Genomic DNA, 55,095 nt, shown 5'->3' with positions numbered 1-55,095 from the left:
GCCGCGAACCGATATTCAATCTGCCGCCGGTGGTGCTGGCGGTGATCGGCATCTGCGTCGTCGTCCACCTGATCCGCGTTTACGCGCTCACCGACGATCAGGATTTCGCCCTGCTGGTGCGGGCAGCGTTCATCCCGGTGCGCTATTCCGGCCGCTACGATCTCGATGTCTATGCTTTCACCAGCCCCTTCACCTATGCCTTCCTGCATGGCGGGCTCGCGCATCTCGTGATCAACATGGTGTGGCTGGCCGCTTTCGGCTCGCCGTTGGCGAACCGCTACGGCGCGCTTCGCTTCGCGCTGTTCTTCGGGGCGACCGGGCTTGCGGCGGTTGCGTTGTTCTTTGCCTTGCATCCGCTCGAGCAGACGCCGCTGGTCGGCGCGTCGGGGGCGATCTCGGGCATGATGGGAGCGGCCGCGCGCTACGGCTTCCGTGTCGATCGCTCGTCCGGCCATGCGGCCTTCGCCGGAGCGCCGCTGCCGATCGGCGCGGTGCTGCGCTCGCGCGGCGTCATGACTTTTCTTGGCGTCTGGATGGTCATCAACCTCGTCACCGGACTTGTCGGCTTTGCTCCCGGCATCGACGGCCAGATCGCCTGGGAGGCCCATATTGGCGGCTTCGTCGCCGGCTTTTTCGGGGTGCGCGTTTTCGACCGCCGCGACCGGACGCCCTGAGCGATCCCTGCTGCGGGCCAAGACGTGAGGTTTCCGAGCGCCATTCTTGCTCCGATTGCATCCCTTCGAAGCCTATTTATTGGAATCTCTCCATCATTCTAATGCTTTGGAACGTTGGCTTACCACCACTTTACACCTTTTCGTCATCTTGCATCGCGCTCCGCCACACGCATACATTGTGGAAAGGAAGCTAGGACGATGTCCAAATCCAACAATCTCGGGAAAGCCGAGGCCGCCATCGCAGGCGATGTTGGCCCCGATACGCAGGCCAAGGATCCTGCGAGCCCTTTGTTCAGCAAGAAACTCTATCAGCAGTGCGCCCTGGTCGCCGGAGCAAGCGGCGGGATTGGCAGATGCATTTCCTTGGCCCTGGCAATGGCTGGGGCGCGTTTATGTCTAGTGGGTCGAGACGAAAGTCGACTAAATTGCACAGCCGATCTCTGCAGGCCGTTTGGGCAACAAGTCAATATCAGGATATGCGATCTAACTGATGAAACAGCGATCAAACAATTGTGTCGTTGTATTGATCGGGCATTCGGCCGCCTTGACATACTGGTTCACTGCGCTGGAATCATAAGTCACGGAAAATTGGAAGAGGCCGCTGCGAAGCAGATCGATTTGCAATATGCCGCCAATGTGCGTGGGCCTCTGGTCCTTACACAGAAAGCGCTGCCTCTCCTTAGACGACCCAGAGGTCAAATTGTCTTCATCAACTCAAGCGCGGGGCTGACTTGCGCAGCAGGACGAGGCCATTTCGCGGCTACCCAACATGCGCTCAAATCCATTGCCGACACCCTCAGGCAGGAGGTCAATGGGGACGATGTGCGCGTTCTCAGCGTATTTCCGGGCCGCACAGCGACGACCAGAACCGAAAATTTATGTGTGAACGAGGGACGAGCTTTCGAGCCAGATCTGCTACTCCAACCGGAGGATGTCGCCGCAATCGTGATTGATTCACTTACGCTCCCGTGGACCGCCGAGGTAACGGAGATCAGCATTCGGCCGATGAAGAAATCCTACTGAGATAGCGATCCGTCGGACTGCCGCGACGCGGCAGGCCAGACAGGCCGCGCCGCACTTGAAATGCAAACAATCACGGCGCACCATGTTCACCGGAACGTGAATGCCGGTCAGGGCAGGAACCGGCAGCAAAAGCTGAGGAGGACGCCATGACTGTTAAGGCAATTCTCGAGAAGAAGGGCCATGACGTGTTGACGCTCGGGCCGAACGAAAAGCTGAGCGAGGCCATTCGCATCCTGACCGAACACAGGATCGGCGCGCTGGTCATCACCAATGGCGACCACAAGATCGTCGGCATCCTCTCCGAGCGCGATATCGTGCGCGTGCTGGCCAAGGAAGGTGCTGCGGCGCTCGATATTGCGGTGCGTTCGGCGATGACGCCGAAGGTGAAGATCTGCAACGAGAACCACACCGTCAACGAGGTGATGGAGATCATGACCAAGGGCCGCTTCCGCCATCTGCCGGTGGAAAAGGACGGCCTGCTCTATGGCATCGTGTCGATCGGCGACGTCGTCAAGCGTCGCATCGAGGATGTCGAGCGCGAGGCCGAGGAGATCAGGGCCTATATCGCCACCGCCTAGCGGACGCACAGACGATCCGCCGGCCGCTGCCGGTCGGCGGAAGTTGAGGCGCGAACGCCTCTATCTGTTGTCGAGTTCGGCGCGTACGAGTTCGAGCCCGCGCCGGGTGATGCGGTAGGGGCCGCCGCCCGACGAGGACACCGCCTTCTTCCGTCTCAGTTTTCGAAAGAGCTCGAGATCGACGCCTGGGTAGCGCCAGCCGTCGCGGGTCAGGCATTGGACCGAAGCGATCTTCTTACTGGCATTCTTTTCCATTTCGATGCGCCCGCCCTGCGCGAGCAGGTGCAGGATGCGCTGTTCAATGCGCGAAATGTCCATCTGGAGAATTCCCGGGAAAACAACAAAAGCCGCCGCCGCGGGATTTCGCGGCACGGGGTTTCAGGTTTTGTCGCCCTGCCTCGCTACGAGGTCAGGGCCTTACCGGGACTGAGCGTAAGTGGACATCCACTCTCCATTGGATGGACGTCCTATAAGCGAAGGCGGCCGAAAAGGCCAGCATGCGGGCTTTGCGCTTGTCTGATGGAGCGGATTGCACTAGCGAAGGCCAACACCCAAATTCGCGAAAATCGCAAATCTCGCGAGCCAGAAGCGCAGGCCACCATGAGCATCATCGATACCCGCACGCCCGACGCAAAACGCCTGATCCCCGGCGCCACCGGCGACTGGGAAGTCATCATCGGCCTCGAAGTGCATGCCCAGGTCACCTCGGAGGCCAAGCTGTTCTCCGGGGCGGCGACCTCTTTCGGCGCGGCGCCCAATGCCAATGTCAGCCTGGTCGACGCGGCGATGCCCGGCATGCTGCCCGTCATCAATGAGGAATGCGTCAAGCAGGCAATCCGCACCGGCCTCGGCCTGAAGGCCGAGATCAATCACAAGTCGGTCTTCGACCGGAAGAACTATTTCTATCCGGACCTGCCGCAGGGCTACCAGATTTCGCAGTTCAAGCAGCCGATCGTCGGTGAGGGCAAGGTCATCGTCTCGGTTGGCCCGGACCGGCAGGGCGAGTTCGAGGACATCGAGGTCGGCATCGAGCGGCTGCATCTGGAGCAGGATGCCGGCAAGTCGATGCACGACCAGCATCCGACCATGTCCTATGTCGATCTCAACCGTTCCGGCGTGGCGCTGATGGAGATCGTCTCCAAGCCCGACATGCGCTCGGCCGACGAGGCCAAGGCCTATGTGACCAAGTTGCGCACCATCGTGCGTTATCTCGGCACCTGCGACGGCAACATGGACGAAGGCTCGCTGCGCGCCGACGTCAACGTCTCGGTGCGCAAGCCGGGCGGCGACTTCGGCACGCGCTGCGAGATCAAGAACGTCAACTCGATCCGCTTCATCGGCCAGGCCATCGAATACGAGGCGCGCCGACAGATCGCCGTCCTCGAGGATGGCGGCAAGATCGATCAGGAAACGCGGCTGTTCGACCCCAACAAGGGCGAGACGCGTTCGATGCGCTCCAAGGAAGAGGCGCATGACTACCGCTATTTCCCCGACCCGGATCTTCTGCCACTTGTATTCGACCAGGCCTATGTCGACGCGCTGGCCAAGGACCTGCCGGAACTGCCGGACGACAAGAAGGCAAGGCTGATAGCGGCGCTCGGCCTGTCGACCTACGACGCCTCGATCCTGGTGTCGGAAAAGCCGATCGCCGACTATTTCGAGAAGGTGGCTGCCGGGCGCGATGGCAAACTCGCCGCCAACTGGGTCATCAACGATCTGCTCGGCGCCCTCAACAAGGCCGGCAAAGACATCGAAAACGCTCCGGTTTCGCCCGAGCAGCTCGGCGCCGTCCTCGACCTGATCAAGGAAGGCACGATCTCCGGCAAGATCGCCAAGGACCTGTTCGAGATCGTCTGGAACGAGGGCGGCGATCCGCGCGCGCTCGTCGAAAGCCGCGGCATGAAGCAGGTCACCGACACCGGCGCCATCGAGAAGGCGGTGGATGAGGTGATCGCCGCCAATCCGGACAAGGTTGAGCAGGCGCGCGCCAAGCCGACCATGGCCGGCTGGTTCGTCGGCCAGGTGATGAAGGCGACCGGCGGCAAGGCCAATCCGCAGGCCGTCAACGACCTGGTCAAGGCCAAGCTCGGCATCGAATAAAGCGATGTTCGTCCGTACCGCCAGCGAGCGCGATCTTGTTGCGATCCGCGCGCTGCTGGTCGAGACGTGGCACGCGACCTATGACGCCATCTATGGCGTCGAAAGGGTGACGGCGATCACCGACGACTGGCATTCGATCGCCTCGCTGAAGGCGCGGCTGACGCGGCCGAACTCCGAATTCCTGGTCGCCGACGACGGCAAGCGGCTCGGCGGCATGGCTTTCGCCGCCGCCACCACCGACCCGAAGATTGTCCTCCTGCACCAGCTCTATGTGCACCCGGCCTGCCAGCGGCAAGGGATCGGCACGGCCTTGCTCGACGAGATCGAGGTCAGCTTTCCGGAGGCGAACAAGCTGCGCCTCGAAGTGGAAGAGGTCAACGCGGCGGCAATCGCCTTCTACCGATCGCAAGGCTTTGCGTCCGCCGGCAAAACCGCCGATTGCGGCGGCGGATCAGGGCTGCCGGCACTTATCCTGGAGAAGGCGCTCGGATAGTCACCGCGGGGGCAGCGCCGCGGGCGAAAGGTATGACCGGGCGCCTCAGGGCGGCTACATGCTGGCAGGGATTTCCAAGTTGTCGATCAGCCTGGTCGTGCCGAGCCAGGCGGCGGCGAGCAAGCGGCCTTCCCGATCGCGTCGCCAGGGAGCGAGTGTCAGGCTTTCGCGCGCGGCGACATAGTCCACCTTCTGGAAGCCTGCCTCGATGAGCGCCTGCCGGGCCTCGGCGGTCGCGCCGGCTTCGTCGGCGCCGGCTGCGAGCGCGGCCGCCGTCCGACGCAGAACCACGTTGAGCTGGCGCGCCACCGCAAGGCCTTTCTCGTCGAGATAGGCGTTGCGCGAGGACATGGCGAGGCCATGCGCGTCGCGGACCGTCGGCGCGCCGATGATGTCGACGGGCAGGTCGAGATCGCGGCAAAGCTGTCTGACGACGCAAAGCTGCTGATAGTCCTTCTCGCCGAAGATGGCACGGTCGGGAGCCGCCTGCAGGAAGAGCTTGGCCACGACGGTGGCGACACCGTCGAAGAAGCTCGGCCTGAACTCCGATTCCAGGCCGGAGGAGGGGCCGCCGACGGAAATCCTGGTGGCGAAGCCGGCCGGGTACATCTCCGCGACGCCTGGCGTGAAGGCGAGATGCGCTCCGGCTTCGGCCAGCCGGTCGAGGTCGCGGGCAAGTTGGCGCGGATATTTGTCGAGGTCTTCCGTCGGCGCGAACTGCGCCGGATTGACGAAGATCGAGACGACGCAGCGCTCGGCGCTTGCAAGCGCCATCCTGACCAGCGAGATGTGGCCGTCATGCAGCGCGCCCATGGTCGGCACCATGGCGATGCCGAGGCCCTCGCGCCGCCAGTCGCGGATTTGCTCGCGAAGGGCGGAAACCGTTTCGACGACGATCGGTCGGCTCATACGTTGTCCTTATCGGGTGTGGCGGCAAAGACGTGGTCCGGGCCGGGAAAAGTGCGGTCGCGCACCTCCGCCGCGAAGCGGGCGGCGGCGTCCGAGACGACATCGCGCAGGTGGGCATATTCCTTGACGAATTTCGGCACGCGGTCGACGGTCAGGCCGACCATGTCGTCGGTGACCAGGATCTGGCCGTCGCAATCGGGGCTGGCGCCGATGCCGATGGTGGGAATGGCGATGGCGCGGGTAAGGTCAGCCGCGACGCTTTCAACCGTGCCCTCGATGACGACGGAAAAGGCGCCGGCCTTTTCCACCGCTTCGGCGTCGCGGAACAGGGTCGCGACATTGTCCTCGGTCCGGCCCTTGATCTTGTAGCCGCCGTCCTTCTCCACCGATTGCGGCTGCAGGCCGATATGGCCCATGACCGGGATGCCGCCGGCCACGATCGCGGCGATCTGCCGGGCCATGTCGACGCCGCCCTCCAGCTTGACCGCCTGGCAGCCCGTTTCCTCGACGATCCGCCGCGCCGAAGCGACGGCCTCAGCCGCCGAAGTCTCATAGCTGCCGGCCGGCATGTCGACGACCACGCAAGCCCTGGTGGAGCCGCGCATCACGGCCTGCCCGTGCGCGATCATCATCTCCAGCGATGCGCCGAGCGTGGTCGTGTGGCCGTGCAGCACCATGGCGACGCTGTCGCCGACCAAGAGCAGGTCGACGTGAGGATCAAGCAGGCGGGCGACGGGATAGGTATAGGCGGTCAGGCTGACGATCGGCACGCCGCCCTTGCGACGGCGAATGTCGTCGGCGCTGATCCGGCCACTGGCGGGCGGGTCTTGGACCAATCTTCACCTCCCTCAGCCGGCACCGACCAGGCGCCCGTTGGCGGGCGAGCAGAGCTTTAGAAATATGGGAACTGCTTGGCAAGCATGGCTGCGACCGCCCGCGCCGCTGTATCGATTTAGCGCACGAACCATTTACATTGCGGCCACGGCAAAACCCTTGCCTTCGCGGTTACCTGACGCCATAAGCAGGATAAAGGCGCTGCCGCTGCCGCCGCGAGGACTTGGATGAAAACTTTCCTTACGCAGTTTTTCACCTGGTGGAACAGCCAGACGCTGGGAACGCGCTTCCACACCTGGCGCCACGGCAGGAAGGTCGGCCAGGACGAAGCCGGCAACGTCTATTACGAGGGCGGCATCGATTCGGAAGGCCGCACCCGTCGCTGGGTCATCTACCGTGACTACTCGGAAGCCTCGAAGATCCCGCCGGGCTGGCACGGCTGGATCCATCACCGTGTCGACGTGGCGCCGCCGAGCGATGACTACCGGCCGCGCGAATGGCAGAAACCGCACCAGGCGAACCTCACCGGCAGCCCCGCCGCCTACCGTCCGAAGGGCTCGGTGCTCACCAACCAGCATCGCCCGCAGGTGACCGGCGACTATGACGCCTGGACGCCCGGTTCGTAATCCACGGTCAAGGTGCTGATCGGTCCTTTGTCGCCACAATTGACGTTTAGCTGCTTGCTGATCTGAAAACGGCGACTAGCCTTGGCGTGAAAGAATCACCCGGGCGCAACCACCGGTATCCTCGCATGAGCATCTTTAGCCGAATCTCGATGGGCGCCGTGGCGGCGGCAGCAGCCGCTCTCGCCCTCTGCACGGTGACGTTTGCAGCCGCGCAGACACAGGCGGCGCCGGTGGCTGCCGACCGCATCACCAATCCGGTGGCCGAGTTCGCGGGCATTGACAAGATCACCGGCCGCATCATCACCTTCGATGTCTATATCGACGAGACGGTGCAGTTCGGCGCCCTGCAGGTGACGCCGCGCATCTGCTATTCGCGGCCGGAGACCGAGGAACCGAAGACTGATTCCTTCGTCGAGGTCGACGAGATCACGCTCGATCGCAAGATCCGCCGCATCTTCACCGGCTGGATGTTCGCCGAGAGCCCCGGCCTCAACGCCGTCGAGCATGCGGTCTATGACGTCTGGCTGAAGGGCTGCAAGCAGAAGTCGGACGTGCCGCCGCCCGAGGCCGCCAAGACCGGTGCGTCACAGGTCGATACGTCCAAGCCGAAGGCCGCCGCCGCTCCGGCTGCGACCGAGCCGGATAGCGGCGAGGCCAACTGATCCAACAGCAGATTCGGGGAACCGCTTCGTTCGCCACACGTTGGCAAAGAGCGATTGCGCACTGTTGCGCATGGAGGATCTTGCGATGTCAGCAACCAAGCACATGACGGCCAGCAAGAAGGAATTGCTTGACCTCGAAAGGGGATTCTGGACCGGCGATGCGGCCTACTATGCGGCCAACGCCGATGCCGAATGCCTCGTGGCCTTTCCGGAGATGGCGCATGCGATCAGCAATGCCGATCTGGCTAAAACCGCCAGCAAGCCACGTCGCTGGCGCGATCTCGACATCGACCTAAAGGGCATGGTGGAACCCGGCAGCGACATTGTCATGCTGACCTACGAGGCGCACGCGACGCGCGAGAATGGCGAAATCTACAGCGCGCTGGTCAGCACCGGCTACGTGCATCGCACCAATGGCTGGAAGATGATGTTCCATGCGCAAACGCCGATAGAGGCTTCAGCAAAAGGCTGATCGCTACGGCTTCATGGCGAGAAGATGGCCTCGCCCTTCAAGGCCTCGGCCAGCATCTTCTCATATTGGCCGCGCGGCACGTCGACGGCGCCGAAGCGCTTGAGGTGCTCGGTGGTGAACTGGGTGTCCAGCAGCGCGAAGCCGCGCGCCTTCAACCGCTCGACCAGGTGATAGAGACAGGTCTTGGACGCGTCCGTTTCCTTGGCGAACATGCTTTCGCCGAAGAACACGCGGCCGAGCGAGACGCCGTAGAGGCCGCCGACCAGCCGTTCCTCGCGCCAGGCCTCGACCGAATGGCAATGGCCGAGCCGATAGAGATCGACATAGGCCTCGCGGATCGGCGCGTTGATCCAGGTCGAGCGGCGTTCCTCTCGCCTTTCGGCGCAGCCGTCGATCGTCGCCTCGAAATCGAAATCGTAGCGGATCTCGAACGGGTGCTTGCGGATCGTCTTCTTCAGGCTGCGCGGCGTATGAAAGCCGTCCAGCGGTATGATCCCGCGCGTTTCCGGCCGCACCCAGAACACTTCCGGATCGCTGGCACTTTCGGCCATCGGGAAGACGCCCGACGCATAGGCCTTCAGCAACAGGTCGGTCGGGATGCGATAGCCGGGCGCATAGGGACGGGTCATCGCGGCATTATAACTGCAAGCTCAGCGGCTATTCCTCTTTAGCCAGATATTTTTCCAGCCAGTGGATGTCGTAGTCGCCATTGGCGATGTCGGGGTTGCCGACCAGGTCGCGGAACAGCGGCAGCGTCGTCTTTATGCCGTCGACGACGAATTCGTCCAGCGCCCGGCGCAGCCGCATCATGCATTCGACGCGGTTGCGGCCATGCACGATCAGCTTGCCGATCAGGCTGTCGTAGTAGGGCGGGATCTTGTAGCCGGAATAGACGCCGGAATCGACGCGGATGCCGAGCCCGCCAGGCGTGTGGAAATGGGTGATGGTGCCCGGCGAGGGCGTGAAGGTGCGCGGGTCCTCGGCATTGATACGGCATTCGATGGCGTGGCCGTTGAACTTGATGTCCTCCTGCCGGACCGAGAGACCGCCGCCGGAGGCGACACGGATCTGCTCGTGCACGAGGTCGATGCCGGTGATCGCCTCCGTCACCGGATGCTCGACCTGCAGGCGGGTGTTCATTTCGATGAAATAGAACTCGCCGTCCTCATAGAGGAATTCGATGGTGCCGGCGCCGGAATAGCCGAGATCGGCGACGGCCTTGGCGCAGATGCCGCCGATGCGCGCGCGTTCCTCGGCGTTGAGCGCGGGCGAATTCGCCTCTTCCCAGACCTTCTGGTGGCGGCGTTGCAACGAGCAGTCGCGCTCGCCGAAATGGACGCCGCGGCCGGCGCCATCGCCGAACACCTGCAATTCGATGTGGCGCGGCTTCTCCAGGTATTTTTCGATATAGACGGCGTCGTCGCCGAAGGCGGCGCCGGCTTCCGACTTTGCCGTCTGCAGGGCGATCTCGAGGTCGGCCTCGCTGCGCGCCACCTTCATGCCGCGCCCGCCGCCGCCGGCCGAAGCCTTGATGATGACGGGGTAGCCGATCTCGGCGGCGACGCGCTTGGCTTCCTTCTCTTCGCTGATCGCGCCGTCGGAGCCGGGAACGACCGGAATGCCCAGGCGCTTTGCGGTACGCTTGGCCTCGATCTTGTCGCCCATGATGCGGATGTGGTCGCCGGTCGGGCCGATGAAGGTGATGTTGTGGGCGGCGAGGATGTCGGCGAACTTGGCGTTCTCCGACAGGAAGCCGTAGCCCGGATGCACCGCGTCGGCGCCGGTGATCTCGCAGGCGGCGACGATCTGGTGGATGTTGAGATAGCTGTCGCGTGACGGGGGCGGGCCGATGCAAACGCTCTCGTCGGCCAGCCTGACATGCATGGCGTCGGCGTCGGCCGTCGAATGCACCACCACGGTCTGGATACCGAGCTCCTTGCAGGCGCGCAGCACCCTGAGGGCGATTTCGCCGCGATTGGCGATGAGGATCTTCTGGAACATTCCCGGCTCTACTCGATGACGACGAGAGGCATGCCGTATTCGACCGGCTGGGCGTCCTCGAACAGGATCGCGGTCACCGTGCCGGCGCGCGGCGAGGGGATCTGGTTCATCGTCTTCATCGCCTCGATGATCAGCAGCGTCTGGCCCTCCTTGACCTTCTGGCCGATCTCGATGAACGGCTTGGCGTCGGGCGAGGGCGCCAGGTAGGCGGTGCCGACCATTGGCGAGGGCACCGCGTTTTTCGACTGGTCGGCGGCCGGCGCCGCGGCGGCCGCCGCCGCGGACTGCGCCGGGGCTGCCGCCGGCGCATAGGCGGCCGCGGGAGCCGCCACCGCGTGCACTGTCTGCGCCTGCCGCGACACGCGCACCTTCAGGTCACCGAGCTCGACCTCGATCTCGGTGAGGTTGGTGTCGTTCAGTATGCCCGCCAGATCGCGGATCAGCTGCTGGTCAACACCGGTCTTCTTTATAGACATTTTCGAGCCTTCTGTTTGTTGGCCGGTCACAGGCGTGCCGCCAGCGCCTGCAGCGCAAGCGTGTAGCCGAGCGGCCCGAACCCGCAGATCATGCCGACGGCGACCGGCGCGACCATGGAGACGTGGCGGAACGGTTCCCGCGCATGGATGTTGGAGAGATGGACTTCGGCGACGGGCAGCGGCGCGACAGCGCGGATGGCGTCGTGAATGGCAATCGAGGTGTGGCTGTAGGCGCCCGGATTGATGACTATGCCAGCAGCCTTGTCGCCGGCTTCGTGGATCCAGTCGACGAGGTCGCCCTCATGGTTCGACTGACGGAAATCGATCTCCAGCCCAAGGTCGGCGCCTGCCTTCTTGCAGTCGTCGGCGATGGCGGCAAGCGTCTTGCCGCCATAGATGCCGGGCTCCCGCTTGCCGAGCGCGTTCAGGTTGGGACCGTTCAGGACGAAAACCGTTTTCAAGAATGCCGACCTTTCCCGGCGCCGGCCCCAAGCCGGCGCACTGGGCCTCTATAATGGGCATAGACGCCCGCGAAAAGAGCGCAAGTGCGTTCTTTCGCTGTCCACAACAGGCGGAAAACCGCCTGCCGCAAGGGCCCGACTGGGGTCAGAGCGCGGCCTTCGCCGCCTCGATCTTTTCGGTCAGGACGTTCTTTCCGAGGGCGCCGAACACCACCTCGTTGCCGACCACATAGGAGGGGGTGCCGGTGATCGACAGCTTGGTGGCAAGATCATAGGTGCGGGCCAGCGCCTCGTTGATGCTGGGATCCTTCATTTTCTCGCGCAGCTTGGCCTCGTCGGCGCCAAGCGAGACCGCGGTCTTGATGGCGATCGACTCGGTGGCGCGGCCCTGGCCGCCGAGCAGCGCGGTGTGGAAAGCGCCATACTTCTCCGGCATCATCAGGTGGAAGGCCATGGAGACGACGCTGGCCTTCTGCGAATCCGGGCTGAGGATCGGGAATTCCTTGAGCACGAAGCGCAGGTCAGGGTCGGCCTTGGTCAGCGCCTGCATGTCCTCGATGGCGCGTTTGCAGAAGCCGCAATTGTAATCGTAGAACTCGACGATGGTGACCTTGCCGTTCGGGTTGCCGACGATGCCGTCGAAGGTGGAGTTGAAGATCTCGTCCTTGGCGTTCTTGATGACGCCGAGGGCGGCAATGCGCTGCTCTTCCTTCTGCTTGGCCTCGAGCGCGTCCTGGACCTCGAGCAGCACTTCCGGGTTCTTCAGCAGATAGTCGCGGATAATGCCTTCCACTTCCTTGCGGTCGATTTTGGTGTCCGGGGACGCGGCCTCGGCGACTTGCGCCGTATCGGCCTTTGCCACCTGCGGATTTCCGGCGGCGAAGCCGACCGCCAGCATGGCGAGGGCCGCCACCGCCCCCGTCGTGCCAAGCAGGATTGCCTTGTTCATGATCCTCGATCCCTTTTTTGCCTGTTGCGGTCGCTTCAGTCGCCTGGCGCGGCCGGAAGGTTCACTTGGTTTTGCCCGAAGGCGCGTAGTTTATGATATCCTGGGCGCGAAGCCAGCCCGGCTCGCCACGCTTCATCTTCTGCTGCGCGCGCATGGCGAAGATCTTGGCGTTCCTGTAGTCGCCGGAATAGAAATGGCCTTCGGCGGTGGCGAGATCGGCCGCCGGAATCTCGCCGAGCTCACCATAGGCCTGCGCCAGGTAACGGTAGCCGGCGGCATTTTCCTTGTCGCGTCCGAGACCGTTGCTGATCTGCGCGGCCGCCTTCTTGAGCGATTCCGGGGTGCCGATCGCCATCAATGCCTGGCCAAGCGAGACCGGCAGCAGTCCCGATTTCGCCGGATCGAGGCTGACCGCCTTGGCGTAGGCGTCAGCGGCGTCCTTCGGCTTGTTCGCCTTCATCAGTATGTCGCCGCGCAACTCCTGGAAGTAAGGGTTCTTCGGCTGTTCCTTGATCAAGGCGGCGGTCTTGGCGAGCGCGGCATTGAGGTTGCCGTACAAATAGGCGATCTGCGCATCGCCATAACGCGAGGCAAGGCTGCCCGGGTTCTTGCGCATCAGACGCGAGGCGGCCGCCTGTCCCTGCATGTAGACGGCGATCTTGATGCGCATCATGTCATGCCGCTGCTGCAGCGCCGGCGGATCGAGCTTGTTGACGTAGGGGCTTTGCTTGACCAGCGTTTCGAGGTTGGCGATGCGCTCCTGCGGCATCGGATGGCTGATGCGGTAAGGATCGACCTGGGTGCCGGACAGCGACAAGGCGCTCTGGAAGCGGGAGAAGGTCTTCAACATGCCCATGCCGGACTGGCCGGTGGCGTTGAGATAGGTGATCGCCGAGCGGTCGGCGGTCGTCTCCTCGGTGCGCTGATAGGCGAGGATGCTGCGCTGCGCCATCTCGCCGCCACCCGCCGCGACACCCATGCCGGCGCCGGCGAGGCCCCGGCTGTTGGTGGTGGCGCCGGCCACGATGGCGCCGGCGCCGAGCAGCGTGGCGATGATCGCCATCGTCTTGGCGCGCTCCAGCTGGTCGCGCAGCTTCTGCTGGTGGCCGCCGGCGATATGGCCGGCTTCATGGGCCATGACGCCGATGATCTCGTTGGGCGTTTCCGCCGTCATCAGCGCGCCGGTGTTGATGAACATGCGGCGCCCGGTAACGAAGGCATTGAAGCTCGGATCGTTGACCAGCACGATGTCGATGCCGTCATTGGCAAGGCCCGCCGCCTTGAAGATCGGCCGCGCGTAGTCGCGAACCAGCGCCTCGATCTCGGCGTCGCGCACGATAGGCACGTTTTGCGCAAACGCGCTGACCGAGCCGGAGATCGCGACGGCGGCGGCAAGCAAAAGCGAGACGAAGCCGCGCGCGGTTCCTGCAATGGTCGATCTGGCAGTGGTCGATCTGGGTCGGCTCAACATGACAGGTCCACTGGTAGACGAGCGGGCGAAGGATGAAAAGTCGGCACCGAAAACTTCCTGCGCTTGTGATCCCCACATCAATCGGGCATTTGTGCGGCGCGGCCAGGGCGGATCCTGGCGTGTTGGATTTGAAAATGGTTGTTTCGCTTTCGCGCCGTGGCGAGGTCGAGCCGTTCCACGCCATGGACATCCTGGCCGAGGCCAACCGGCTGAAGGCGACCGGCGTGCCGGTGGTTTCGATGGCGGTCGGCCAGCCGTCTGACCCGGCACCTTCAGGTGTGCGGCAGGCCGCCGCCGCGGCCTTGAAGGTCGGCCGTATCGGCTACACCGATGCGCTGGGCCTGGCGGACCTGCGCCAGGCGATCGCCGGGCATTATGGCGAACATTACGGCCTCGATGTCCCGGCCAGCCGAATCGCGGTCACCACAGGGTCGTCCGCGGCCTTCAACCTGGCTTTCCTGGCGATGTTCGACCCGGGCGACCGCGTCGCCATCGCCGCGCCCGGCTATCCGGCCTATCGCAACATCATGGCCGCGCTGGGCATCGAGATCGTCGAGGTCGAGCTTGGCGGCGATGCCTATCTTCATGCCGAGCATCTGAGAACCGCGCACCGCGAAAGGGCGCTGAAGGGGGTGCTGTTCGCCAGTCCGGCCAATCCGACCGGCGCCGTAATCCCGGCCGACGAGCTCGCCGCGCTGGTTTCGACGGCGGAAGAACTCGGCATCGCCGTTATTTCCGACGAGATCTATCACCGGCTCGCCTATGCCGCGCCGGACACGACGGCGCTCGCCTACGGTTCGGGCGTGACGGTGATCAATTCCTTCTCGAAATACTATTGCATGACCGGCTGGCGCATCGGCTGGATGGTGCTGCCGGAAGCGCTGGTGCGCCCGGTCGAGCGCGTCGCCCAGAGCCTCTATATATCGCCGCCGGAACTGTCGCAGATCGCCGCGATCGAGGCGTTCAAGGCGACACAGGAGCTGGAAGCGGTGAAGGCACGCTACGCCTGGAACCGCGAGCTGTTGATGAAGCGCCTGCCGGAACTGGGCTTCGCGCTTGCCGCACCGATGGACGGCGCCTTCTACGCCTTCTGCGACGTCACAAGGCACACCAATGACAGCATGGCCTTCGCGCGTCGCATGCTTGCCGAGGCGCATGTGGCGGCAACGCCCGGCCGCGACTTCGATCCGCTTCAAGGCCATCGCACAATGCGCCTTTCCTACGCCGGCAGCCACGACGACATGGTCGAGGCGATGGCGCGCATCGAGCGCTGGCTGAAATAGCGGGGACGTCATGCCGGAACTCGAACAGGCGCTCGCCGAAGTCGCCGCCGAAATGGCCGAGCGCACTGACCGTGGCGACGTCGCCACCTACATCCCGCAGCTTGGCAAGGTCGACCCGAGGAAGTTCGGCATCGCGGCGGCCACCAATGACGGCCGCGTGCTGCTTGCCGGCGACGCCGAAGAAGCCTTCTCCATCCAGAGTATTTCCAAGGTGTTCACGCTGACGCTGGCGCTCGGCAATGTCGGCGATGCGCTGTGGCAGCGTGTCGGACGTGAGCCGTCGGGCAATCCGTTCAACTCGATCGTTCAGCTCGAGCATGAGAACGGCATTCCGCGCAATCCGTTCATCAATGCCGGCGCCATCGTCGTCTCGGACATATTGCTGGCCGGCCACCAGCCGCGCGAGGCGATCGGCGAAATCCTGCGCTTCATCCAGTTCCTGGCCGACGACGAGACGATCATCATCGACCGCGAGGTCGCGGCCTCCGAACGCGCCACCGGCTACCGCAACTTCGCGCTTGCCAACTACATGAAATCCTTCGGCAATCTCCACCATGCGCCGGAACTGGCGCTGGGCGTCTATTTCCATCACTGCGCCATTGCCATGAGCTGCCGGCAACTGGCGATGGCCGGTCGCTTCCTGGCCAATGGCGGCAAGAACCCGGCAACCGGACATTCGGTGGTGTCGGCCGAGCGGGCGCGCCGCATCGGCGCGATGATGCTGACCTGCGGCCACTATGACGGCTCCGGCGATTTCGCCTTTCGCGTCGGCATCCCCGGCAAGAGCGGCGTCGGCGGCGGCATATTGGGGATCGTGCCGGGCGTCGCATCGCTCGCCGTCTGGTCGCCGGGCCTCAATGCCAACGGCAATTCCAAGCTGGGCTCGATCGCGCTGGAGAAGCTGGCGAGGATGATGAACTGGTCAATCTTCGCGCCTTAGCGCCGACGGATCCTAGCGCCCAGAAGATCCTGGCGCCCAAACAAAAATCCCGCGTCGTGCACGACGCGGGATTTTCTTGTCAGAAAGTCAGTCCAAGCAACTGAAAAGCTTAGAAGAAGCCCTTGCGCTGCCACCAGCCGGCGCGCTTCGGCTTGTCCTCGGCCTTGGCCTCGTCGCTGACGCTTGACGAGATCACCGGCACGACGGGAGCATCCACCGCCGCCGGCTTGCGCCGGTTCGAGCGGACCGATGCTTCTTCCTCGGACGCAGCCGGAGCGGTGGCGGCTGGCGCCGGCTCGACCGGTGCCGGGTCCTTGACCGGGGCTTCCGTCACGACCTCTGCCACCGTCTCGGCGGCAACTGCCTCCACGGCCTTCTTCGATCTCGATGCACGCTTTGGCTTCTTTGGCTTCTCGGTGCTTGGCGCGTCGTCATTGGCGGGAGCAGGCACGGCCGGCTCCTCGACGGGCGCGGCTGCCACCGGTTCGGCCGCGACAGCCTCGGCTTCCGGCGCGTCGGCCTCGACGCCGTCGGCTTCCTCGCCGGCAGCCGCGTCAACGCCTTCGCCCTCTTCGCGACGATTGCGCTTGCCGCCGCGCTTGCCGCGCCGGCGCTTCTTGCCGTGACCGTCATCCGCTGCCTCGGCAGCCTCGGCAATGCCGACCGGAGCCTCGTCGCCCGCTTCGATCGCTTCGTCGCTTGCAGTGGCGGGAACGCCATCGGCAGGAGCCGGAGCGGAAACAGCGTCCGCATGGGCGCCATGCTCCCGTTCGCCGTGTTCGCGATCGCGATCCTTGCCGCCGCGCCGCCGGCGGCGCTTGCGGCGCTTGCGGTCACGGCCTTCGCCGTCCTCGCCGGACCTCGGCTGAGGTTGCTGCTGCTGGGGATGGCGCGGCTGTTCGGCCTGGGCGGCGGGTGCCTCGTCTTCGTCCTCGATGACGATCTCGTCCTCGGGCTCCTCCGGCTCGACATAGGTCGGCAGGCTGCGCGCTTCGACGAAGCCCTCCGGCTTTTCGGCGATCGCGCCGCGGAAGATCGCATAGTGCTGCGCGCCGACCGTATCGTCGGCCTCGATGGTGATGGTCAGGCCGAAGCGGCTTTCGAGCTCCACCAGCGTGCCGCGCTTGTGGTTGAGCACGTAGAGCGCGGTCGCGGACGGCGTGCGCACCGTGATGTGGCTGCGCGAATCCTTGAGCAGGAATTCCTCGATCGCCCTGACCACCATCAGCGCCACCGAGGAGTCGGAACGCACATGGCCGGTGCCACCGCAATGCGGGCAGGGCTTCATGGTCGATTCCAGCACGCTGGCGCGGATGCGCTGGCGCGACATCTCCATCAGGCCGAAATGCGAGATGCGGCCGACCTGGATGCGGGCGCGGTCGTTCTTGAGGTGATCCTTCAGCCGCTTCTCGACGGAGCGGTTGTTGCGGTTCTCCTCCATGTCGATGAAGTCGATGACGATCAGGCCGGCAAGGTCGCGCAGCCTGAGTTGCCGGGCGACTTCCTCGGCCGCTTCCAGATTGGTGTGGAGCGCGGTGTCCTCGATCGAGTGCTCCTTGGTGGAGCGGCCCGAATTGACGTCGATGGAGACCAGCGCCTCGGTCTGGTTGATGATGATGTAGCCGCCGCTCTTCAGCGTCACCTGCGGCTGCAGCATGCGATCGAGCTGCGCCTCGATGCCGTTGCGCACGAAGATCGGTGTCGTGTCGCGATAGGGCTGAACCACCTTGGCGTGGCTCGGCATCAGCATGCGCATGAAGTCCTTGGCCTCGCGATAACCGTCCTCGCCGGAGACCAGGATCTCGTCGATGTCCTTGTTGTAGAGGTCGCGCACCGAGCGCTTGATCAGGCTGCCTTCCTCATAGACCAGGGCAGGGGCCGTCGACTGGAGCGTCAGGTTGCGGACATTTTCCCAAAGCCGCATCAGATACTCGTAGTCGCGCTTGATCTCGGCCTTGGTGCGGCTCTCGCCGGCGGTGCGCAGGATAACGCCCATGCCCTGCGGCACTTCGAGATCGGCCACGACCTCCTTCAGCCGCTTGCGATCCTGGGCGTTGGTGATCTTGCGCGAAATGCCGCCGCCGCGCGCCGTGTTCGGCATCAGCACCGAATAGCGGCCGGCCAGCGACAGATACGTGGTGAGCGCGGCGCCCTTGTTGCCGCGCTCTTCCTTGACCACCTGCACCAGAAGGATCTGACGGCGCTTGATCACTTCCTGGATCTTGTACTGGCGGCGCACCGGCTTGCGGCGGTTGCGGACTTCTTCCAGCGCATCCTCGGCGCCGACCGATTCGATCTCGTGGTCGTCGGGATGCGAGGACTGCACCTCTTCCAGCATGCCGCGGTCGTCGTCGCTCGAAGGCGCTTCGCCATTCTGTTCGGGTTGCGGAACGGCCTCGGAAATCACATCGGCGTCGACGCTGGCGGCGATCGAGGTGGGGCCGCCCTCCAAAGATTCGCCGGTGTCGTCAGAAGCGGCCTCATCGCCATGCCCGGCAGCGCCTTCGTCCTGGCCGCCTTGCTCTGTCTCGGCCTCAGTGCTGACTTCGATGGTCTCGGCGACCGCCTCGACGACGTCTTCGCCGCCTTCGCCAGCAACTGAGGCGTCCTCGCTGCCTGCCGCCTCGCTGCTTTCGCCGTTCTCGTCCGAACCAGCGGCGCTCGCCTCGCGCTTGTGCTCGCCGCGATCGCGGTTCTTGCCGCCGCGCCGGCGGCCGCGCCGGCCGCGATCGCGGGCCTGGTGCTCCTCGCCGTCACCGTCCTCATCGTCGTCGTCCTCGGCCTCCTGCGCTTCCGCGCGCAGCAGCGCCTGACGGTCGGCGACCGGGATCTGGTAGTAGTCGGGATGGATTTCGCTAAAGGCGAGGAACCCGTGACGGTTGCCGCCATATTCGACAAAAGCTGCCTGCAGGGACGGTTCGACGCGCGTTACGCGGGCGAGGTAGATGTTTCCTTTGAGCTGCTTCTTGTCCTGTGATTCAAAGTCGAATTCTTCAATACGGTTACCGCGAATGACGACAACGCGTGTTTCCTCCTGGTGGGAGGCGTCTATCAGCATCTTGTTGGGCATTATTTCGTTTCCCCCCGGCAGCCGCCAGCCGCAGCCTGCGGGGCAAAGCCCGCTGCTTCGGTCCTGGGTAAACATGGGTGCCGGACAATTGAACGTCCGCCGGCCGCCGCTTGAGCGCCATGGCGGTGCCGCCCGCAGCCACAATGGCGCGGTTCGTTGCGGACCTTTCCATGATTGCGCTTGAAGCCATCGGCACCAGCAGAACCTTTTGAACCAAAGCCCGGACGAACCGGACCAGCTTGTTTGCTCATACAGAGCCGGCACGGGACAACCCGGCCGTTTTCCTCACGCAGGCGATTCCCCCGCCACGGGCGCACGCCTGCGAAATTCGTCGCGATCACCTGAAGCCTTTTCGCTGGAAGCGAAAGGAGCCGCCTTTCATCTGACCTGTAGCAGGAAGCTGCGGAGGAAGCGGTTCCAGGATTGCAGTGATCCACCATCGCTTTTATGATTTGGCGGCAGGGAAGGCAACCCCGATTTCCGATGCCGGCAAAAAGGAGTTCCCTTAGGGAAGCCCGGCCGTCGGTTCCTTGCGTGAAAAGGCTTGGTTAACCTTCTCTGGATACCAATCGTTAATCGAGTTCGCGGCCTAACCGGCACTTCGATGAAACGACCCGGCGCCTGGCGCCAAACCGGGAGCGACTGGAAAGAGATGGGACTGGCAGGCACCGCAAACAAGGGTCGTTGCGCCGCTTGGCCTATCCTGCATGCCGCCTGCGTGCTTGTGCTGATGGCGGCTTTCCTGGTGTTTTCGGGCGTTTCCCGCGCCGCCGACGCGCCGCTTGGCGCCACCGGCTTCAAGATGGCGGGTGATGCCACCAAGATGCGCATCGTCATGACTTTCGACCGCGAGCCAGACGTCAAATGGTTCCTGCTGCGCGGTCCCAGTCGCCTCGTCGTCGACCTGCCGCGCACCAGATTCGCCATTGGCGCGAAGGATGTGAAGGCGCGGGGCCTTGTCCGGGCAGTCCGCTACGGCGATCAGGGCGAGGGATCGCGGCTGATCCTCACCGGCAAGGGGCCGTTTTCGGTCGACAAGCTCGACGTGCTCAAGAACGACAACGGCAGCGGCTATCGCATCGCCATCGACATGTCGGCGGCCTCGGCGCGCGAATTCGATGCCGCCCTCGCCAACCAGGCGTTGACCACCGGCTCGACAGTGTCGACCGACAAGGGCGGCAGGGTCGGAACCGGACCGATCTCCAATCCCGGCCATCGCTTCACCGTCGTCATCGACCCCGGTCATGGCGGCGTCGACGGCGGTGCCGAGGGGCTCAACGGCACCATCGAGAAGAACGTCACGCTCGCCTTTGCCACCGAATTGCGCGACAAGCTCGTCGCGGTCGGCAAGTACGATGTGTTCATGACCCGCGAGAAGGACGAGTTCCTGCGGCTGGACGACCGCGTGCGCATCGCCCGCCAGCATGAAGCCGACCTCCTGATCTCGATCCATGCCGACACGATCAGCGTCAAGGGCATTCGCGGCGCGACCGTCTATACCGTTTCAGACAAGGCTTCCGATCCCGAGGCACAGGCGCTTGCCGATCGCGAAAACCTCTCGGATCAGTTCGCCGGCATGGAGATCAAGGACGAAAACAAGGAAGTGACCGATATCCTGATCGACCTGATCCGCCGCGAGACGCACGGCTTCTCGATGAGCTTCGCCCACACCCTGGTCGGGCAGCTTTCGACCAGCGTCGGCCTTATCAACAACCCGCAGCGCTCCGCCGGGTTCAAGGTGCTGAAGGCGCCGGACGTGCCTTCGGTGCTGGTCGAGCTGGGCTATCTGTCAAACGCCAAGGACGAAGCGCAACTGCTCAGCGCCGACTGGCGCGGCAAGGCTGCGCAGAGCATAACCAATGCCGTCGCGCTGTTTGCTTCGGCGAAGGCCGGAACGGGAACCGGGGGCTGACGTTGCTGCCGCCTGCAACCCCAGGCGGCGTTGCATGGCGACAACACCCGGCGCTATAATTTCCGCGGAGGGAAGCCGAAAACCCCGTGCTGCCGTATTTTGTCCACATGGTGGCGACATGGGTTTCCCATTGCGGATTGGGACCGTCCCGGAAGCTTGCGCGACAGGCGGCTTCGTTTAGGAAATTCCCGAACCACGGACTGGAGCGGGCATGATTCGTCTCATCGGCTATTTCTTCGGCATCGGCACGACGCTGGCCCTTATCGTGGCCGCCGGCGTGGCGATCTACATCAGCCACCTGGCGAAGGACCTGCCCGACTACGAAGTGCTGGCCAAATACGAGCCGCCGGTCACGACGCGCATCCATGCTTCCGACGGCGCGCTGATGGCCGAATATGCGCGCGAGCGGCGCCTCTATCTGCCGATCCAGGCGGTTCCGGATCGAGTGAAGGCCGCCTTCCTGTCCGCCGAGGACAAGAACTTCTACAACCATCCCGGTATCGATGTGACCGGCCTCGGTCGCGCCATCATCGTCAACCTGCAGAACTTCGGCTCGGGCAGGCGCCAGGTTGGCGCCTCGACGATCACGCAGCAGGTGGCGAAGAACTTCCTGTTGACCTCGGACCAGACCTACGAGCGCAAGATCAAGGAGATGATCCTGGCCTTCCGCATCGAGCAGGCCTATTCGAAGGATCGCATCCTCGAGCTCTATCTCAACGAGATCTTCTTCGGCTTCGGCGCCTATGGCGTGGCGGGCGCGGCGCTGACCTATTTCGACAAGTCGGTCAACGAACTCACCGTCGCTGAAGCGGCCTACCTTGCTTCGCTGCCGAAGGGCCCCAACAACTACCACCCGTTCAAGCATGCCGACCGCGCGCTGGAGCGCCGCAACTGGGTGATCGACCAGATGGTCGAGAACGGCTACGTGACGCGCGAGGAAGGCGACAAGGCCAAGGCCGAGCCGCTGGGCGTGACGCCGCGCCGCAACGGCTCCTATCTGTTCGCGGGCGAGTATTTCACCGAGGAAGTGCGCCGCCAGATCATCGCGCGCTATGGCGAGAATGCGCTCTACGAGGGCGGTCTTTCGGTGCGCACGACGCTCGACCCGAAGATCCAGCTGATTGCCCGCAAGGCGATGCAGAACGGGCTGCTGAAATACGACACGCTGCGCGGTTATCGCGGACCGGCGACCCACATCGATGTCTCCGGCGACTGGGGCGTGCCGCTCGGCAACGTCAAGGGGCTGGAGGACGTGCCGGAATGGACGCTCGCCGTCGTCCTCGACAGCTCCGACACCGGCCTCTCGATCGGTCTGCAGCCGGCGCGCCAGGTCTCGGGCGACATCGTCAAGGAGCGCGTCGAAGGCACCGTCAGCAAGGAGGACATGGGTTTTGCCATGCGCCACATCGTCGACGGCAAGAGCGTCAAGGCGAAATCGCCTGCGGATGTGCTGCAGCCCGGCGACGTCATTTTCGTGCAGAAGAACGAAGGTTCGGACAGCGCCTACAGTCTGCGTCAGGTTCCGCAAGTGGAAGGCGGCCTCGTCGCCATGGATCCGCACACCGGCCGCGTTCTGGCCATGGTCGGCGGCTTCTCCTATGCGCAATCGGAGTTCAACCGGGCGACCCAGGCGATGCGCCAGCCGGGCTCGTCGTTCAAGCCGATCGTCTATTCGGCCGCGCTCGACAATGGCTACACGCCGGCCTCGGTGATCATGGACGGCCCGATCACCATCCAGAGCGGCAACACCACCTGGACGCCGAAGAACTACGACGGCACGGCGGCCGGTCCGGCGACGCTGCGCTCCGGTATCGAGAAGTCGCGCAACCTGATGACGGTGCGGCTCGCCAACGACATGGGCATGAAGCTGGTGGTTGAATATGCCGAGCGCTTCGGCGTCTACGACCATCTGGCGCCCTACCTGCCGATGGCGCTCGGCTCAGGCGAGACGACCGTGATGCGCATGGTGTCGGCCTATTCGATCATGGCCAATGGCGGCAAGTCGATCAAACCCTCGCTCATCGACCGCATCCAGGACCGCTACGGCAAGACGGTGTTCAAGCAGGACGAGCGCGGTTGCGAAGGCTGCAACGCCGCCGAATGGAAGAACCAGGCCGAACCGGAACTGGTCGACAATTCCGAGCAGGTGCTCGATCCGATGACGGCCTATCAGATCACCTCGATGATGGAAGGCGTGGTGCAGCGCGGCACCGGCGCCACCATCGCCGAGCTCGGCCGCCATATCGCCGGCAAGACCGGCACGACCAACGACGAGAAGGATGCCTGGTTCATCGGCTATACGCCGAACCTCGTTGTCGGCCTCTATATGGGCTATGACACGCCGAAAGGGCTTGGCAAGGGCGCGACCGGCGGCGGTCTGGCGGCGCCGATCTTCAAGGATTTCATGCGCGTGGCGCTGGACGGCACGCCCAACATCGACTTCCAGGTTCCGGAAGGCATGAAGCTGATCGCCATCAACCGCAAGACCGGCATGAAGGCGGCCGAAGGCGAGGCCGGCACGATCATCGAAGCCTTCAAGCCGGGCACCGGCCCCGCCGACAGCTATTGGGTGATCGGCATGGGGGCCGACGGTTCGAACGGCGCCGGCGGCGCGCTGTCGCCGCAAGCCACGCAAGCCATTCAGGATGGCGGCGGCGGACTTTACTGACGGGCTCGTATCGAATGAGGCCGGTCGGGCCACGATCCGGCCGGCCATTTCGCTTTACAGGCGGCGGTGCCGTCCCTATGTATCGCGCCGACCAAAATCAACTGGACAGAACTGGCAGCCATGCGCGCGGAAACGCTCAACATCGTCGACGAGATCAGGCAGGCCATAACCCTGCTGAGGAGGCATCTTTGACTGGGACCAGGCCATCAAGCGGCTTGAGTACCTGAACGTCCGCGCCGAGGATTCCAGCCTCTGGAACGAGCCGCTGGAAGCGCAGAAGCTGATGCGGGAGCGCCAGGAGCTCGAAGATGGCATCGCCGCCGTTAAGGGCCTGACCCAGGCGCTTGAAGACAATATCGGCCTGATCGAACTGGGCGAGGAAGAGGGCGACGAAGGCGTCGTCGCCGAGGCAGAGGCGGCACTGCGCTCGATGCAGGGCGAGGCCAAGGCCCGCCAGGTCGAGACGCTGCTGTCGGGCGAGGCCGACGCCAACGACACCTATCTCGAAATCCATGCCGGCGCCGGCGGCACCGAGAGCCAGGACTGGGCCTCGATGCTTTTGCGCATGTATACGCGCTGGGCCGAGCGCCGCCGCTTCAAGGTCGAGGTGCTGGAAGTGCACGACGGCGAAGAGGCGGGGATCAAGTCGGCCACGGTGCTGATCAAGGGCCACAACGCCTATGGCTGGCTGAAGACCGAATCGGGCGTCCACCGGCTGGTGCGCATCTCGCCCTACGACAGCAATGCGCGGCGCCACACGTCTTTCGCCAGCGTCTGGGTCTATCCGGTCATCGATGATACGATCGACATCGCTGTCTCGGAATCGGATGTCCGCATCGACACCTACCGCTCGTCGGGTTCGGGCGGCCAGCACGTCAACACCACCGATTCTGCGGTCCGCATCACCCATCTGGCGACCGGCATCGCGGTCGCCTGCCAGGCCGAACGCTCGCAGCACAAGAACCGGGCCAAGGCCTGGGAGATGCTGCGCTCGCGCCTCTACGAGGAAGAGCTGAAGAAGCGCGAGGCGGTGGCCAACGCCACCGAGGCATCGAAGAGCGACATCGGCTGGGGCCACCAGATCCGCTCCTACGTGCTCCAGCCCTATCAGCTTGTGAAGGACCTGCGCACCGGCGTCGAAAGCACCAGCCCGTCGAGCGTTCTCGACGGCGACCTCGACGAGTTCATGGAAGCCTCGCTGTCGCACCGCATCGAGGGTGGGGCGGGCGAAGCGGTGGCGGATCTCGACTAGGATATGTCCATATTCAGGTGAGGCCGGCCTGACACCTCACCAGATGAAGGAGGCGCTTGTGACCAAGCCGGACAAGGCAAATACTCACAGGCTTTCCGGAAGGTGCTTTTGCGGCGCCGTCCAGTACGAGGTGGCGGACGAATTCGTTTATGCCTTGAACTGCCACTGCTCGAACTGCCAGCGCGCCACCGGGTCGGCTTTCAAGCCCTTCGCCGGCATCGAGCGGGACAAGCTGCGCCTGACCGCCGGCGACGACAGGCTGCTGGTCTTCGGCGATCCGAGCGGCGCTCACGACAAGCACTGCGGGCAGTGCGGCTCGCTGCTTTATTCGGTAGTGCGGGCGGGCGCCTACGTCCACGTCACCATGGGGACGCTGGTGGATACGCCGAGCATCCGCCCGACGGCGCATATCTTCGTCGGTTCCAAGGCGAAATGGTTCACAGTCACCGACGATCTGCCGCAGTATGATGAGCATATTCCCGGTTGAACGGCTGGAACCAGCTTCATCCGAATTTCGTTGTCCGGCACCAGACATCCGTCGCTAACGGCTCGTTAACCAAGCCGGCGCACGATTCTGGCTGCAGAGGTTTGGCGTGCGGCGCGGCGTTGCCGATGCGGCCGCTTCTTGCGCCGGCCAAGGAATCAGCCCAGCATTCGGGCTGAGGGGATAGAAGCATTTATGGCCGGACGCGGCGTATCTGCGACCTGACGATCCGGCCAGTGGGAAGACACGTTCCGGGAACGGGCAAGCGAAAGGCTTGGAGCTCGTTTGAAAGGAACGTTCCCATGTTTGCTGCCACAATTCGACAGGCCAAAGCCGTTGAACCGGTTGGCCGCTTCCTGTTTTTCCTGGCTGCGGCCGCGGTGGTCGTGGTGCTGACTGCGCCTGCGCACGCGCATGACGCCAAGCCTACGGCGGCATTGCCGCAAGGCTGGAGCTATCCGTTCTCGTGCTGCGCCAACTATGATTGCCGCACGACCCACTCCGGCGAAGTCCTGGAGAAGCCGGAGGGCTATGTGATCGCCGGCACGGGCGAGGTGGTTCCCATGACCGACAAGCGCGTCAAGGACAGCCCCGACGGCGAATTCCACTGGTGCGCGCATCAGGCGGGACTCGATGCCGGCAAGACCATCTGCCTGTTCGTGCCGCCGCGCTCCTATTGAGGCGACGGGCATCCGACCTGCGGGTCAAGGGGCATCGGGCTTTCCAGTTTTTGAGAGCGGGCAGGCAAGCCTGCCGACAGGCGATTGTCAGGAGCGATTCTTTATGTTGCCTTGCCGCGGTGGACGGCGGGCAACGGAGAGGAATTCGTTCATGACCATTAAGGGAAGCTGCCACTGCAAGGCGACGACATTCGAGGTTTCAGAAGCGCCGCAAACAGTGACGCATTGCACATGCTCCTTCTGTTCGAAACGCGGCTCGCTCTGGGCCTATTATGTGCCCGAGCAATTCAAGCTCACCAGCCCGCCCGAAAACGTCTCGTTCTACCGCTGGGGCTCCAAGACCATAAAGCACGGCTTTTGCGCCACCTGCGGCTGCGGCACCTTCACCGAAACGCCCGACTGGTCGACCGGTGAGCCGGACTTCGACAACCCGAAGATCAGCGTGAACTCGCGCCTGTTCGACGATTTCGATCTCGACAAGGTCGAGGTCGTCGTCATCGACGGCAAGAATCTCTGGTAGGGGGCACTGGCCGGAACAGCCGCGCATGGCGACGATGGAAAAGCTCTGATCGGCATTTTGCCGTTCCGCTTTTCGCCGTATTTCATGCTACAAGACCGCCGGAAGGGCTGATATGGCGCGGCTGCAATGGCCGCGGTTTGGAGAGGGACATTCTCATGAAGAAGACTGTGCTCGTCGTCGTGGCGACGGCTGTATTGGTGAGCGCTTGCACCACCACCGATCCGTACACCGGTGAGCAGAAGGTTTCCAACACGGCGGCCGGCGCCGGCCTTGGCGCGATCGCGGGTGCCGGGCTTGGCCTTCTGGCCGGCGGCAACGACCGTCGCAACGCGCTGATCGGCGCCGGCATCGGCGCGCTCGCCGGCGGCGCCATCGGCGCCACGATGGACCAGAACGAGGCCGAGCTGCGCCGTCAGCTCCAGGGCACCGGCGTCAGCGTCACGCGCACCGGCGACCAGATCATCCTCAACATGCCGTCCGACATCACCTTCAACATCGACCAGGACGCGGTGAAGCCCGGCTTCTATCCGGTGCTGAATTCGGTGGCGCTTGTGCTGAACAAGTTCCGCCAGACCACGGTCGACGTTTTCGGCCACACCGATTCGACCGGCGGCGACGAACACAATTTCGACCTGTCGCAGCGCCGCGCGCTCGCGGTCGCCAACTATCTGTCCGGGCAAGGTGTCGATTCGCGCCGCTTCGCCGTCACCGGATTCGGCAAGACCCGCCCGATCGCGTCCAATGCGACGACACAGGGCCGCGCGCAGAACCGCCGCGTCGAGATCCAGCTTTCGCCGCTCACCTGAGCCCTTCGGCATCGAAACGTATAGACGGCCCCCACGGGGGCCGTTTTCGTTTGAACCGACATTGGCAGCCTTCAGTTCACCCAGTCGTCCTGAAGAATTAGCTAGTTCTAACGAACTGCTTTTCCGGGATAGTGGAAAGGAATAGCATCGGACCGTTCCAGAGGGACGGGGCGGTACAATCGGCCGCGCAATCAAGAAGTTCGACGCCTCGGTCTTGCACGGCCAGATCAGAAAATCTGGGAGGAATGCATGACGAAAACAGTTCGCTTCGGTGTTCTCGCTCTGACGGGTCTCATCGGCGCCTGGCTTGGCGCGGCCACGGCTCAGGCCGAGGATGCCGGCAAGGCCGACATCGAGGCCTTGAAAAAGTCGCTCGCCAAATACGAGGACTACACCGCCGCCATCCGCGACCTCTATCTGTCGACTGTCGGCTGCGTCTACTACAGCGGCGAAAAGATAGCCGGCACGATGGATTATCCGAAGGGCGCCATGGGCATCCACTTCGTCAATGTTCCCAGCGTCGGGCAGAAACTCGATCCGATGCGCCCCAACGTGCTGATCTATGAGCCGACCAAGAAGGGCCTGAAGCTGGTCGGGGTCGAATGGCTGGTGCCGCTGACACCGGACGTCAAGGAAGCACCTTCGTTATTCGGCCAGAAATTCATGGGGCCGATGGAGGGACACTATCCGCTCATCCCGAAGGAGTTCGTCCACTACGACCTTCACGCCTGGCTCAAGGACAACCCGAACGGCGTGTTCAGCCCGACCAACCCGAACGTGAAATGCAACAAGGCCGAGTTCCCGATGCTGGAGAAGCCGACCAAGATGATGCCCGGCCCGATGTGAGGGCCCGCAAGGCCGTCCAGACAAGAAAAGGCAAGCCGAGTGCTCGGCTTGCCTTTTGTCGAAACGGAACAGAGATCAGACCTTGGCGACGATCCGCATGAAGGCGGGCATGTCGTCGCCGAAACCGACGGTGGCGTCGTCTTCTTCCTGACGGTGGCGGGCAGGGCGGTCGCGCTCCCGCTTCGGCTCGCCGCGCTGGTCGTTGCGATCGCCCCTGCGCTCGCTGTTTTCGGAACGGATCGCTTCCTTGCGCGCGCGCCGCTCGCCGATATCGGCCACCGTTGCCTCGGCCGCGACCGGCTGCTCCTCGCGTGCCGGGGCCGGCGTGTCTTCGCCGTGCCGGGCATGGCGCTCGCGCGGCTTGCGCTCGCCCCTGTCCTTGCGGTCCTCGTCCTTGCGGCCGGCGCGGCGCGGCGCGCCGCGGCCACGGCGGGGCGCTTCATCCTCGCCTTCGCTTGCGACCACCGTCGACAGGTCGCCGTCGTGCCACTCGATCTTGTTGCCGATCAGCCGCTCGATCGCATCGATGTATTTGGTGTCCGATTTGGTGGCGATGGTGAAGGATTTACCGGCGCGTCCGGCGCGGCCGGTGCGGCCGATGCGGTGGACATAGTCCTCGGCATGGATCGGCACGTCGTAATTGAAGACGTGGCTGACATCGGGGATATCGAGGCCGCGCGCGGCGACGTCCGAAGCGACGAGGTAGCGCAACTTGCCGTCGCGGAAATTGGCCAGCATCTGCATGCGCGCGCGCTGGTCCATGTCGCCATGCAGGGCGCCGGCATCGAAATCATACTTCAGCAGCGAGCGGAACAGTTCCGAGACCTCGACCTTGCGGTTGCAGAAGATGATGGCGTTCTTCAGTTCGGCGTCTTCGGCCTTCATCAGGTTGCGCAGCGTCTCGCGCTTGTCCCAGGGCTTGGAGCCGGACTTGACCAGGCGTTGTGTGATGCTGGTCGCGGTGGAGGCGGCCTTCGAGACCTCGACGCGCACCGGTGCGTGCAGGAACTTTTCCGTCAGCTTGGTGATCTCGGGCGGCATCGTCGCCGAGAAGAACAGCGTCTGACGCGTGAACGGGATCATCTCGCAAATGCGCTCGATGTCGGGGATGAAGCCCATGTCGAGCATGCGATCGGCCTCGTCGATGACGAGGATCTCGACGCCGTTGAGCAGCAGCTTGCCGCGCTCGCGGTGATCGAGCAGGCGGCCGGGGGTCGCGATCAGCACATCGGCGCCGCGCTCCAACTTCTTGTCCTGCTCGTCGAAGGAGACGCCGCCGATCAGCAGCGCGATGTTGAGCTTATGGTTCTTGCCGTATTTGACGAAGTTTTCCTCGACCTGCGCGGCAAGCTCGCGCGTCGGTTCGAGGATCAGCGTGCGCGGCATGCGGGCGCGGGCGCGGCCTTTCTCGAGACGCGTCAGCATCGGCAGCACGAAGGATGCCGTTTTGCCGGTGCCGGTCTGGGCGATGCCCAGCACATCCTTGCCCAGCAAGGCATGCGGGATGGCGCCGGCCTGGATCGGCGTCGGCTTGGTGTAACCGGCATCGGTGACCGCGGAAAGGACCTTCGGCGAAAGGCCGAGGTCCGCGAATGTCAACGCTTCTTGAGCAGTCTGGGTGTCTGAGGACAAGTTTGGCTGTCTTTGGCTTTTACAGGGGGAAGCGCAACGGTATCCGTCGCGGCAGGCGCCGCGCGCCTGCAAGATCGGCGTTGGAGTTAGGCGCAAGCCCACGATTTGTCAACAGAAACGGCCGGAAATGCTGCGATTGTGAAGACGTAAGCTTAATCGCGATGCTTAATCGAGGCCCTGTCCTGGTACCGGCTCAGTAGCGGAACTGTTCGGCGAGGATGCGCTCGTTCCATGAATGGTTGGGATCGAACAACAACGTCGCCGTCGCGGTCGGCGACTCCCGCACTGTAACCGAGGCCACGGCCTTCACTTCGGTATGGTCGGCGGCCGCGTTCACCGGCCGCTTTTCGGCTTCGAGTATGTCGAAGCGCACCGTCGCCTTGTTGGAAAGCAGGGCGCCGCGCCAGCGGCGCGGACGGAACGGGCTGACCGGCGTCAGCGCCAGCAGCGGCGCGTCGAGTGGCAGGATCGGGCCGTGCGCGGAGAGGTTATAGGCGGTCGAGCCGGCGGGTGTCGCGATCATCACGCCGTCGCAGTTCAGTTCCTCGAGCCGCACCTGCTCGTCCACCGCGATGCGGATCTTGGCCGTCTGGTAGGACTGGCGCCAGAGCGCCACTTCGTTGATCGCCAGCGCAGAGACGGTCTCGCCCTCATGCGTCACCGCCAGCATCTCCAGCGGACGGATGGTCTCGGCGACCGCGGCGGCGATGCGCTCCTCGAGGCCGCCGGCGCGGTATTCGTTCATCAGGAAGCCGATGGTGCCACGGTTCATGCCGTAGACCTTCTTTCCGGTGCTCATCGTGTCACGCAGCGTCTGCAGCAGGAAGCCGTCGCCGCCGAGGGCGACGACAATCTCGGCCTCTTCGACCGATGTCTGCCCATAGTGCGACGACAGGCTTTCCAGCGCCGCTTTGGCGTCGGCGGTGTCGGACGAGACGAAGGCGAAATGGCTGGCGGCTTTGCTCATGGCTTCCCGATTACGAGCGGCTGGCGGCGGCCCGTTTCCGGACCGCGCCAGCGCCGGGGTAGCATGGGCCGCCCGCATCTGCAAAGGCCCGCACAGGACGGCAATGAAAGGCAGTTGCTCGCGCATTGTGTCGCCGGATGGCCGAACGTGATGGTTAAGACGAAGCTTAAGCTCTCGTAAAGCCGGATGGGCCATGTTAGCCGGCAGTGGATGGGTTGGCGGGGGCCAGCAAGTCGAGACCTGTCTATTGCCGGTGACACGCCTGATTATCGTCTTCCTGATGCTGGGAAGTTTTGCCCTCGTCTTCGCCGAACTGGTACGGCATTCGGAAGATATGAGTTCCCGGCCCCAGCCGACGGCCTCGCGTTGCGGTGACACCGCCGGAATGCCCTGTCCGCAAAGAGCGCTGTAAGATCGCTGTCCTACGTCGCCGCGCTTCCGGCTCCTACTGCGTCACGACCTGAAGATTGGCGTTGCCGTAGAAAGTATAGGCAAGGTAGGTCGGGTCACCCGTTTCGTAAAAGCGCTTGCGCACGCCTTGCAGGATTTCGGCGAGGTAGACCGGCCCGTCCTTGAGCCGGGTGGTGATGCCGCCGTAGAAATCGGCAGAGAAGGCGGCCGCGGCGCGGTCGGTCAGCGGCCACATGCCGCCGATGAAACCGGAAGCGCCGCTCGCCAGCACCGCAGGTCCCCAGCCCTGCACGAAGCCACCGAACATCTGCGAGCGTCCGCTGTCGCAGGCGTTGAAGAAATAGAAGGGATTGCCTGTACCGTGGGCGGCCGCGACCAGCGCGCGCCAGGTGTCGGATCGAGCGACTGATCGACGAGGTCGATGGCAAAAACCGGTCGGCCGCTGCCAGGCTGGTTGACCTCGCCATGGCCGGAAAAATGGATGAAGCCGGTCGAGACCTCGCCGACGAGCTTTTCGAAAGAGACGAAATCGCCGTCGAAGCGGCGATAACCGGAAAGCTTGCTGAGCGCCTCGATCTCGACCTCCTGGAACGACAGAGACTGCTTGTCGACATAGGAGGGGGCTACGGCCGCAACGCCGGTGAAGACCAGCCGGTCGAGCGGATTGTCGACCTGCGAGGACATGCTGCGCGGCGCCCAGCGCGCCAGCCGATAGCCCATGCCGAGGAAGCCGTCCTGCGTCGCGCCGTCGTCGCTTCGCGGGCGGATCAATTCCCAGGGCAGTGTCGGGCTGTTCGAGGTGATCTGGATCGAGCGCAGTTCGCCCTTGCTGCGCAACGACCAGAAAACATGCTTGAACACCTTCGGCACATAGTCGCGATAGAGCACATCGCCGAAGCCTTCGGCGGCAAGCGTGACGAAGCGCTTTTGCGCTTCCGGGTCATTGCTTGCGGCGGGCTGCTGCAACGAAACCGCGCCGCGCAGGCTGAGGCCGAGCTGCAGCAGGCGTTGGTATTCGGACTCCAGCCATGCCGCCATTTCCGGTGGTGTCGAGAAACTGTCGGTCACCGGTCCGGCCAGATGCGGCGAATGGATGATGATCTGTCCCGAGCCGAGGCCGCTCGGATCGTCATAGAGGATGGTGACGTCGAGATCGGGCACGTCGCCATCGCCGTTGAGGTCGATACTGCCGGTCAATGGCTGTCTCGGCGCCGAGGCGAGCAGCATCGCCGGGGCAGGGGTGGCGGCTTCGGCGCCGGGAGCGGGTATCCGCGTCCGCGCTATGGTGACGGGCCGCGATGCCGAGCCGAGAAAACGTCCGGCACTGTAGATGCGGGCGATGAACTGGCCTGGCTTGCTGTCCTGGCCGATCGGCCGCGCCTTGAGCTCGAAGCGGACGAAATCGCTGTCGCCTTCGCGATAGAGCGTGGTTGCCCGGCTCCATTTGCCGCCATCGGCGAGATCGAAGCCCGAGGCGAAGAGATCGATGTCGATCGGCCATTGCTCTGTGCCCGCTGGCATCGCCATGCGCAGTGCGCCGTCCTCGGTCACCGTCGTGCCGGGTGCGGCTTTCACCTTGACCTCTGGCGTCAATTGCTCCTCGGTCAACGCGATCGATACGGTCACGACGTCACCCGCCACCACCTCGTCCGGCGCATCGATGGCCGGGTGCCGGACGACCTGCTCCGTGGCCGGCTCCGGAGCGGGCGGCGGGGGTGGAAGGTTGCCATCGTCGGGATCGACATCCGCGCCGCCGGCAGGAACCAAGACCGGCCCGGTCGAGGGCTGGTCCTGGGCTGAGGCCGGTGCCGGATCAGGGGGCAGGGGCGGAAGGCCGTCACCGGGATCGATCTCGGTGTTGCCGGCGGGCGGCGGGCCAGCGCCCGTCGACGGCTGGTCCGGGGCCGAGGCCTTGGCGGTTTCCGCGGCGCGCTCCATTTCGGCCCTGAGTGCCTCAGCCTGTGCCCGCAGTTGTTGCTCATAGGCCTCGCGCTGGGCCTGCTCGCGCTTGTATGCCTCGTAGGCTGCGGTTTCCTCGGCCTGGCTTTCGGGATGGCTGGTCTCCGGGGCGACGTCCATCGGATACGGCTCCTGGCCACCGCTGCCGCCGCCGCCCCAGCCACCGCCGCCGTCCCAACCACCGCCGTTGCCGAGGCCGCCGCCGGCCAAACCGCTGCTGCCGCCGCCCCAGCCACCGCCGCCGTCCCAACCACCGCCGTTGCCGAGGCCGCCGCCGGCCAAACCGCTGCTGCCGCCGCCGGAACCACCACCGTCGCTGTCGGAACCACCGCCGCCGCTGCCCGAGTCGCCACTTCCGAGGCCGGCCGGTGGGCTGCCGTAGCCGCCGTCGCTCGCCCCGCTCATAGGCGGCGGCGCCGCGGTTGCGGGCGCATTGTCAAGCTGTGCCATTCCAGTCCGCTGGTCGGCCAGCCAGACATTGGCGAGGACGACCGCAAGCACGCCTAACATGGCGGCGACAACAATCAGGACAACAGTTTTGGCGCGCATGTACCCAAGCCCTGTGGTGCGGAATTCGTCTCCGTTGGCATCTGCTCCCGTAGGCTGGGCCTGCTGGACTGCGGGCCGGTTCGGTCCTCGCCGTGGCTCAGCAGCCCGACCGCAAAACCTATCTGCCGCAAGCTTGCCGCGATCCGCACGGCGACGGCGGGCGCGCCGTCACCGGCCGGACCGGCGACGACCAAGGCGATGCGTTCCTCGCCGCGCGCGGCGGAAAAGAGCCCTCTGGTCATCAGCAGCACAATCGCCCAAAAAAGGCGCATGACCCCCAACCCAACCCTGCAAGCCGCGGCTGTTCACGCCGAGGCTTGCCCCAATCCATCAATGCCCTCGTCGTTGACGATACCATGAGACGTTTGCCGGCGCATCGGCGCATTGGTCGGGTTTCCTACGCCTGCGAGGGGTCGCGCTTCCAACCGGGATAATACCCGCTGAAAGATATTGACTGTATATTTAGTCATAGTTACGTTGAGATCGAGTTGGCCAGTCGGCTCCGCCGGTGAATGGCCACGCATGAGAGGAACTATTTTCGTCGGACCCGAGGCCGCTTTTGCGGCCGGTCCCAACAATGGGAGAACAGCATGAACTGGAAATCGATCGCGACTGTCGCCGGGCTGTCGCTGATGGCCGCGACAGGCGCAGCCCGCGCCGACGGCGAGCTCAACATCTACAATTGGGGCAACTACACCAATCCCGACCTCATCAAGAAGTTCGAGGAGACCTACAAGGTCAAGGTCACCGTCACCGACTATGACTCCAACGACACGGCGCTGGCCAAGGTGCGCCAGGGCGCTTCGGGCTACGACATCGTCGTGCCGTCGGCCAGTGTCATGCCGGTCTGGATCAGCGAAGGCCTGCTGCTGGAGACCGATCCCAACAAAATGGAGAACTTCAAGAACGTCGATCCGAAATGGGTCGACGTGCCGTTCGATCCGGGCCGCAAATACACCGTTCCCTGGCAATGGGGCACGACCGGCGTCTCGGTGAACAAGTCGGTCTATTCCGGCGACCCGAACACGTCGGCCGTTTTCCTCGATCCGCCCGCCGAGCTCGTCGGCAAGATCAATGTCGTGCCGGAGATGGGCGACATCCTGTTCCTCGCCATCTCCTATTTCGGCGGCGAATACTGCACCGACGACAAGCAGGTGCTGAAGAAGGTGCGCGACAAGCTGGTCGAGGCCAAGGCGAAATGGCTTTCGTTCGACTATGCGGCCGTCGACGGCCTCGGCAGGGGCGATATCGCGGCCGGCGTGAACTGGAACGGCATATCGCTGCGCGAGCGGATGGAGAACGACAAGATCGTCTACGGCTATCCGAAGGAAGGCTATCCGATCTGGATGGACAATGTCGCGGTTCTCAAGGACGCAAAGAATGTCGAGAACGCCAAGCTGTTCCAGAACTTCATCATGGACCCGCAGAACGCGGCGATGATCTCGGCGTTCGCGCACTACGCGAACGGCATCAAGGGATCCGAGCCGTTCATGCCGGACGAGATGAAGGGTGCGCCGGAGGTCGAGGTTCCGGCTGAACTCGCCGCCAAGGGCAAGTTCATGCCGACCTGTCCGCCGGACGTGCAGGCGCTCTATACGAGGATCTGGACCGATCTCCAGAAATAGCCGCGCCGAAGTCTGTCCGGCCACAGTCGCCGGACCGCGACGCGCGGTCCGGTGTGTCCCTTCGCACCAAGCGCGGTTCCGCCGACCGTAGGAGACTGCCCATGACCGATCTCGATCTCTGCTACATGCCGGCCAGCGAGGCGCTGCGGCTGTTCAAGGCAAAGAAGCTCTCGCCGGTGGAACTGATGCGGGCCGTCATCGACCGCGCCGAGGCCACGAAGGAGACGATCAACTGCTTCACCTTCACGCATTTCGAGGAGGCCATCGGTCTGGCCAGGAAGGCAGAGGCGAAATACGCCAGGGGCGCAAGGACCGGGGCTCTCGAGGGCCTGCCGATCGGCATCAAGGACGAGAGCTACATCAAGGGCAAGCCGACATCGCACGGCTCGCTGCTGACCAGGGATGCCGTATGCGGCCATACCTCGACGATGAACGAGCGCATCATCAAGGCCGGCGGCATCGTGCATGCGCGCACGGCGACGCCCGAATTCAGCTGCGCCGGCTACACCTGGTCGAGGCGATGGGGCGTCACCCGCAATCCGTGGAATCCGGATTTCACGCCGGGCGGTTCGTCCGGGGGGGCGGCTGCGACGCTGGCCTCGGGCACGTCGTCGATAGCGACCGGGTCGGATATAGCCGGATCGATCCGCATCCCGGCATCGGCCTGCGGCCTTGTTGGCTTCAAGCCGCCCTACGGCCGCAATCCCGACGAGCCGCCGTTCAATCTGGACTTCTATTGCCACACCGGACCGCTGGCGCGAAACGTCAAGGACGCGATCCTGCTGCAGAATGTCATGGCTGGACCTAGCCCGCTGGACATCGCCACGCTGCGGCCGAAGCTGCGCCTGCCGGTCGACTACAAGCCGATCAAGGGCTGGAAGATCGCCTTCTCGATGGATCTCGGTTCCTTCGAAGTGGACGCCGATGTGCGCAGGAACACGCTTGCCGCATGCGATGTCTTCCGCTCGCTCGGCGCCACGGTCGAGGAAGTCGACCTGGGCTGGGGCGATGAGGTGCTCAAGGCCGGCATGGCCTATCTGGAGCATCTCTTCGGCGCCTCGCTGTCGCAATTGCTCGAGGAGCATGGCGAGGACATGACCAGCTATGCGCGGCGGTTCGCCGAAGATGGGCGCAAATCGAAGGCCACGGACTTTGTCGGTACGCTGGAGGTGGCGGCCCGGATGTATCAGACACTGGGTCCGTTGCTCGAAAAATACGATGTGCTGATCTGCCCGACGAACGCGCTTCCCGCGGTGTCGGCCGAGTTCGATCAGACCACGGACACTGTCGAGATCAACGGAAAGCAGGTGAACCCGTCGCTCGGCTGGGTGATGACAACCCCGTTCAACATGATGAGCCGCTGCCCGGTCCTTTCAATGCCGTCGGGGAGGGCGGCGAGCGGCGTGCCGACAGGCATCCAGATCGTCGGCCGCACCTATTGCGACGCCGATGTATTTCGCGCGGCGATGGCTTATGAGACGGCTCAGGGCCAATGGTATGGCAGCGCCGGGACCCGCCCTTCGCTTTGAGCAATCCCGGGCTCTCTCGCGTGGGTTCTGGCGGGCGGACGCCCGATGTCGCAAAATGGCGGTGGGACCGGAGGTTCCCCCGCAGGTTAGAAAAGGCCGATGAAAATGGCGCAGCGCAAGGCAACCGCAACTGCCGGAAAGCGGCCCACGATGGCTGAGGGCAGGGGGTCGGCGAATGATGCCGCGCCACCCAAGGACCGTCGGCGCGAGCGCGGCGAGGCGAGCGTCCAGCGCATCATCGATGCCACGATCGACCTCATCGCCGAGGAAGGGCTGGCGAGCGTCACCATGCAGCGCATCGCCGAGCAGGTCGGCTCATCGAACGCACTGGTCGTCTTCCATTTCCGCAGCAAGGAGAACCTGTTCCGGGCCGTCCTGCAGTATCTCAGCGATCGATATGATGAGCTGTGGGCCACCCTGGTGCGGGCGCCCGGCCTGACGCCGGTCGACAGGCTGCTGGGCGCCGTCGACTGCGCGCAACGCTTCGCCCGCCAGCATCCGAAATGGGTTTCGGTCTTCGTCGTGTTCTCCAGCGACCGCAAGAGCATGCAGATCTACAATGAAATCGGCTTGCCGAGCGACCTTGCCTACACCGCCGAAGCGCGCGAATTGCTGATCGAGATCTCGCGCAGCGGCGGCTATGCCGGCGTCGACATAAACACCCTGTCGGAGAGCCTGAACTATCTGGTGCACGGCGCATGGTACTGGGATCACCTGAACCCCTCCGGCCGCGACACCAATGTGCTGCGCAAGACCATGCTGCTCTTGCTGCATCAGGCTTTTCCCCGGCACTTTGACTTGATGCGCTAATGCTCGCTCAGGCGGGCTGCCGCAGATGGCAGCCCGCCTGCCGCTTTTGCGCCAGATACTCGTCGATGAGCTGGCGGTAGCGCACCTTGCCGAAGCTCGGGAAATGGCCGCCATGGACGACCGAGACGTCGAGGCCGCGCACGGAAAGCAGCGTCGCGACATAGTCGTCGACCAGCGAATGGTAGACGTCGTCGATCAGCGGCCCGTCATAGATGATGTCGCCCGACAGCAGGATGCCGGTCTTCTTCTCGAAGAGCGCGATGCCGCCCGGCGAATGGCCGGGCGTGTGGATGACCTCGAAGGCACGGTCGCCGAGATCGACGACATCGCCGCCCTCCAGCAAGCGACCCGCGGGCGCCGGCAGGATCTTGTAGCGCGCCGTGTCCCAATCTTGCGGCTGGCAATCGAACATCGCGTCGGTGGCATAGCGGTCGGCAACGGTCCATTCGTTGCGCGGGTCGGCGAGGATCGCCGCCTCGGCGGAATGCACGCAGCGGTCGGGGAATTCGTGGTGGCAGCCGATGTGATCGAAATGGGTGTGGCTGGCGACGCAGACGAGCTTGCGTTCGGTGACCAGAGGCACGTGGCGCCGAAGGCTGAAATGACCGAGGCCGGTATCGAAGAGCAGATCGCGGTCGCGGCCGCGCACGTGCCAGATGTTGCAGCGGTAGAACGGCTTTATCCACGGCTCGTGGATCAGCGTCACGCCGTCGCCCATGCGAATGGTTTCGTACCAGTCCGGGGCCTCGATGACCGGAAGCATGCTCGCCGCTCAGTTCGCCAGCAGGATGATGTCGGCAGCCTTGCATGAAACCGCCACCGTGTCGCCGGGCCTGACGGTCGCCGAGGCGGGCGCCTTGGCGATGAACTGCAGGGCGGGATCGAAAGCCGAGGTGGCGAGCACGCGTTTGAAGCTGCCCTGGAAGACGACGTCGCTCACCTTGGCGGCGCCGAGCGACACGTGTCCTTCCGCTTCGCCGAGGACAAGATGCTCCGGCCTAACGGCAAGGGCGACTTTCGCACCTGCCGCCGCGCTGCCGGGCAGCGAAATCGCGCCGGCCGGCGTCGCGATAGTAACTGACCCGTCCTTCGCCTCCGTCACGGTTCCGGAAAGGATCGTGCTTTCGCCCATGAAGGTGGCGGAAAAGCGCGTCGCCGGTCGCGCATAGACTAGCTCGGGCGCGCCTTCATCCTCGATGCGGCCGTCATTCATCACCACGCAATGGCCGGCCAGCGCCATCGCCTCTTCCTGGTCGTGGGTGACATGGACGAAGGCGGTGCCGACCCGCTTCTGGATCGCCTTCAATTCGTCCTGCATCTGCCGACGCAGCTTCAAATCGAGCGCGCCGAGCGGCTCGTCGAGCAAAAGCACGGCCGGCTCGATGACCAAGGCGCGGGCAAGCGCTACGCGCTGCCGCTGGCCGCCGGAGAGCTGATGCGGCTTCTTGTCGAAGGCGGCGGCCAGCCCGACCAGCGCCAGCGCCTCGCGCGCCTTCGCGGTGCGCGTTGCGCCGTCGACGCCCTGCATGCGCAGGCCAAAGCCAACGTTGCTGCCGACGCTCATGTGCGGAAACAGCGCATAGTCCTGGAACACCGTCGTCGTCGGGCGCTTGGCCGGCGGCACGGACGTGCAGTCCTCGCCGCGAATGAACACCTTGCCTTCGCTGGGCGTGACGAAGCCGCCGAGGATGGAGAGCAACGTCGTCTTGCCGGAGCCGGACGGCCCAAGCAGGATGGTGTAGCTGCCGGGCTCGATGGTCAGCGAAACGTTCTTCAACACCGCTTGCTGGCCGAAGCGATGCGAGACGTTGCGGATGTCGACCAGGGATGCGCTCATGCCGGCTTTCTCCGCAGCAGCGTCAGCTCGAAAAACACCACCAGGACGATGGAGACGGCGAAGACCAGCGAGCCGACGGCATTGGTCTTGGGATTGAGGCCGGAGCGCAGCAGGTTCCAGATCTCCACCGGCAGCGTGGTGTCGAAACGGGTGAGCAGGAAGGAGATGACGAACTCGTCCCAGGAGAAGGTCATCGACAGGAAGAAGCCGGCAAAGATCGCCGGCGCCATCACCGGCACCGTGATCAGCAAAAGCAACTTCCATTCCGGCGCGCCGAGGTCGCGCGCGGCGCGCTCGATGTTGATCTGGTGGTCGCCCATCTGGCTGTAGATGACGGCAAAGCAGAGCGGCAGGTTGATCACGACATGACCGATGCCGGCGGCGAGCAGCGATTTCGGCACTCCGGCCCAGTTGAACAGCACCAGAAGCCCCATGCCGATGATGAGGTAGCTGACCGTGAGCGGCAGCGTGATCAGCCCGCGCAGCAGGGCCGAGCCGGGCAGCGTGAAGCGCGCAAAGCCCCAGGCCGAGAGGAAGCCGAGCGTGACGGAGGCAGCCGAGGAGAGGATCGCCACCAGCAGCGAATTGACCAGCGCCGAAGTCAGCCGCGTGTCGGAAAGCACCGCCTGATACCAGCGCAGCGACGGTCCGGTGAAGGGCGGGATCGGGAAGGACGTCGCCTGCAGCGAAAACAGCACCAGCACGATCACCGGCAGGAAGATGAAGCCGTAGATGGCGATCGCGTAGAGCCAGGCAGCGGTGCGGACGATTGCGCGCATGGTCAGGCCCGCTCGATCTTCAGCCAGCGGGCGCAGGCGAGGTAGGCGACGGTTACGACCGCCATCAGGATGATCGACAGCGCCGAGGCGAGGGGGAAATCGCCACGCCTTCCGATCTGCATCATGACGAGCTGCGGCATGACCAGCTCATTGTTGCCGCCGAGGATCTGCGGCGTGATGTAGTCGCCGATGCAGAGCACGAAGGTGAGGAAGGCGCCGACCATGATGCCGGGCAAGGTCAGCGGCAGCACGACATGCAGGAAGGTGCGCACTGGCCCGGCGCCGAGGTCGGCGGCCGCCTTGCGATAGCTAGGGCTGAGCTGCTTGAGGTTGGCAAAGATGGTGAGCGTCAACAGCATGACGAAGAAGTGCACGAAGCCGGTGACGGTGGCGAAACGCGTGTTGGCAAGCTGCAGCGGCTCGGCAATGAGGCCAAGGCCTATGAGCGTCCGGTTGATGACGCCGTTCTGTGCCAGCACCAGCAGCCACGAATAGGAGCGCACGACATAGGAGGTCCAGAACGGCAGCACGGCCAGCATCAGCGCCAGCCGCTGCCAGCGTTCCGGCACCTGTTCGGCGAGGATCCAGGCGAAGGGATAGGCGAGCAGGATCGAGATGACGGTGACGATCGCCGTCACCTCCAGCGAGTTCACCATCGCCCGCCAATAGGACGGGTCGGTAAAGAACTGGCTGTAGTTGGCTAAAGTGAAGCCGCCGCCTTCATGCGCCGTGAGGCTGGAAAGACCCATGGCGATGAAGGGCAGCACGAAGAACGCCAGCGTCCAGCCGAGCGCCGGCGTGACCAGCGCCCAGGGCAGGGCACGGCCCGCCCGGGGCAGGGCGCGCGACCTGTTTCCCGCAACGCTCATCGGCCGCCTACTGCGCCTGCAGCATTTCGGTCCAGACGTCCTGCATCTTCTTGTCGAGATCGGGGTTCGGCGCCGGATAAGCCTGGGCGCGGGCGAGGAAGCCCGGCTGCTCGTCGAAGCGCAGGATCTTCTTCTGCTCGTCGCTCAGCGCCGCCTTGCTGTTGGCCGGCATGCCCCAGTAGCAGGAGGAGGTGGCAAGCCGCGCCTGGCCTTCCGGGCTCATGATGTACTCAATGAATTTCAGCGCCATGTCCTTGTTCTTGGAATCCTTGAACATGGCAAGCGACTGCGACCACAGCACCGCTCCTTCCTTCGGGATGGAGAAGTCCAGCGCCGGGTTCTCCTTGGCGAGACCGGCTGTCACCCATTCGCCGCCGCCGACCAGGATGTCGACCTCGCCGGTGGCCAAAGCGGTCTGGCTGGCGGTGACCTCGCCAACCAGCTTGGCGTTGGCCTTCATCTTGAGCAGCTCGGCCTTGATGGCGGGAAGGTCGGCCTCGGTGAGATCCGCCGTCTTCTTGCCGATGGCCAGAGCCGCCATGCCGATGACCGGAAGATAATAATCGTAAATGGCGACCTTGCCCTTGTACTTGTCGCTGGTGAGTGCCGCCAGCGACTGCATGTCGGCCGGGTCGACCTTGGTCTTGTTGAAGCCGATGGTGTTGTAGCCGAATTTTTCGGTGATGCCGTAGCGCTTGCCGCCGACGACCGTAGAGCCGTCCATCTTCACTTCGGGGAAGAGGTCGGCGAGGGGCAGCTTGTCTTCCGGCAGCGGCTCGAACAGGCCTTTCTCGACGCCGCGCGGCACATCGATGGAATCGATCACCATCACGTCCCAGTCGCCCGGCTGCGACTGCTCGACGATGGCGAGCCCCGCGCCGGTGCCTTCGAATTCCTTGACGTTGACCTTGACGTTGTTGGCCGTCTCGAAGGGGTCGAGCAGTGCCGGATCGGCATGGTCGCACCAGATCAGCGCGTTGAGGTCGGCGGCCTGAGCGGCGCCCGCCGCGAACAGCAGCGCCGTGGCCGCGCATGCGGCAGCAAGCTGCGACTTCAGGGCGGAAAGCGGATTCGTGGTTTTCAGTGACATTCGAGTGTTCTCCCTGCCTTGCTGGCTTGTTAAGGAAAAATTGAACCAATTCTAAAATTGAGTCAATTCTGTTTTTGTGGCAAGGAAGCGATATGAGCGGATTGCGAGCAAGGCAGAAGGCGGACCGGCACCGGCGCATCATCGAGGCGGCGGCAGCACTTTTCCGCGAGGCCGGCTATGAGGGCGCCAAAATCGAAACGATCGCCGCCCAAGCCGAGGTGTCGATCGGCACGATCTACAATTACTACCAGAACAAGGGTGACATACTCGGCGCCATCGTCTCGATGGAGGTCAACGAGGTGCTCAATGCAGGGCGAGGCGTGGTCGCCAGCCCGCCGGCCAATGTCGGCGATGCGCTGGACACGCTGCTCGGCATCTACATCGAGCATTCGCTGCATTATCTGAGCAAGGAGATGTGGCGGCAGGCGATGGCGATCTCGACGCAACAGCCCGACAGCCCGTTCGGCCAGGCCTACACCGGGCTGGACCGGGAATTGACCGAGCAGATCCGCGCGCTGATAGCCCGCCTGCAGGAGATCGGCCTGGTGCGCGCCGACATCGACGGGGCGGCGTTGGGCGAACTGATCTTCAACAACATGAACATGATGTTCATCGAGTTCGTGAAGCGCGAGGAGGCGAGGATACCGGAGCTGCGCGCGGCGATACGACGGCAGAACCGGATTTTGGTGGCGGCGATCGTCTCAGCGACAAAAACCGGGGAGGCGGCGAATTGATCACGATCCTAAGGTTGGCGCTGCTGTTGGAATCGATCTCTTCCACGAGAGACTCTCTGGAATCTGTGATTTCGGGATCGTGCGGAGCAATTCATACCTTGTGCGGTTTTCGAGCCACCAGAAGATAGTTCAGCGCGAACGTTGATGGGGTAGCGCCGCCTAAATACGCAAACCGCACATAGTATGCGAACAGCGAACGCATTACCTTCTTAATCGGAAGCGCGATCTTGGATTTCAACGTTACGGGAGATTCCTTAGGCGCGCGAAGCTCTTCGATCACAAAGCCAGCCGAACGCATCAATTCACGTATGATGCCAGAACCGAGGGCATGCACATGCGTTACGTCTGCATTCTGGATCGGAAGGGAGAATGGACTATCGCCGTTAGGGAACCTGGCTATCAAATAGCCACCCGGTTTCAGAGCAAAGAAGGCAAATTTACATGTTTTCAGTAGCTCTGAGTAATGGATATGCTCGAAAACATCGAATGCCACCACAGCGCTTAACGAACTCGCCGGCATATTTTCAATGCCATCTTTCACTATGAAGCCCATATCCAGGGCGCGGCCAATCAGCTCTGGCTGAAGCTCTGATCCAAATACGTCATATTGTTTCTCGCGTGCCCAGCCGAGAAACGACCCATTGCCGAATCCAATTTCAAAGATCGACGACACGCTTTCGCTAGGGCTCGGAAGCAGCGTCGCCACCTCAAGGTCATAAAAAAGATCCTCTCCTTTGTCGTATCTGCCGAATTGATCTTTGTCCCATCCTTTCCACTCGTGGTAACCTTCGTAGGACATAAATCACCCAAATCATCCGCGCGGCAGGCCTTGGGTCACGTGCAGGTCGTCAGAACATCTTTATGGCCAACGCCCTGGGCTTACAAACGCACTTATACAACTTTGCTAAAATACCTGGAAGCGGATCGCCTTGCCTGGCTTGAAGCGCGGTCAGGAGTAGCGAGCCTAACGCCAGTGAGCGGCTGACGTTCATTGAGACGGGACTGGAGCGGTTCGATGATCCGCCAACGGACGGCGACTTGTCGCATGACATCAAGTTCGACGGCTACCGAAGCTGCTCGCACAAATGGCCATCGTGCGGAGGGCAACACCGGAATTGGTTGAATGGCGAAATGCCGCTCGGCGAGCGGCTCAGAGAACTTCCCCCTTGAGATGTGATTGAAAACTGATACACTTTATTGGTGCATCAGGGGGGGGTATGAAATGCAGTTTTCCATTTGGCATTGGGCGATAGTGCTGCTGCTGATCGGCGTGCCTGTCTTCTTCGCTGTCCAGTCTGCAAGAAAACCTTCACAGAGCCCGGCGGACCTGGTGGGGTTTGGAGGCTGGTTGATGCTGCTGGCGATAGGTCAGGCACTGGCACCACTGCGCACACTCGCCGGCCTGGGCAATTCGGCCGAAGGCTTCCAACAACTCATGACTCTGCCAAACGGACCCCTGGCGGTTTATGGCGAGGTTGCTCTCAATCTCGCATTTCTGGCGCTTCAGCTGGTTGTGCTCGTTTCGATGCTGCGGCGAAGCCACCGCTTCCCGCAATTGTTTCTAGTCCAGTGGTTTGCGATTCCTGCCGCTTTCATTTTGGATACGGCGTGGATTTCAACTGTGCTTGCTGTCCCGGTCAACCAGGTACTTGGCGGAGATGCGCTGGCAACGCCCCTGGCTTCGTTCGTCTTTACCGGGATTTGGACCGCCTATGTCTACAGATCGGTCAGGGTAAGCAACACATTCACCAGGACAAGCGCACCTGGCCAAGTCGCGAGTGCTTCGTAGAGGAACGTCGCGCGCGTAGTCGAGCCGGAAGGCCTTAGGTAAGCAGCAAAACCGAACAACACTAGCCGCGAAATTCGCAACGAACCGCCCCCAATGAGCCACTGCAACCGTGGGGACGGCCGTTTTGCGTCTTCCGAGGCGTGCTTACTTCTGAAGAACCAGCCCGCTTGCCTGAAGCAGTTCATTGAAGGTGCCGGTCTGGCACAACGTCCGAACGCCGGCGTCTCCGGTCTGCGATGCGACGACCGAGCGGCCGGTCAACTCCCTAAAGGCCTCGGCGATCTGCGACTTATCTAGGTCCGAGTAGCACAGTGTCATCTTTTGCGAAGGATCCAGAACAAGCCGCTCAGCACCAGGAGATTTCCTCCGCGCGGAGACCACTTGGCTCGCCGACACGACGGTGGGGTAGCATTTCCAGAACAGGACCTCGCCAGCCTCCCCCTCCCAAAGCGCACACCCGCCTGAACCACAGTCGAGGACCCAATGTTCAGTTTCGCATACAGACATTTTCCCACTTCATCACGCTGAGAGCACCCGCTCACGGCGCAATTCCTATCAGTGGGCCATCGGGAGACAATGAAATGGATCACATTGTCAGGGTTCGACAATTCGCCAAGAGGCCGCACTGCAAGCCGCCGACTGATGGAGAGCAGCAAGCATTCAGACAGGCGCTGCAACGTGAGCGAGGAAAGCGGAGTGCGAGATTCCAATGTGGCCACCCCACGGGGTAACCGTGTGGGTAATTTCATCGCCTCCTTCAAAGCTATGGAAACAGCGGCGAGATGCCGGAACGCGGCACTCCCGAACGCGCCCGTTACCCCTCTTGATCTGCGGCATCAGACTGGAAGTTGATCAGACAGCTGGTGCCCCCGGACGGGATCGAACCGCCGACCTTCGGTTTACAAAACCGCTGCTCTACCAGCTGAGCTACAAGGGCATGGCGCTCCGGTAGCATATTCCGTGCGCCAGTAAAGACAAAACTCCGTTCGCGGCGGCTATTGGACCCTGCGAGGGTGGCCGGGTGGCATGCTGAAAATGGCCGGCCGGCTTCCTATATCCTGGAGAGATGCAATTACCTGGTCGAGGGTTTTCGCATGATCCGGCTCATCATCATCTTCCCGCTTGTCGTGGTGGCCTGGCTTCTCGTGGTCAAGCTCGTCAGCGATCTGAAGAAGGCCAGCATCGACTGGACCGGCGTCACCACCATCATCGGCTTCATCGCGCTCGCCTTCTGGCTCCGCCACATCACCGGCCTGGGCGGTTGACCTCCAAAGAGATCTGCAGGTCGATGACAGAGGCTGTCGGCGGGCACCGTCGACTTTGACGGACGCAAAGTCCACGCGCCGAACGGACTATTTTCCGCCGCTCGAAAAAATTTCAAAAAACTTCGAACCTTTTTCCAAGCCGCGACGACTGATGATCAAGAGGCGGATGTCGCCTCTCCATGAAACAGGAGATCGTCATGTTCAAGCGCACCATTGTTTCCGGCCTCATCGCCACCTCCGTCGCCGCCGGCTCGCTCGTCGGCACCGTGCAGCCCTCGGCCGCCCACAGCCACCATCACAACCGCGAAATCGGCATCGGCATTGCCGCCGGCGTCGGCGGGTTCGTGCTCGGCAGCCTGCTCTCCCAGCAGCAGCCGCAGCCCGTCTATGTCGACGAATATGGCGGCGGTTCCTCGCACGTCCGCCGCTGCCTCGCCCGCTACGCCAGCTACGACCCGTACTCCGACACCTATGCCGGCTACGACGGCTATCGTCATTACTGCCAGCTCTGAGAGGAGGTGAACCGCCTCAGGCAACCGGAAGAAGGGGCTTCTCCGTGGCCCCTTCTTCTGCCGTCGGGGGGCTGGCCCTGTTGCGTTGACAAGGCTTTCAAGTTGAAAAGCCTCCGCCGTCGGCGGTGTACAGCGATTTTGCGAGCGTCTAATCTCGCCCCAACGGCCAAACCGAGGAGGGACGCTTGGACGAACAGGATCCGAAGCAAGACTTGATCGAGCCCGTTTTCCGCAACGGCACGGTCACCACCGTCGGCATCCTGCTGGCATTTTCGCTGGGCTTCATCACCCATTGGGCCGCCAACCCGATCCCATGGCAAACCTACCATCTGCTGGCGGTGCTGCCGATCCTGATCGGCATCGCGCTGCAGATGCGGGCGCTGTCCTTGCTGCTCGACGTAAGCTCGCTGCAAAAGCCGATCTACGAGCGGGCCAACCGCATCTTCATCACCGGCCTGATCTTCACCGCAAGCGGCGTCGGCCTGGCGATCCTGCTCGACTTCTTCGAGATCGCGGGCAAGAGCGCGCTGCCGAACGGGTAGCTACTGGCAGATGTCGCACCATTCGGCGCTGACCAGGCCCGCCATGCGATCGACGCCGATCCTGACCGCGGCATTGGTGGCGCCGGCGGCCGGCACGACCTCGGCAAAGGCGCGCAGCGACACATCGCAGTAGATCGGCAAGGGCGAGGCGAGGCCGAAGGGGCAGACGCCGCCGACCGGATGGCCGGTGATCTCGGCCACCTGTTCGGCATCGAGCATGCGCGGCTTGCCACCGAAGGCGTCGCGCGATTTGCGGTTGTCGATGCGCGCGTCGCCGCGGGCGACCACCAGCAGCACCCGCACGCCGACCCGCATGCAGATCGTCTTGGCGATCTGTCCCGGCTCGACGCCATGCGCTTCGGCCGCGAGCGCCACGGTCGCCGAGCTTGTCGGCGTTTCGATCACCGCGATGTCGGGGGCATGCTCGGCGAAGAAGGCTTTGACGGACTGGAGGCTCATGCGTTTCCGGGCGGGAATGGATCGGAGGCGCAGACTTCGACCCGTTGCCGGACCGGTGTCAAGTCGGGCCAGAGTCAAGGCAAGCGCGTGGCGCTGACCTCGAACAGCGATGCCTCGGCAGTGCCTTGTGAAGAATGCCCGCCGATCATCCTGGTTATCTCGGTCGCCGCTTCGCGCACCAGCGGACCGATCTCGGCCAGACGCTCCGGCGTCACCCGAACGGTGGGCCCGGACACCGAAACGCCGCCGATCGGCTCGCCGAACTCGTTGAAGATGGCGGCGGCCACGCAGCGCATTCCCGGGTGCCGCTCCTCGTCGTCGACCGACCAGCCGCGATGCTTGATCGCGACAAGGTCGCGGGCCAGCGCCGAGATGTCGGAAAGCGTCTTTTCGGTGAAGCGCTCAAGCCCGGCGCGGCGCAGGATGGCAGCGACACGCTCGGGATCGAGATGCGCCAGCACCGCCTTGCCGATGCCGGAGGCATGGAAGGAGCTGCGCGTGCCCGGCCGGAAGAAGGCGCGGATCGCCTGGTGCGTCTCGACCTGGCTGACGAAGACGACGCAATCGTCCTCGGCAACGCCGAGATTGGAGGTCTCGCCGGTCTTTTCCATCAGTTCCTGCATGACGATGCGGGCGCGATCGACCAGTTTGCGGCGGCGCAGGAACGCGGCGCCCATGCGGTAGGTCTCGACGCCGATCGACCACAGCTGGTCGGTGCCGTCGAACTCCACCATGCCGTGGTTCTCCAGCGTCGTAAGCATGCGGTAGGCGGTGGAGGCGGCAAGGCCGCTTTGCGCCGATATCTCGCTCAGCGACAGGCCGCTGCCTTCGGCGACGATGGCAAGGATGCGCAAGGCGCGGTCGAGCGACTGCACGGAGGCGGCTTCGGACGGGCCGTTGAAGGAGCGCGGACGGCCGCGCTGCCGTTTTTCGCTGGTTTCCATGATGGCATTCTCGCCGATTTCGCCGATTTGGCAATGAAAAAGTTTTTCATCGCTCCGCGAGGCTGAATTCTTGGAAAACGGAAAGCGCAGTAAAATCATATCGTAAAAGTCATTTTCTAGAAATGAAAAAATATTCTGAAAAAATTGAAAAATAGCGGGCGTGCTGGCATTCTCAGCCAACCAACAAATTCGTGGAGGCTTTGCAAATGGCCAGGATGCGCGCTGTCGACGCTGCCGTTCTCGTTCTCGAAAAGGAGGGCATTTCGTGCGCCTTCGGCGTGCCGGGCGCGGCGATCAACCCGCTTTATTCGGCGTTGAAGGCGAGGGGCACCATCCGCCACGTGCTCGCGCGCCATGTCGAAGGCGCCTCGCATATGGCCGAAGGCTATACGCGGGCCAAGGCCGGCAATATCGGCCTCTGCATCGGTACCTCGGGCCCGGCCGGCACCGACATGATCACCGGGCTCTATTCGGCGGCGGCCGACTCCATTCCGATCCTGTGCATAACTGGCCAAGCTCCCCGCGCGCGCCTCAACAAGGAGGATTTCCAGGCCGTCGACATCGCCGCGATCGCCTCGCCGGTCGCCAAATGGGCGGTCACCGTCATGGAACCCTATCTGGTGCCGATGGCGCTGCAGAAGGCCTTTCATCTGATGCGCTCGTCGCGGCCGGGTCCGGTCCTCATCGACCTGCCGGTCGATGTGCAGATGGCCGAGATCGAATTCGACATCGACGCCTACGAGCCGCTCGCCCGGTTCAAGCCGGCGATGACGCGCGCCCAGGCCGAGAAGGCGCTGACGATGCTCAATCAGGCGGAAAGGCCGCTGATCGTCGCCGGCGGCGGCATCATCAATGCCGATGCGTCCGACCTGCTGATCGAGTTCGCCGAGGTCACCGGCGTGCCGGTCATCCCGACGCTGATGGGCTGGGGCACGATCCCCGACGACCATCGGCTGATGGCCGGCATGTGCGGCCTGCAGACCTCGCACCGCTATGGCAATGCGACGATGCTGGAAGCCGACTTCGTCTTCGGCATCGGCAACCGCTGGGCCAACCGCCACACCGGCTCGGTCGACGTCTACACCAAGGGCAAGAAATTCATCCATGTAGATATCGAGCCTACCCAGATCGGCCGGGTCTTCGCGCCTGACCTCGGCGTCGTCTCGGATGCCGGTGCGGCGCTGAAGATGCTGCTCGACGTCGCCACCGAATGGCGGACGGCGGGCAAGCTGCGCGACTGGTCGGGCTGGGCGAAGGAATGCCAGCAGCGCAAGAAGACGATGAAGCGCAAGACGCATTTCGAGCAGGTGCCGCTGAAGCCGCAGCGCGTCTATGAGGAGATGAACAAGGCTTTCGGCCGCGACACCACCTATGTCACCACGATCGGCCTGTCGCAGATCGCCGGCGCGCAGTTCCTGCATGTCTACAAGCCGCGCAACTGGATCAATTGCGGCCAGGCCGGCCCGCTCGGCTGGACGCTGCCGGCGGCGCTCGGCGTGCGCGCGGCCGATCCGGACCGCGATATCGTCGCGCTCTCCGGCGACTACGATTTTCAGTTCATGATCGAGGAACTGGCGGTCGGGGCGCAGCACAAATTGCCCTATATCCACGTCGTCGTGAACAACGCCTATCTCGGCCTGATCCGCCAGGCGCAGCGCGGCTTCTCGATGGACTACGAGGTCAGCCTTGCCTTCGAGAACGTCAACCGGGCGAACGATCCCGAAGCGGGCTACGGCGTCGACCATGTCGCGGTCGCAGAGGCGATGGGCTGCAAGGCGGTCAGGGTGCGCAAGCCGGAAGAGTTCGCCGGCGCCTTCAAGCAGGCGCAGCGGCTGATGAAGGAGCACCAGGTTCCGGTCGTGCTCGAATTCATCCTCGAGCGCGTCACCAACATTTCCATGGGCACGGAAATCGACAAGATCACCGAGTTCGAGGAATTGGCCGAACGCAATGAGGATGCGCCGACGGCCATCATGATGTTGGATTGAGCCCGGCGGGGAGAAGGAGAAAAAGAATGCCGCGTTTTTCAGCCAATCTGTCGATGCTCTTTGGCGAGCACGAGTTCCTCGACCGCTTCGATGCCGCCGCCCGCGCCGGCTTCAAGGGCGTCGAATATATCGGCCCTTACGATCATGCGCCGGACGTCGTCGCCGCGCGCCTGAAGAAGAACGGGCTGACGCAGGTTCTGTTCAACTTGCCGCCGGGCGACTGGGCAAAGGGCGAGCGCGGCATTGCCGTGCTTCCCGATCGGGTACCGGAATTCCGGCAAGGGGTGGCCAAGGCCATCACCTATGCGCATGCGCTCGGCTGCGAGCAGATCAACTGCCTTGCCGGCATCGCACCACAGGGAGCCGACCGCGCGGTGCTGGAGAACGTCTTTGCCGAGAATCTGGCTTTCGCGGCCGAGAAGCTGGAGCAGGCCGGCATCCGGCTTTTGATCGAGCCGATCAACACGCGCGACATTCCGGGCTTCTTCCTGAACTATTCGGACCAGGCGCTGGCGCTGATCGACCGCATAGGCTCGAAGAACCTGTTCCTGCAATACGACATCTACCACATGCAGATCATGGAGGGGGATCTCGCCCGTACCATCGAGGCGAACCTCGGCCGCATCGCGCATATCCAGCTTGCGGACAATCCCGGCCGTCACGAGCCGGGGACGGGCGAGATCAACTATCCCTTCCTCTACGAACACATCGACCGGCTCGGCTATTCCGGCTGGATTGGCGCCGAATACAAGCCGAAGGCCGGCACGGACGCAGGGCTGGGCTGGTTCAAGGCATTGGCCGGCCAGGGCAGCGCGGCCGCCTAAAGCCTTCCTTCTCCCCGTCACTATACGGGGAGAACGTGCCGGCAGGCGGATGAGGGGCAGCGCCGTACCTTCGGCTAGTTGCAGTTACGAATTTCAGGAGCGAACCAATGGAAACCATCGGCTTTATTGGCCTCGGCATCATGGGCGCGCCGATGGCGGGGCATTTGCTGGATGCCGGCTACCCCGTCGTCGCCAGCGACCATCGCTCCAAACCGCCGGCTGACCTGATCGGCAAGGGGCTGAAGACCGTCACCGGCCATGCCGCCGTGGCGAAGGCGGCTGATATCATCATCACGATGGTGCCTGATACGCCTCAAGTCGCCGACGTCCTGTTCGGCCAGCACGGCGTCGCCTCCGGCCTGTCCAAGGGCAAGCTCGTCATCGACATGAGCTCGATCTCACCTATCGCCACCAAGGAATTCGCGAAAAGGATCAACGATCTCGGCTGCGACTATCTCGACGCGCCGGTATCGGGCGGCGAGGTCGGCGCCAAGGCGGCCTCGCTCACCATCATGGTCGGCGGCGAGGAAACGGCCTTCGAGCGTGCCAGGCCGGTGTTCGAGAAGATGGGCAAGAACATCACGCTCGTCGGCCCGAACGGCGTCGGCCAGACGACCAAGGTCGCCAACCAGATCGTCGTTGCCCTCACGATCGAGGCAGTCGGCGAAGCCCTCGTCTTCGCCTCGAAGGCGGGCGCCGATCCGGCCAAGGTTCGCCAAGCGCTGATGGGCGGGCTCGCCGCCTCGCGCATCCTCGAAGTGCATGGCGAGCGCATGATCAAGCGAACCTTCGCGCCGGGCTTCCGTATCGAACTGCACCAGAAGGACCTCAACCTGGCGCTGGAGGGCGCCAAGGCGCTTGGCGTCTCGCTGCCCAACACCTCGACCACACAGCAGCTGTTCAATTCCTGCGCTGCCAATGGCGGTGCGAAGGAGGATCACTCGGCGCTGGTCAGGGCGCTGGAGCGAATGGCGAATTTCGAGGTCGGCGGCGACGCGGCGGAAACCAAAGGCAAGGCAGCATAGGATCAGGAGAGGGCGGCGCAACGTTCCCAAGCCGCCTGCTCCTTTCCTGTCCGAGAGCGGCTTCCAGCGTTGTTGCTGGGATCCGTTTCTCGTTCTTGATCTTTCCGGTTAAGGCGGACTGCCGCTTCGGTCTCAGCCGCGCTTCAGGAATGCGCGCGCCGCATAAAGGCTCACCGCCGCCGCGTTGGAAACGTTCAACGAGCGGATTGCACCCGGCATGTCGAGGCGGGCCAGCGCGGTCACCGTGTCGCGCGTCTTCTGGCGCAGGCCCTTGCCTTCGGCGCCGAGCACCAGGGCGATCTTGTCGCCGGCGAATGTTTTCTCCAGCTCGGCCGGTCCGTCCGAATCGAGCCCGATGGTCTGGAAGCCGGCCTCGTGCAGTTGTCCCAGTGCGTCGGCGAGGTTCTTCACCTCGATCTGGTCGATATGCTCGAGCGCGCCGGAGGCCGACTTCGCCAGCACGCCCGATTCCTGCGGGCTGTGGCGGGCCGTGGTGATCAGCGCGCCGACTCCGAAAGCGACCGCGGAGCGCAGGATCGCGCCGACATTGTGCGGATCGGTGACCTGGTCGAGCACGAGCACCAACTGAGTGTCGCCAAGCGCGTCAAGGCGCTTCGGCTTCAGCGGCTCGGCCTCGATCAGCACGCCCTGATGCACTGCATCGGATCCGGTGATCCTGTCGATCTCCTTTGGCTCGACCAATTCGGCCTTGAAGGGCAGGGCGGCGAGGTCGGCGATCGCCAGCCGCTCGGCCGCGTTGCGCGTCACCAGCATTTTCCTGATCTTGCGCCGGGAATTGTCGAGCGCCGCCCGCACCGTGTGCAGCCCATAGAGCCGCACCAGGCCGTCGCCGGGGGATTCGCCCGGCGGCAGCGGCTGGCGTGGCCGGAATGCGGGTGCGCCGCCGGCCTTCTGGTCGCGGTGGGCGCGACGCAGCTTGGCGTAGTGAGTGTCTTTGGGTGTTCCGGGCTTGTTGTCTTTGCTCATGGCGGGCTTCTATAGCCGTGTCGTCGGGCCATGGATACTGGCAGAAGCCGGCTTGCCGAGGATGCTGTCAAATTCAGCGCATTTTGCCGGGACGTGCGGTTGACACCCACCAGCCTTGCCGCCATAAGGCGCTTCGCTGATTTCGGAGAAGACTTCTACTCGGGCTCCGGATCGGCAAATGCCTCGTTGCATGGCTCCGGCGGCAGACTGGAGAGGTGCCCGAGTGGTTAAAGGGGACGGACTGTAAATCCGTTGGCTTAGCCTACGTTGGTTCGAATCCAACCCTCTCCACCACTGCCGGCCCGGAAGCCCTGAAACGAAAAAGTCTCGGACCGAAAAGCGCATGGCGCTTTTTGGGTGAATCCGGTACTTCAGTGTAAGGCGCGGGTATAGCTCAGTGGTAGAGCAGCAGCCTTCCAAGCTGAATATGCGGGTTCGATTCCCGCTACCCGCTCCAGATTTCCCGAATGAAAGTCACGGAAGTGCCGCCCAGAAATCCTGGGAGTCAAACGCTTGGCTGCCTGGCCTAGGCAACCGGTATCAGCCGGCGCCTTCTTTCGTCCAGCGACACGATGGCAAGGCCGCTGGCCACCACCAGCAGGATGCCGCAGACGGCGAGCGCGTTCGGAAACTGGCCGAACACCAGCAGGCCCGAGATGACCGCCCACACGGTGAAGCAATAATAGAACGGCGCCACCGCGCTCGTCGGTCCGACGCGATAGGCCATGAAGATGAAGAAATGGCCGAAGATCAGGAACAGTCCGGCGCCGGCGATGAGCAAGAGGTGGCGGGGCTCCGGCATGACCCAGGGCTCGGAAACGAGATGCGCGACGCCGGAGCCGACCAGCACGACCACGACCGCGGAAATGGCGACGATCATGCCCGGCACCTCGGCGCCGACCTTGCGGCCGGCAAGATCTCGCGCGGCCGACAGGACCGCGTTGCCGAGCGCCAGCAAGGCATAGACCGAAATCCCTTGCATCGTCGGCTGCGCCACCATCAGCGCGCCGATGAAGCCGACCCCGATCAGCGCCATGCGCGCGCCGCCGATACGCTCGCCGAACAGCACCGAGGCGCCGACCAGCATCAGCAGCGGCGTGATCTGCCCGAGCGCCGTTGAATCGGCGATCTGCATGTTGGCGAGCGCCACGACGTAGCAAAGGATCGCCGCCAGTTCGAGCAGGTTGCGGCGCAGCACCTTCCTTTCGAAGATCAAAGGGACCTGCCTGGCATAGCCGAGCAGGACAAGCAGCGGAATTCCCCAGAGCGCCGCCGCGACGCCGCGCAGGAACAGCACCTCGTAAGGCGGCAGGCCGGTGGTCGCGAGCTTCATCATCGTATCGTTGACCAGGTAGGACCCGGTCGAGACGACCATGAACAGCGGGCCGCGGATGTTCGTCGGGATGAACTGCATGCGGCGAAGAAATCAGACCGATGCGGCAGCGGCAATGGGCCAGCGGCCGGGGCGGCTTTCGCCCATTTCATTTTTCGCCTAGCGACCCTATATCCACGCCACACCCCCCGAAATCGGATCATGGGTTCGGACCGAGCGAGGGCGCTCAGCCACAAGGCACTTGTGTTTTTCAGCCGTTGTCGCTAATCGCCCCGCATTCGACTGAACTGAATGTCCAGGCCGTCCAAGGAAAGAGACTATGGCAAAAGGTAAATTCGAGCGCACCAAGCCGCATGTGAACATTGGCACGATCGGCCACGTCGATCATGGCAAGACGTCGCTGACGGCGGCGATCACGAAGTATTTTGGCGAATACAAGCGCTATG

At 63.6% G+C, this 55,095-nt stretch carries 56 protein-coding genes and 3 tRNA genes (1 of these 59 running past the window's edge); 32 read left to right on the top strand and 27 right to left on the bottom strand.

The features are described 5' to 3' along the window. From EN846_RS18170 to EN846_RS18160, 3 genes are all read left to right on the top strand, one after another. Positions 1-674, top strand: the 3' portion of a protein-coding gene (locus EN846_RS18170) for a rhomboid family intramembrane serine protease (protein ID WP_127393669.1). It extends 58 nt beyond the left edge of the window; only the last 674 of its 732 coding nucleotides appear in the window; its start codon lies off the left edge, out of view; it ends in the stop codon at positions 672-674. Positions 675-872: 198 nt separating this feature from the next. Continuing rightward, positions 873-1,697 (top strand): SDR family NAD(P)-dependent oxidoreductase, encoded by an 825-nt coding sequence (locus EN846_RS18165; protein WP_127286791.1) that lies wholly within the window; start codon positions 873-875, stop codon positions 1,695-1,697. A gap of 146 nt (positions 1,698-1,843) precedes the next feature. Beyond that, complete coding sequence (locus EN846_RS18160) at positions 1,844-2,275, top strand: CBS domain-containing protein (RefSeq protein ID WP_126054363.1); 432 nt, start codon at positions 1,844-1,846, stop codon at positions 2,273-2,275. Positions 2,276-2,335: 60 nt separating this feature from the next. Here the strand turns inward: EN846_RS18160 and EN846_RS18155 are convergent, their stop codons facing one another. Next, a complete protein-coding gene (locus EN846_RS18155; protein WP_127286790.1) occupies positions 2,336-2,593 on the bottom strand; it encodes a YjhX family toxin in 258 nt (85 codons plus the stop codon). Positions 2,594-2,875: 282 nt separating this feature from the next. Here EN846_RS18155 and gatB point away from each other — a divergent pair, with 282 nt between their 5' ends. Together gatB and EN846_RS18140 are read left to right on the top strand one after the other, a co-directional pair. After that, positions 2,876-4,375, top strand: coding sequence for an Asp-tRNA(Asn)/Glu-tRNA(Gln) amidotransferase subunit GatB (gene gatB, locus EN846_RS18145; protein ID WP_127286789.1), 1,500 nt, complete (start codon positions 2,876-2,878; stop codon positions 4,373-4,375). 4 nt (positions 4,376-4,379) lie between these two features. Then, positions 4,380-4,868 carry a GNAT family N-acetyltransferase gene (locus EN846_RS18140; RefSeq protein WP_128346591.1) on the top strand — a complete coding sequence of 163 codons (489 nt, stop codon included), beginning with the start codon at positions 4,380-4,382 and terminating at the stop codon, positions 4,866-4,868. 54 nt (positions 4,869-4,922) lie between these two features. Here EN846_RS18140 and panC read toward each other — a convergent pair whose 3' ends face one another. Then, positions 4,923-5,777, bottom strand: coding sequence for a pantoate--beta-alanine ligase (panC, locus tag EN846_RS18135; protein WP_127287309.1), 855 nt, complete (start codon positions 5,775-5,777; stop codon positions 4,923-4,925). Then, on the bottom strand, positions 5,774-6,613 hold the full coding sequence (panB, locus tag EN846_RS18130; RefSeq protein ID WP_127392476.1) for a 3-methyl-2-oxobutanoate hydroxymethyltransferase: 840 nt from the start codon (positions 6,611-6,613) through the stop codon (positions 5,774-5,776). Before panB ends, panC begins: the two co-directional genes overlap by 4 nt. 225 nt (positions 6,614-6,838) lie before the next feature. Between panB and EN846_RS18125 the strand changes: the two genes are divergently transcribed. The 3 genes from EN846_RS18125 (at position 6,839) to EN846_RS18115 (ending at position 8,371) form a co-directional block, all read left to right on the top strand. Then, positions 6,839-7,237 carry an NADH:ubiquinone oxidoreductase subunit NDUFA12 gene (locus EN846_RS18125; RefSeq protein ID WP_127287276.1) on the top strand — a complete coding sequence of 133 codons (399 nt, stop codon included), beginning with the start codon at positions 6,839-6,841 and terminating at the stop codon, positions 7,235-7,237. A gap of 125 nt (positions 7,238-7,362) precedes the next feature. Beyond that, positions 7,363-7,899: a DUF2155 domain-containing protein gene (locus tag EN846_RS18120; RefSeq protein WP_127287275.1), complete on the top strand. Its 537-nt coding sequence runs from the start codon at positions 7,363-7,365 to the stop codon at positions 7,897-7,899. Positions 7,900-7,984: 85 nt separating this feature from the next. Then, on the top strand, positions 7,985-8,371 hold the full coding sequence (locus tag EN846_RS18115; protein WP_127287277.1) for a hypothetical protein: 387 nt from the start codon (positions 7,985-7,987) through the stop codon (positions 8,369-8,371). Between the two features lie 11 nt (positions 8,372-8,382). Here the strand turns inward: EN846_RS18115 and aat are convergent, their stop codons facing one another. The 6 genes from aat to EN846_RS18085 form a co-directional block, all read right to left on the bottom strand. Continuing rightward, positions 8,383-9,000, bottom strand: a complete 618-nt coding sequence (gene aat, locus EN846_RS18110; protein WP_127287274.1) for a leucyl/phenylalanyl-tRNA--protein transferase — start codon at positions 8,998-9,000, stop codon at positions 8,383-8,385. A gap of 28 nt (positions 9,001-9,028) precedes the next feature. After that, positions 9,029-10,372, bottom strand: a complete 1,344-nt coding sequence (gene accC, locus EN846_RS18105) for an acetyl-CoA carboxylase biotin carboxylase subunit (protein WP_127392477.1) — start codon at positions 10,370-10,372, stop codon at positions 9,029-9,031. 8 nt (positions 10,373-10,380) lie between these two features. Further along, a complete protein-coding gene (gene accB / locus EN846_RS18100) occupies positions 10,381-10,848 on the bottom strand; it encodes an acetyl-CoA carboxylase biotin carboxyl carrier protein (protein ID WP_127286058.1) in 468 nt (155 codons plus the stop codon). Positions 10,849-10,874: 26 nt separating this feature from the next. Beyond that, positions 10,875-11,309: a type II 3-dehydroquinate dehydratase gene (gene aroQ / locus EN846_RS18095; RefSeq protein WP_127310732.1), complete on the bottom strand. Its 435-nt coding sequence runs from the start codon at positions 11,307-11,309 to the stop codon at positions 10,875-10,877. 145 nt (positions 11,310-11,454) lie between these two features. Continuing rightward, entirely contained in the window at positions 11,455-12,258 is an 804-nt protein-coding gene (locus tag EN846_RS18090; RefSeq protein WP_127392479.1) for a DsbA family protein, read from the bottom strand. 61 nt (positions 12,259-12,319) lie between these two features. Then, positions 12,320-13,729, bottom strand: coding sequence for a M48 family metalloprotease (locus EN846_RS18085; protein WP_127392480.1), 1,410 nt, complete (start codon positions 13,727-13,729; stop codon positions 12,320-12,322). A 134-nt stretch (positions 13,730-13,863) separates the two neighbouring features. Here EN846_RS18085 and EN846_RS18080 point away from each other — a divergent pair, with 134 nt between their 5' ends. Both EN846_RS18080 and EN846_RS18075 read left to right on the top strand, forming a co-directional pair. Further along, positions 13,864-15,012, top strand: a complete 1,149-nt coding sequence (locus EN846_RS18080; RefSeq protein ID WP_127392481.1) for an aminotransferase class I/II-fold pyridoxal phosphate-dependent enzyme — start codon at positions 13,864-13,866, stop codon at positions 15,010-15,012. Positions 15,013-15,022: 10 nt separating this feature from the next. Then, a complete protein-coding gene (locus EN846_RS18075; protein WP_127392482.1) occupies positions 15,023-15,952 on the top strand; it encodes a glutaminase in 930 nt (309 codons plus the stop codon). 109 nt (positions 15,953-16,061) lie between these two features. On the opposite strand, the gene EN846_RS18070 is transcribed toward EN846_RS18075, so the two are convergent. Continuing rightward, complete coding sequence (locus tag EN846_RS18070) at positions 16,062-19,022, bottom strand: ribonuclease E/G (RefSeq protein ID WP_135858404.1); 2,961 nt, start codon at positions 19,020-19,022, stop codon at positions 16,062-16,064. A gap of 652 nt (positions 19,023-19,674) precedes the next feature. Between EN846_RS18070 and EN846_RS18065 the strand changes: the two genes are divergently transcribed. From EN846_RS18065 to EN846_RS18030, 8 genes are all read left to right on the top strand, one after another. Beyond that, a complete protein-coding gene (locus EN846_RS18065; RefSeq protein WP_128346464.1) occupies positions 19,675-20,934 on the top strand; it encodes an N-acetylmuramoyl-L-alanine amidase in 1,260 nt (419 codons plus the stop codon). A 211-nt stretch (positions 20,935-21,145) separates the two neighbouring features. Next, positions 21,146-23,602 carry a penicillin-binding protein 1A gene (locus EN846_RS18060; protein WP_127393734.1) on the top strand — a complete coding sequence of 819 codons (2,457 nt, stop codon included), beginning with the start codon at positions 21,146-21,148 and terminating at the stop codon, positions 23,600-23,602. 120 nt (positions 23,603-23,722) lie between these two features. Then, a protein-coding gene (gene prfB / locus EN846_RS18055) for a peptide chain release factor 2 (protein ID WP_127285894.1) occupies positions 23,723-24,854 on the top strand; the annotation gives its coding sequence in 2 pieces (ribosomal slippage) (positions 23,723-23,788 and positions 23,790-24,854; 1,131 coding nt in all). Between the two features lie 58 nt (positions 24,855-24,912). Continuing rightward, on the top strand, positions 24,913-25,341 hold the full coding sequence (locus EN846_RS18050) for a GFA family protein (RefSeq protein ID WP_245511285.1): 429 nt from the start codon (positions 24,913-24,915) through the stop codon (positions 25,339-25,341). 299 nt (positions 25,342-25,640) lie between these two features. Next, positions 25,641-26,018: a hypothetical protein gene (locus EN846_RS18045; RefSeq protein ID WP_127392918.1), complete on the top strand. Its 378-nt coding sequence runs from the start codon at positions 25,641-25,643 to the stop codon at positions 26,016-26,018. A 151-nt stretch (positions 26,019-26,169) separates the two neighbouring features. Then, a complete protein-coding gene (locus EN846_RS18040; RefSeq protein ID WP_127309498.1) occupies positions 26,170-26,538 on the top strand; it encodes a GFA family protein in 369 nt (122 codons plus the stop codon). 155 nt (positions 26,539-26,693) lie between these two features. Beyond that, complete coding sequence (locus tag EN846_RS18035) at positions 26,694-27,344, top strand: OmpA family protein (RefSeq protein WP_127285898.1); 651 nt, start codon at positions 26,694-26,696, stop codon at positions 27,342-27,344. Between the two features lie 249 nt (positions 27,345-27,593). After that, positions 27,594-28,190, top strand: a complete 597-nt coding sequence (locus EN846_RS18030) for a hypothetical protein (protein WP_127309499.1) — start codon at positions 27,594-27,596, stop codon at positions 28,188-28,190. Between the two features lie 75 nt (positions 28,191-28,265). Here the strand turns inward: EN846_RS18030 and EN846_RS18025 are convergent, their stop codons facing one another. The 5 genes from EN846_RS18025 to EN846_RS18000 all read right to left on the bottom strand — a co-directional run bounded on the left by EN846_RS18025 (position 28,266) and on the right by EN846_RS18000 (position 33,980). Beyond that, positions 28,266-29,822 (bottom strand): DEAD/DEAH box helicase, encoded by a 1,557-nt coding sequence (locus tag EN846_RS18025; RefSeq protein WP_187331298.1) that lies wholly within the window; start codon positions 29,820-29,822, stop codon positions 28,266-28,268. A gap of 193 nt (positions 29,823-30,015) precedes the next feature. Then, the gene (locus EN846_RS18020; protein ID WP_127392916.1) at positions 30,016-30,789 is read right to left on the bottom strand and encodes an NAD kinase; all 774 of its coding nucleotides are present in this window, start codon (positions 30,787-30,789) and stop codon (positions 30,016-30,018) included. A gap of 445 nt (positions 30,790-31,234) precedes the next feature. Continuing rightward, positions 31,235-31,471 carry a hypothetical protein gene (locus tag EN846_RS18010; RefSeq protein ID WP_348630826.1) on the bottom strand — a complete coding sequence of 79 codons (237 nt, stop codon included), beginning with the start codon at positions 31,469-31,471 and terminating at the stop codon, positions 31,235-31,237. Next, complete coding sequence (locus EN846_RS35175) at positions 31,423-33,708, bottom strand: hypothetical protein (protein WP_189523699.1); 2,286 nt, start codon at positions 33,706-33,708, stop codon at positions 31,423-31,425. The genes EN846_RS18010 and EN846_RS35175 overlap by 49 nt, the downstream gene beginning before the upstream one ends. After that, positions 33,684-33,980, bottom strand: coding sequence for a hypothetical protein (locus EN846_RS18000; RefSeq protein ID WP_127287428.1), 297 nt, complete (start codon positions 33,978-33,980; stop codon positions 33,684-33,686). The genes EN846_RS35175 and EN846_RS18000 overlap by 25 nt, the downstream gene beginning before the upstream one ends. Before the next feature lie 318 nt (positions 33,981-34,298). On the opposite strand from EN846_RS18000, the gene EN846_RS17995 reads away from it, so the two are divergent. From EN846_RS17995 to EN846_RS17985, 3 genes are all read left to right on the top strand, one after another. After that, positions 34,299-35,333 (top strand): extracellular solute-binding protein, encoded by a 1,035-nt coding sequence (locus EN846_RS17995; protein WP_127393610.1) that lies wholly within the window; start codon positions 34,299-34,301, stop codon positions 35,331-35,333. Positions 35,334-35,434: 101 nt separating this feature from the next. Further along, complete coding sequence (locus tag EN846_RS17990; protein ID WP_127393611.1) at positions 35,435-36,862, top strand: amidase; 1,428 nt, start codon at positions 35,435-35,437, stop codon at positions 36,860-36,862. A 150-nt stretch (positions 36,863-37,012) separates the two neighbouring features. Then, positions 37,013-37,672 (top strand): TetR/AcrR family transcriptional regulator, encoded by a 660-nt coding sequence (locus tag EN846_RS17985; protein ID WP_245493509.1) that lies wholly within the window; start codon positions 37,013-37,015, stop codon positions 37,670-37,672. A gap of 7 nt (positions 37,673-37,679) precedes the next feature. Here EN846_RS17985 and EN846_RS17980 read toward each other — a convergent pair whose 3' ends face one another. Genes EN846_RS17980 through EN846_RS17960 form a run of 5 tightly spaced genes read right to left on the bottom strand, consistent with a single transcriptional unit; the run spans position 37,680 to position 42,247 of the window. Beyond that, a complete protein-coding gene (locus EN846_RS17980) occupies positions 37,680-38,435 on the bottom strand; it encodes an MBL fold metallo-hydrolase (protein ID WP_127284019.1) in 756 nt (251 codons plus the stop codon). A gap of 9 nt (positions 38,436-38,444) precedes the next feature. Further along, entirely contained in the window at positions 38,445-39,509 is a 1,065-nt protein-coding gene (locus tag EN846_RS17975; protein WP_127284020.1) for an ABC transporter ATP-binding protein, read from the bottom strand. Further along, positions 39,506-40,288, bottom strand: coding sequence for an ABC transporter permease (locus EN846_RS17970; RefSeq protein ID WP_127284021.1), 783 nt, complete (start codon positions 40,286-40,288; stop codon positions 39,506-39,508). Before EN846_RS17970 ends, EN846_RS17975 begins: the two co-directional genes overlap by 4 nt. A gap of 2 nt (positions 40,289-40,290) precedes the next feature. After that, complete coding sequence (locus EN846_RS17965) at positions 40,291-41,157, bottom strand: ABC transporter permease (protein WP_127284022.1); 867 nt, start codon at positions 41,155-41,157, stop codon at positions 40,291-40,293. A gap of 7 nt (positions 41,158-41,164) precedes the next feature. Next, complete coding sequence (locus EN846_RS17960; protein ID WP_127284023.1) at positions 41,165-42,247, bottom strand: spermidine/putrescine ABC transporter substrate-binding protein; 1,083 nt, start codon at positions 42,245-42,247, stop codon at positions 41,165-41,167. A 92-nt stretch (positions 42,248-42,339) separates the two neighbouring features. Between EN846_RS17960 and EN846_RS17955 the strand changes: the two genes are divergently transcribed. Next, a complete protein-coding gene (locus EN846_RS17955; protein WP_127284024.1) occupies positions 42,340-42,981 on the top strand; it encodes a TetR/AcrR family transcriptional regulator in 642 nt (213 codons plus the stop codon). A gap of 91 nt (positions 42,982-43,072) precedes the next feature. Here the strand turns inward: EN846_RS17955 and EN846_RS17950 are convergent, their stop codons facing one another. Further along, positions 43,073-43,780, bottom strand: coding sequence for a class I SAM-dependent methyltransferase (locus EN846_RS17950; RefSeq protein ID WP_127284025.1), 708 nt, complete (start codon positions 43,778-43,780; stop codon positions 43,073-43,075). 423 nt (positions 43,781-44,203) lie between these two features. Here EN846_RS17950 and EN846_RS17945 point away from each other — a divergent pair, with 423 nt between their 5' ends. Beyond that, on the top strand, positions 44,204-44,770 hold the full coding sequence (locus EN846_RS17945; protein WP_127393407.1) for a DUF2569 family protein: 567 nt from the start codon (positions 44,204-44,206) through the stop codon (positions 44,768-44,770). Between the two features lie 144 nt (positions 44,771-44,914). Here EN846_RS17945 and EN846_RS35590 read toward each other — a convergent pair whose 3' ends face one another. Both EN846_RS35590 and EN846_RS17940 read right to left on the bottom strand, forming a co-directional pair. Then, positions 44,915-45,088: a hypothetical protein gene (locus EN846_RS35590; RefSeq protein WP_189523698.1), complete on the bottom strand. Its 174-nt coding sequence runs from the start codon at positions 45,086-45,088 to the stop codon at positions 44,915-44,917. A gap of 543 nt (positions 45,089-45,631) precedes the next feature. Then, positions 45,632-45,707, bottom strand: a tRNA-Thr gene (locus tag EN846_RS17940). A gap of 157 nt (positions 45,708-45,864) precedes the next feature. Between EN846_RS17940 and EN846_RS35170 the strand changes: the two genes are divergently transcribed. The 3 genes from EN846_RS35170 to EN846_RS17930 all read left to right on the top strand — a co-directional run bounded on the left by EN846_RS35170 (position 45,865) and on the right by EN846_RS17930 (position 47,089). Next, a complete protein-coding gene (locus tag EN846_RS35170) occupies positions 45,865-46,035 on the top strand; it encodes a hypothetical protein (RefSeq protein ID WP_187331306.1) in 171 nt (56 codons plus the stop codon). Positions 46,036-46,214: 179 nt separating this feature from the next. Next, a complete protein-coding gene (locus tag EN846_RS17935; protein WP_245493450.1) occupies positions 46,215-46,547 on the top strand; it encodes a BA14K family protein in 333 nt (110 codons plus the stop codon). A 185-nt stretch (positions 46,548-46,732) separates the two neighbouring features. Further along, the gene (locus tag EN846_RS17930; RefSeq protein WP_127287295.1) at positions 46,733-47,089 is read left to right on the top strand and encodes a hypothetical protein; all 357 of its coding nucleotides are present in this window, start codon (positions 46,733-46,735) and stop codon (positions 47,087-47,089) included. On the opposite strand, the gene EN846_RS17925 is transcribed toward EN846_RS17930, so the two are convergent. Both EN846_RS17925 and bhcR read right to left on the bottom strand, forming a co-directional pair. After that, a complete protein-coding gene (locus EN846_RS17925) occupies positions 47,090-47,548 on the bottom strand; it encodes a YbaK/EbsC family protein (RefSeq protein WP_127394214.1) in 459 nt (152 codons plus the stop codon). A gap of 74 nt (positions 47,549-47,622) precedes the next feature. Then, positions 47,623-48,492 (bottom strand): HTH-type transcriptional regulator BhcR, encoded by an 870-nt coding sequence (gene bhcR / locus EN846_RS17920; protein WP_127394215.1) that lies wholly within the window; start codon positions 48,490-48,492, stop codon positions 47,623-47,625. Between the two features lie 206 nt (positions 48,493-48,698). Between bhcR and gcl the strand changes: the two genes are divergently transcribed. From gcl to EN846_RS17905, 3 genes are all read left to right on the top strand, one after another. Then, positions 48,699-50,480 (top strand): glyoxylate carboligase, encoded by a 1,782-nt coding sequence (gcl, locus tag EN846_RS17915; RefSeq protein WP_127393970.1) that lies wholly within the window; start codon positions 48,699-48,701, stop codon positions 50,478-50,480. Positions 50,481-50,506: 26 nt separating this feature from the next. Continuing rightward, positions 50,507-51,304 carry a 2-oxo-tetronate isomerase gene (otnI, locus tag EN846_RS17910; protein WP_127393971.1) on the top strand — a complete coding sequence of 266 codons (798 nt, stop codon included), beginning with the start codon at positions 50,507-50,509 and terminating at the stop codon, positions 51,302-51,304. Positions 51,305-51,411: 107 nt separating this feature from the next. Further along, the gene (locus tag EN846_RS17905; RefSeq protein ID WP_127393972.1) at positions 51,412-52,329 is read left to right on the top strand and encodes a 2-hydroxy-3-oxopropionate reductase; all 918 of its coding nucleotides are present in this window, start codon (positions 51,412-51,414) and stop codon (positions 52,327-52,329) included. 132 nt (positions 52,330-52,461) lie between these two features. Here EN846_RS17905 and EN846_RS17900 read toward each other — a convergent pair whose 3' ends face one another. After that, positions 52,462-53,316, bottom strand: coding sequence for an RNA methyltransferase (locus EN846_RS17900; RefSeq protein ID WP_127394355.1), 855 nt, complete (start codon positions 53,314-53,316; stop codon positions 52,462-52,464). Positions 53,317-53,525: 209 nt separating this feature from the next. On the opposite strand from EN846_RS17900, the gene EN846_RS17895 reads away from it, so the two are divergent. Both EN846_RS17895 and EN846_RS17890 read left to right on the top strand, forming a co-directional pair. Beyond that, positions 53,526-53,610: transfer RNA gene (locus EN846_RS17895), tRNA-Tyr, on the top strand. 89 nt (positions 53,611-53,699) lie between these two features. After that, positions 53,700-53,773 (top strand) — tRNA-Gly (locus EN846_RS17890). 69 nt (positions 53,774-53,842) lie between these two features. Here the strand turns inward: EN846_RS17890 and EN846_RS17885 are convergent. Beyond that, positions 53,843-54,730 carry a DMT family transporter gene (locus EN846_RS17885; protein WP_127287118.1) on the bottom strand — a complete coding sequence of 296 codons (888 nt, stop codon included), beginning with the start codon at positions 54,728-54,730 and terminating at the stop codon, positions 53,843-53,845. Positions 54,731-54,968: 238 nt separating this feature from the next. Between EN846_RS17885 and EN846_RS17880 the strand changes: the two genes are divergently transcribed. After that, positions 54,969-55,095 (top strand): GTP-binding protein (locus tag EN846_RS17880; RefSeq protein WP_244571411.1); only part of this gene is annotated, 127 nt, incomplete at its 3' end.

Source organism: Mesorhizobium sp. M4B.F.Ca.ET.203.01.1.1 (genome assembly GCF_004791025.1).
Classification (GTDB): domain Bacteria; phylum Pseudomonadota; class Alphaproteobacteria; order Rhizobiales; family Rhizobiaceae; genus Mesorhizobium; species Mesorhizobium abyssinicae.
This window is presented reverse-complemented; position numbering and strand designations above follow the sequence as displayed.

Coding starts and splice junctions, on each gene's coding strand:
- EN846_RS18115 (WP_127287277.1), top strand. CDS start 7,985: ATGTCAGCAACCAAGCACATGACGGCCAGCAAGAAGGAATTGCTTGAC.
- EN846_RS18000 (WP_127287428.1), bottom strand. CDS start 33,980: ATGCGCCTTTTTTGGGCGATTGTGCTGCTGATGACCAGAGGGCTCTTT.
- EN846_RS18080 (WP_127392481.1), top strand. CDS start 13,864: ATGGTTGTTTCGCTTTCGCGCCGTGGCGAGGTCGAGCCGTTCCACGCC.
- EN846_RS35170 (WP_187331306.1), top strand. CDS start 45,865: ATGATCCGGCTCATCATCATCTTCCCGCTTGTCGTGGTGGCCTGGCTT.
- EN846_RS17970 (WP_127284021.1), bottom strand. CDS start 40,288: ATGCGCGCAATCGTCCGCACCGCTGCCTGGCTCTACGCGATCGCCATC.
- EN846_RS17950 (WP_127284025.1), bottom strand. CDS start 43,780: ATGTCCTACGAAGGTTACCACGAGTGGAAAGGATGGGACAAAGATCAA.
- EN846_RS18155 (WP_127286790.1), bottom strand. CDS start 2,593: ATGGACATTTCGCGCATTGAACAGCGCATCCTGCACCTGCTCGCGCAG.
- EN846_RS18040 (WP_127309498.1), top strand. CDS start 26,170: ATGACCATTAAGGGAAGCTGCCACTGCAAGGCGACGACATTCGAGGTT.
- EN846_RS17945 (WP_127393407.1), top strand. CDS start 44,204: ATGCAGTTTTCCATTTGGCATTGGGCGATAGTGCTGCTGCTGATCGGC.
- EN846_RS18140 (WP_128346591.1), top strand. CDS start 4,380: ATGTTCGTCCGTACCGCCAGCGAGCGCGATCTTGTTGCGATCCGCGCG.
- otnI (WP_127393971.1), top strand. CDS start 50,507: ATGCCGCGTTTTTCAGCCAATCTGTCGATGCTCTTTGGCGAGCACGAG.
- EN846_RS17965 (WP_127284022.1), bottom strand. CDS start 41,157: ATGAGCGTTGCGGGAAACAGGTCGCGCGCCCTGCCCCGGGCGGGCCGT.
- EN846_RS18035 (WP_127285898.1), top strand. CDS start 26,694: ATGAAGAAGACTGTGCTCGTCGTCGTGGCGACGGCTGTATTGGTGAGC.
- EN846_RS18075 (WP_127392482.1), top strand. CDS start 15,023: ATGCCGGAACTCGAACAGGCGCTCGCCGAAGTCGCCGCCGAAATGGCC.
- EN846_RS18065 (WP_128346464.1), top strand. CDS start 19,675: ATGGGACTGGCAGGCACCGCAAACAAGGGTCGTTGCGCCGCTTGGCCT.
- EN846_RS18085 (WP_127392480.1), bottom strand. CDS start 13,729: ATGTTGAGCCGACCCAGATCGACCACTGCCAGATCGACCATTGCAGGA.
- EN846_RS17960 (WP_127284023.1), bottom strand. CDS start 42,247: ATGTCACTGAAAACCACGAATCCGCTTTCCGCCCTGAAGTCGCAGCTT.
- EN846_RS18160 (WP_126054363.1), top strand. CDS start 1,844: ATGACTGTTAAGGCAATTCTCGAGAAGAAGGGCCATGACGTGTTGACG.
- gcl (WP_127393970.1), top strand. CDS start 48,699: ATGGCCAGGATGCGCGCTGTCGACGCTGCCGTTCTCGTTCTCGAAAAG.
- EN846_RS17980 (WP_127284019.1), bottom strand. CDS start 38,435: ATGCTTCCGGTCATCGAGGCCCCGGACTGGTACGAAACCATTCGCATG.
- EN846_RS18045 (WP_127392918.1), top strand. CDS start 25,641: ATGTTTGCTGCCACAATTCGACAGGCCAAAGCCGTTGAACCGGTTGGC.
- panC (WP_127287309.1), bottom strand. CDS start 5,777: ATGAGCCGACCGATCGTCGTCGAAACGGTTTCCGCCCTTCGCGAGCAA.
- EN846_RS17955 (WP_127284024.1), top strand. CDS start 42,340: ATGAGCGGATTGCGAGCAAGGCAGAAGGCGGACCGGCACCGGCGCATC.
- EN846_RS35590 (WP_189523698.1), bottom strand. CDS start 45,088: ATGACACTGTGCTACTCGGACCTAGATAAGTCGCAGATCGCCGAGGCC.
- EN846_RS18090 (WP_127392479.1), bottom strand. CDS start 12,258: ATGAACAAGGCAATCCTGCTTGGCACGACGGGGGCGGTGGCGGCCCTC.
- EN846_RS17985 (WP_245493509.1), top strand. CDS start 37,013: ATGGCTGAGGGCAGGGGGTCGGCGAATGATGCCGCGCCACCCAAGGAC.
- aat (WP_127287274.1), bottom strand. CDS start 9,000: ATGACCCGTCCCTATGCGCCCGGCTATCGCATCCCGACCGACCTGTTG.
- EN846_RS35175 (WP_189523699.1), bottom strand. CDS start 33,708: ATGCGCGCCAAAACTGTTGTCCTGATTGTTGTCGCCGCCATGTTAGGC.
- bhcR (WP_127394215.1), bottom strand. CDS start 48,492: ATGGAAACCAGCGAAAAACGGCAGCGCGGCCGTCCGCGCTCCTTCAAC.
- EN846_RS18070 (WP_135858404.1), bottom strand. CDS start 19,022: ATGCCCAACAAGATGCTGATAGACGCCTCCCACCAGGAGGAAACACGC.
- EN846_RS18030 (WP_127309499.1), top strand. CDS start 27,594: ATGACGAAAACAGTTCGCTTCGGTGTTCTCGCTCTGACGGGTCTCATC.
- EN846_RS17995 (WP_127393610.1), top strand. CDS start 34,299: ATGAACTGGAAATCGATCGCGACTGTCGCCGGGCTGTCGCTGATGGCC.
- EN846_RS18165 (WP_127286791.1), top strand. CDS start 873: ATGTCCAAATCCAACAATCTCGGGAAAGCCGAGGCCGCCATCGCAGGC.
- EN846_RS17905 (WP_127393972.1), top strand. CDS start 51,412: ATGGAAACCATCGGCTTTATTGGCCTCGGCATCATGGGCGCGCCGATG.
- EN846_RS18060 (WP_127393734.1), top strand. CDS start 21,146: ATGATTCGTCTCATCGGCTATTTCTTCGGCATCGGCACGACGCTGGCC.
- EN846_RS17885 (WP_127287118.1), bottom strand. CDS start 54,730: ATGCAGTTCATCCCGACGAACATCCGCGGCCCGCTGTTCATGGTCGTC.
- EN846_RS18120 (WP_127287275.1), top strand. CDS start 7,363: ATGAGCATCTTTAGCCGAATCTCGATGGGCGCCGTGGCGGCGGCAGCA.
- EN846_RS17935 (WP_245493450.1), top strand. CDS start 46,215: ATGAAACAGGAGATCGTCATGTTCAAGCGCACCATTGTTTCCGGCCTC.
- EN846_RS17990 (WP_127393611.1), top strand. CDS start 35,435: ATGACCGATCTCGATCTCTGCTACATGCCGGCCAGCGAGGCGCTGCGG.
- accC (WP_127392477.1), bottom strand. CDS start 10,372: ATGTTCCAGAAGATCCTCATCGCCAATCGCGGCGAAATCGCCCTCAGG.
- EN846_RS18125 (WP_127287276.1), top strand. CDS start 6,839: ATGAAAACTTTCCTTACGCAGTTTTTCACCTGGTGGAACAGCCAGACG.
- EN846_RS17925 (WP_127394214.1), bottom strand. CDS start 47,548: ATGAGCCTCCAGTCCGTCAAAGCCTTCTTCGCCGAGCATGCCCCCGAC.
- EN846_RS17975 (WP_127284020.1), bottom strand. CDS start 39,509: ATGAGCGCATCCCTGGTCGACATCCGCAACGTCTCGCATCGCTTCGGC.
- gatB (WP_127286789.1), top strand. CDS start 2,876: ATGAGCATCATCGATACCCGCACGCCCGACGCAAAACGCCTGATCCCC.
- EN846_RS18020 (WP_127392916.1), bottom strand. CDS start 30,789: ATGAGCAAAGCCGCCAGCCATTTCGCCTTCGTCTCGTCCGACACCGCC.
- accB (WP_127286058.1), bottom strand. CDS start 10,848: ATGTCTATAAAGAAGACCGGTGTTGACCAGCAGCTGATCCGCGATCTG.
- EN846_RS17900 (WP_127394355.1), bottom strand. CDS start 53,316: ATGAGCAAAGACAACAAGCCCGGAACACCCAAAGACACTCACTACGCC.